The 57,671-nt window shown below is 49.3% G+C and carries 51 protein-coding genes, 2 tRNA genes and 2 riboswitches (1 of these 55 only partly in view); of the genes, 35 read left to right on the top strand and 18 right to left on the bottom strand.

Annotated elements, in window-relative coordinates; genetic code table 11:
• The 7 genes from recC to RBT11_04155 form a co-directional block, all read left to right on the top strand.
• On the top strand, window positions 1-1,699 hold the 3' portion of the coding sequence (recC, locus tag RBT11_04185) for an exodeoxyribonuclease V subunit gamma (GenBank protein ID MDX9785946.1). Its footprint begins 1,658 nt before the window's first position; only the last 1,699 of its 3,357 coding nucleotides appear in the window; the start codon falls outside the window, past its left edge; its stop codon occupies window positions 1,697-1,699.
• Window positions 1,696-5,331 carry an exodeoxyribonuclease V subunit beta gene (gene recB, locus RBT11_04180; GenBank protein MDX9785945.1) on the top strand — a complete coding sequence of 1,212 codons (3,636 nt, stop codon included), beginning with the start codon at window positions 1,696-1,698 and terminating at the stop codon, window positions 5,329-5,331. Before recC ends, recB begins: the two co-directional genes overlap by 4 nt.
• 4 nt (window positions 5,332-5,335) lie before the next feature.
• Window positions 5,336-7,267 carry an exodeoxyribonuclease V subunit alpha gene (gene recD / locus RBT11_04175; protein MDX9785944.1) on the top strand — a complete coding sequence of 644 codons (1,932 nt, stop codon included), beginning with the start codon at window positions 5,336-5,338 and terminating at the stop codon, window positions 7,265-7,267.
• A gap of 142 nt (window positions 7,268-7,409) precedes the next feature.
• A complete protein-coding gene (locus RBT11_04170) occupies window positions 7,410-8,276 on the top strand; it encodes a hypothetical protein (GenBank protein ID MDX9785943.1) in 867 nt (288 codons plus the stop codon).
• 37 nt (window positions 8,277-8,313) lie between these two features.
• Window positions 8,314-9,450 carry an HD-GYP domain-containing protein gene (locus RBT11_04165; protein ID MDX9785942.1) on the top strand — a complete coding sequence of 379 codons (1,137 nt, stop codon included), beginning with the start codon at window positions 8,314-8,316 and terminating at the stop codon, window positions 9,448-9,450.
• Window positions 9,380-9,907, top strand: coding sequence for a hypothetical protein (locus RBT11_04160; protein ID MDX9785941.1), 528 nt, complete (start codon window positions 9,380-9,382; stop codon window positions 9,905-9,907). Before RBT11_04165 ends, RBT11_04160 begins: the two co-directional genes overlap by 71 nt.
• A 349-nt stretch (window positions 9,908-10,256) precedes the next feature.
• Window positions 10,257-10,721, top strand: a complete 465-nt coding sequence (locus RBT11_04155) for a DMT family transporter (GenBank protein ID MDX9785940.1) — start codon at window positions 10,257-10,259, stop codon at window positions 10,719-10,721.
• 198 nt (window positions 10,722-10,919) lie between these two features.
• Here the strand turns inward: RBT11_04155 and RBT11_04150 are convergent, their stop codons facing one another.
• The 3 genes from RBT11_04150 to RBT11_04140 all read right to left on the bottom strand — a co-directional run bounded on the left by RBT11_04150 (window position 10,920) and on the right by RBT11_04140 (window position 12,739).
• Window positions 10,920-11,402, bottom strand: a complete 483-nt coding sequence (locus RBT11_04150; protein MDX9785939.1) for a pyridoxamine 5'-phosphate oxidase family protein — start codon at window positions 11,400-11,402, stop codon at window positions 10,920-10,922.
• 326 nt (window positions 11,403-11,728) lie between these two features.
• Entirely contained in the window at window positions 11,729-12,139 is a 411-nt protein-coding gene (locus tag RBT11_04145) for a DUF2784 domain-containing protein (protein MDX9785938.1), read from the bottom strand.
• A gap of 63 nt (window positions 12,140-12,202) precedes the next feature.
• Complete coding sequence (locus tag RBT11_04140) at window positions 12,203-12,739, bottom strand: hemerythrin domain-containing protein (GenBank protein MDX9785937.1); 537 nt, start codon at window positions 12,737-12,739, stop codon at window positions 12,203-12,205.
• Window positions 12,740-13,624: 885 nt separating this feature from the next.
• On the opposite strand from RBT11_04140, the gene RBT11_04135 reads away from it, so the two are divergent.
• Window positions 13,625-13,849, top strand: a complete 225-nt coding sequence (locus tag RBT11_04135) for a hypothetical protein (protein ID MDX9785936.1) — start codon at window positions 13,625-13,627, stop codon at window positions 13,847-13,849.
• 244 nt (window positions 13,850-14,093) lie between these two features.
• Here RBT11_04135 and RBT11_04130 read toward each other — a convergent pair.
• From RBT11_04130 to tadA, 3 genes are all read right to left on the bottom strand, one after another.
• Window positions 14,094-14,170, bottom strand: a tRNA-Pro gene (locus RBT11_04130).
• 111 nt (window positions 14,171-14,281) lie between these two features.
• On the bottom strand, window positions 14,282-15,571 hold the full coding sequence (locus tag RBT11_04125; GenBank protein ID MDX9785935.1) for an adenylosuccinate synthase: 1,290 nt from the start codon (window positions 15,569-15,571) through the stop codon (window positions 14,282-14,284).
• Between the two features lie 33 nt (window positions 15,572-15,604).
• Window positions 15,605-16,069 carry a tRNA adenosine(34) deaminase TadA gene (tadA, locus tag RBT11_04120; GenBank protein ID MDX9785934.1) on the bottom strand — a complete coding sequence of 155 codons (465 nt, stop codon included), beginning with the start codon at window positions 16,067-16,069 and terminating at the stop codon, window positions 15,605-15,607.
• Window positions 16,070-16,202: 133 nt separating this feature from the next.
• Between tadA and RBT11_04115 the strand changes: the two genes are divergently transcribed.
• Window positions 16,203-16,279: transfer RNA gene (locus RBT11_04115), tRNA-Arg, on the top strand.
• 176 nt (window positions 16,280-16,455) lie between these two features.
• Here the strand turns inward: RBT11_04115 and RBT11_04110 are convergent.
• On the bottom strand, window positions 16,456-16,971 hold the full coding sequence (locus RBT11_04110) for a cobalamin B12-binding domain-containing protein (GenBank protein ID MDX9785933.1): 516 nt from the start codon (window positions 16,969-16,971) through the stop codon (window positions 16,456-16,458).
• A 244-nt stretch (window positions 16,972-17,215) separates the two neighbouring features.
• On the opposite strand from RBT11_04110, the gene RBT11_04105 reads away from it, so the two are divergent.
• From RBT11_04105 to RBT11_04085, 5 genes are all read left to right on the top strand, one after another.
• Complete coding sequence (locus tag RBT11_04105) at window positions 17,216-17,791, top strand: flavodoxin family protein (protein ID MDX9785932.1); 576 nt, start codon at window positions 17,216-17,218, stop codon at window positions 17,789-17,791.
• A gap of 41 nt (window positions 17,792-17,832) precedes the next feature.
• Window positions 17,833-18,588 carry a sugar phosphate isomerase/epimerase family protein gene (locus tag RBT11_04100; protein MDX9785931.1) on the top strand — a complete coding sequence of 252 codons (756 nt, stop codon included), beginning with the start codon at window positions 17,833-17,835 and terminating at the stop codon, window positions 18,586-18,588.
• A gap of 290 nt (window positions 18,589-18,878) precedes the next feature.
• Entirely contained in the window at window positions 18,879-19,448 is a 570-nt protein-coding gene (locus RBT11_04095; GenBank protein MDX9785930.1) for a flavodoxin family protein, read from the top strand.
• A gap of 78 nt (window positions 19,449-19,526) precedes the next feature.
• A complete protein-coding gene (locus tag RBT11_04090) occupies window positions 19,527-20,171 on the top strand; it encodes a cyclase family protein (protein ID MDX9785929.1) in 645 nt (214 codons plus the stop codon).
• 62 nt (window positions 20,172-20,233) lie between these two features.
• A complete protein-coding gene (locus tag RBT11_04085) occupies window positions 20,234-20,629 on the top strand; it encodes a hypothetical protein (protein ID MDX9785928.1) in 396 nt (131 codons plus the stop codon).
• 102 nt (window positions 20,630-20,731) lie between these two features.
• On the opposite strand, the gene RBT11_04080 is transcribed toward RBT11_04085, so the two are convergent.
• From RBT11_04080 to RBT11_04070, 3 genes are all read right to left on the bottom strand, one after another.
• The gene (locus RBT11_04080) at window positions 20,732-22,051 is read right to left on the bottom strand and encodes a TRAP transporter large permease (GenBank protein ID MDX9785927.1); all 1,320 of its coding nucleotides are present in this window, start codon (window positions 22,049-22,051) and stop codon (window positions 20,732-20,734) included.
• On the bottom strand, window positions 22,048-22,536 hold the full coding sequence (locus RBT11_04075) for a TRAP transporter small permease (GenBank protein ID MDX9785926.1): 489 nt from the start codon (window positions 22,534-22,536) through the stop codon (window positions 22,048-22,050). The genes RBT11_04080 and RBT11_04075 overlap by 4 nt, the downstream gene beginning before the upstream one ends.
• 77 nt (window positions 22,537-22,613) lie before the next feature.
• Window positions 22,614-23,633, bottom strand: a complete 1,020-nt coding sequence (locus RBT11_04070; protein MDX9785925.1) for a TRAP transporter substrate-binding protein — start codon at window positions 23,631-23,633, stop codon at window positions 22,614-22,616.
• A 404-nt stretch (window positions 23,634-24,037) separates the two neighbouring features.
• Between RBT11_04070 and RBT11_04065 the strand changes: the two genes are divergently transcribed.
• Window positions 24,038-24,664 carry a DUF3786 domain-containing protein gene (locus RBT11_04065; protein MDX9785924.1) on the top strand — a complete coding sequence of 209 codons (627 nt, stop codon included), beginning with the start codon at window positions 24,038-24,040 and terminating at the stop codon, window positions 24,662-24,664.
• Between the two features lie 48 nt (window positions 24,665-24,712).
• On the opposite strand, the gene RBT11_04060 is transcribed toward RBT11_04065, so the two are convergent.
• A complete protein-coding gene (locus RBT11_04060) occupies window positions 24,713-26,029 on the bottom strand; it encodes an HD domain-containing protein (protein MDX9785923.1) in 1,317 nt (438 codons plus the stop codon).
• 236 nt (window positions 26,030-26,265) lie between these two features.
• Here RBT11_04060 and RBT11_04055 point away from each other — a divergent pair, with 236 nt between their 5' ends.
• Together RBT11_04055 and RBT11_04050 are read left to right on the top strand one after the other, a co-directional pair.
• Window positions 26,266-30,447: a PEP/pyruvate-binding domain-containing protein gene (locus RBT11_04055; protein ID MDX9785922.1), complete on the top strand. Its 4,182-nt coding sequence runs from the start codon at window positions 26,266-26,268 to the stop codon at window positions 30,445-30,447.
• A 93-nt stretch (window positions 30,448-30,540) separates the two neighbouring features.
• Complete coding sequence (locus RBT11_04050) at window positions 30,541-31,803, top strand: glyceraldehyde 3-phosphate dehydrogenase NAD-binding domain-containing protein (GenBank protein ID MDX9785921.1); 1,263 nt, start codon at window positions 30,541-30,543, stop codon at window positions 31,801-31,803.
• An 88-nt stretch (window positions 31,804-31,891) separates the two neighbouring features.
• Here RBT11_04050 and rsmA read toward each other — a convergent pair whose 3' ends face one another.
• Complete coding sequence (gene rsmA, locus RBT11_04045) at window positions 31,892-32,740, bottom strand: 16S rRNA (adenine(1518)-N(6)/adenine(1519)-N(6))-dimethyltransferase RsmA (protein MDX9785920.1); 849 nt, start codon at window positions 32,738-32,740, stop codon at window positions 31,892-31,894.
• Window positions 32,741-32,761: 21 nt separating this feature from the next.
• Between rsmA and RBT11_04040 the strand changes: the two genes are divergently transcribed.
• The 3 genes from RBT11_04040 (at window position 32,762) to RBT11_04030 (ending at window position 36,649) form a co-directional block, all read left to right on the top strand.
• Window positions 32,762-33,004, top strand: coding sequence for a hypothetical protein (locus RBT11_04040; protein MDX9785919.1), 243 nt, complete (start codon window positions 32,762-32,764; stop codon window positions 33,002-33,004).
• A gap of 111 nt (window positions 33,005-33,115) precedes the next feature.
• Window positions 33,116-33,487, top strand: coding sequence for a hypothetical protein (locus tag RBT11_04035; GenBank protein MDX9785918.1), 372 nt, complete (start codon window positions 33,116-33,118; stop codon window positions 33,485-33,487).
• 168 nt (window positions 33,488-33,655) lie between these two features.
• Window positions 33,656-36,649: an insulinase family protein gene (locus RBT11_04030; protein MDX9785917.1), complete on the top strand. Its 2,994-nt coding sequence runs from the start codon at window positions 33,656-33,658 to the stop codon at window positions 36,647-36,649.
• A 55-nt stretch (window positions 36,650-36,704) separates the two neighbouring features.
• Here RBT11_04030 and RBT11_04025 read toward each other — a convergent pair whose 3' ends face one another.
• A complete protein-coding gene (locus RBT11_04025) occupies window positions 36,705-37,577 on the bottom strand; it encodes a DUF2520 domain-containing protein (protein ID MDX9785916.1) in 873 nt (290 codons plus the stop codon).
• A gap of 54 nt (window positions 37,578-37,631) precedes the next feature.
• Window positions 37,632-38,420 (bottom strand): 3-methyl-2-oxobutanoate hydroxymethyltransferase, encoded by a 789-nt coding sequence (gene panB, locus RBT11_04020; protein MDX9785915.1) that lies wholly within the window; start codon window positions 38,418-38,420, stop codon window positions 37,632-37,634.
• A gap of 321 nt (window positions 38,421-38,741) precedes the next feature.
• Here panB and hisS point away from each other — a divergent pair, with 321 nt between their 5' ends.
• The 6 genes from hisS to RBT11_03990 all read left to right on the top strand — a co-directional run bounded on the left by hisS (window position 38,742) and on the right by RBT11_03990 (window position 44,737).
• Window positions 38,742-40,001 carry a histidine--tRNA ligase gene (gene hisS, locus RBT11_04015; GenBank protein MDX9785914.1) on the top strand — a complete coding sequence of 420 codons (1,260 nt, stop codon included), beginning with the start codon at window positions 38,742-38,744 and terminating at the stop codon, window positions 39,999-40,001.
• Window positions 40,002-40,022: 21 nt separating this feature from the next.
• Entirely contained in the window at window positions 40,023-41,813 is a 1,791-nt protein-coding gene (aspS, locus tag RBT11_04010) for an aspartate--tRNA ligase (protein MDX9785913.1), read from the top strand.
• A gap of 314 nt (window positions 41,814-42,127) precedes the next feature.
• A complete protein-coding gene (locus RBT11_04005; GenBank protein ID MDX9785912.1) occupies window positions 42,128-42,763 on the top strand; it encodes a DUF3786 domain-containing protein in 636 nt (211 codons plus the stop codon).
• Between the two features lie 30 nt (window positions 42,764-42,793).
• A complete protein-coding gene (locus RBT11_04000; GenBank protein ID MDX9785911.1) occupies window positions 42,794-43,714 on the top strand; it encodes an MBL fold metallo-hydrolase in 921 nt (306 codons plus the stop codon).
• A gap of 24 nt (window positions 43,715-43,738) precedes the next feature.
• Entirely contained in the window at window positions 43,739-44,068 is a 330-nt protein-coding gene (locus tag RBT11_03995; GenBank protein MDX9785910.1) for a cupin domain-containing protein, read from the top strand.
• 72 nt (window positions 44,069-44,140) lie between these two features.
• Window positions 44,141-44,737 carry a VOC family protein gene (locus tag RBT11_03990; GenBank protein ID MDX9785909.1) on the top strand — a complete coding sequence of 199 codons (597 nt, stop codon included), beginning with the start codon at window positions 44,141-44,143 and terminating at the stop codon, window positions 44,735-44,737.
• A gap of 16 nt (window positions 44,738-44,753) precedes the next feature.
• Here the strand turns inward: RBT11_03990 and RBT11_03985 are convergent, their stop codons facing one another.
• Entirely contained in the window at window positions 44,754-44,936 is a 183-nt protein-coding gene (locus tag RBT11_03985; GenBank protein ID MDX9785908.1) for a zinc ribbon domain-containing protein, read from the bottom strand.
• 405 nt (window positions 44,937-45,341) lie between these two features.
• Window positions 45,342-45,545: riboswitch (cobalamin riboswitch) on the top strand.
• A gap of 118 nt (window positions 45,546-45,663) precedes the next feature.
• Between RBT11_03985 and RBT11_03980 the strand changes: the two genes are divergently transcribed.
• The 6 genes from RBT11_03980 (at window position 45,664) to RBT11_03955 (ending at window position 50,880) form a co-directional block, all read left to right on the top strand.
• Complete coding sequence (locus RBT11_03980) at window positions 45,664-47,175, top strand: cobyric acid synthase (protein MDX9785907.1); 1,512 nt, start codon at window positions 45,664-45,666, stop codon at window positions 47,173-47,175.
• Between the two features lies 1 nt (window position 47,176).
• The gene (gene cobU, locus RBT11_03975) at window positions 47,177-47,710 is read left to right on the top strand and encodes a bifunctional adenosylcobinamide kinase/adenosylcobinamide-phosphate guanylyltransferase (protein ID MDX9785906.1); all 534 of its coding nucleotides are present in this window, start codon (window positions 47,177-47,179) and stop codon (window positions 47,708-47,710) included.
• Window positions 47,707-48,432 carry an adenosylcobinamide-GDP ribazoletransferase gene (gene cobS, locus RBT11_03970; protein MDX9785905.1) on the top strand — a complete coding sequence of 242 codons (726 nt, stop codon included), beginning with the start codon at window positions 47,707-47,709 and terminating at the stop codon, window positions 48,430-48,432. Before cobU ends, cobS begins: the two co-directional genes overlap by 4 nt.
• On the top strand, window positions 48,429-49,250 hold the full coding sequence (gene cbiR / locus RBT11_03965; GenBank protein MDX9785904.1) for a cobamide remodeling phosphodiesterase CbiR: 822 nt from the start codon (window positions 48,429-48,431) through the stop codon (window positions 49,248-49,250). Before cobS ends, cbiR begins: the two co-directional genes overlap by 4 nt.
• Before the next feature lie 463 nt (window positions 49,251-49,713).
• Window positions 49,714-50,118 carry a cell wall hydrolase gene (locus RBT11_03960; GenBank protein MDX9785903.1) on the top strand — a complete coding sequence of 135 codons (405 nt, stop codon included), beginning with the start codon at window positions 49,714-49,716 and terminating at the stop codon, window positions 50,116-50,118.
• 186 nt (window positions 50,119-50,304) lie between these two features.
• Complete coding sequence (locus tag RBT11_03955; GenBank protein MDX9785902.1) at window positions 50,305-50,880, top strand: lipid-binding SYLF domain-containing protein; 576 nt, start codon at window positions 50,305-50,307, stop codon at window positions 50,878-50,880.
• Between the two features lie 149 nt (window positions 50,881-51,029).
• Here RBT11_03955 and RBT11_03950 read toward each other — a convergent pair whose 3' ends face one another.
• Window positions 51,030-51,317: a hypothetical protein gene (locus RBT11_03950; protein ID MDX9785901.1), complete on the bottom strand. Its 288-nt coding sequence runs from the start codon at window positions 51,315-51,317 to the stop codon at window positions 51,030-51,032.
• A gap of 592 nt (window positions 51,318-51,909) precedes the next feature.
• Here RBT11_03950 and RBT11_03945 point away from each other — a divergent pair.
• Window positions 51,910-53,652 carry a glycosyltransferase gene (locus RBT11_03945; protein MDX9785900.1) on the top strand — a complete coding sequence of 581 codons (1,743 nt, stop codon included), beginning with the start codon at window positions 51,910-51,912 and terminating at the stop codon, window positions 53,650-53,652.
• 83 nt (window positions 53,653-53,735) lie between these two features.
• Window positions 53,736-53,897 (top strand): hypothetical protein, encoded by a 162-nt coding sequence (locus tag RBT11_03940; GenBank protein MDX9785899.1) that lies wholly within the window; start codon window positions 53,736-53,738, stop codon window positions 53,895-53,897.
• 374 nt (window positions 53,898-54,271) lie between these two features.
• Here RBT11_03940 and RBT11_03935 read toward each other — a convergent pair whose 3' ends face one another.
• Together RBT11_03935 and RBT11_03930 are read right to left on the bottom strand one after the other, a co-directional pair.
• Window positions 54,272-54,415 carry a hypothetical protein gene (locus RBT11_03935; GenBank protein ID MDX9785898.1) on the bottom strand — a complete coding sequence of 48 codons (144 nt, stop codon included), beginning with the start codon at window positions 54,413-54,415 and terminating at the stop codon, window positions 54,272-54,274.
• Between the two features lie 39 nt (window positions 54,416-54,454).
• Entirely contained in the window at window positions 54,455-54,856 is a 402-nt protein-coding gene (locus RBT11_03930) for a pyridoxamine 5'-phosphate oxidase family protein (GenBank protein MDX9785897.1), read from the bottom strand.
• Window positions 54,857-55,167: 311 nt separating this feature from the next.
• Window positions 55,168-55,374: riboswitch (cobalamin riboswitch) on the top strand.
• Between the two features lie 125 nt (window positions 55,375-55,499).
• On the opposite strand from RBT11_03930, the gene RBT11_03925 reads away from it, so the two are divergent.
• Window positions 55,500-57,485 (top strand): TonB-dependent receptor, encoded by a 1,986-nt coding sequence (locus tag RBT11_03925; GenBank protein MDX9785896.1) that lies wholly within the window; start codon window positions 55,500-55,502, stop codon window positions 57,483-57,485.
• The last annotated feature ends 186 nt before the right edge of the window (window positions 57,486-57,671 follow it).

Below are 57,671 nucleotides of genomic sequence, written 5' to 3'. Positions count from 1 at the left end.
AGGGCTTCTGGAGAATCGAACCGCTGCCGGCTGGCGTGAATTTCTTCTGGAAATGCTTTCCAGCATCGTGATGAACGATGATGAAACAGCCCGTGAGCATTTGATGATCAGGGAACTTTTGAGCACGCTGGCACAAACGGCTTTGACCGGTGGGTTTGAAGCGCCGTTTGGGTTGAATGTGATTCACCAAATGCTGGTGGAAGCCTTCAAACAGCGCCCGTCCGTTCATGGCTTTTTATCCGGCGGAGTGACCTTTTGCAACCTGCTGCCCATGAGAAGCATTCCGTTCAAGGTGGTCTGCCTTTTGGGAATGAATGACGGCGCTTATCCTCGAAACAGGCAGCCGGCCGGTTTTGACTTGACGGGCGTTACGCCGAGAAAAGGGGATCGGTCGGTACGGAACGATGACCGGTACCTGTTTTTAGAAGCGCTTCTCTCGGCCAGGAACCGCTTTCTTATCTTTTTCGTCGGGCAGGCCATTCGGGATAATACACCGATGCCGCCTTCGGTGGTGGTGGACGAGCTGTTGGATTGCATCGAAGAAGGGTTTTATCTTGAGCTGAGTGCAGCCGCCGAGATGAATAGAACCTTGCGGGATCACCTGGTGATTCGCCATCCGCTGCAGCCCTTTGACCCGGCGTATTTTCAAGCGGGCCAGACGGAACGATTCAGTTATTCCGAGGCACATCTTAAGGGCGCCATGGCCCTTGCAGGACCGAAACGAAATCTTTCACCGTTTTTTTGCGTGCCGCTTTCAGAACCGGACGCATTCTCCGATTCGGTTCATTTGATGGATCTGGAGCGGTTTTTCAAGCTGCCGGTCGCCTTTTTGCTTCAGGCCCGGCTCGGTATCGTTTTTCAGGGACCCCCCGAAGAAATTGACGACAGAGAACCGATGTCGCTAATGGGAGTTCGTCGCCATTTGATCGGGGAAGACCTTTTGGCCGGATGGGTTGCCGGTCGGGAGATGGCGGACATGCTGCCGGTCATTCACGGACAAGGCGTGCTTCCCCCGGGAACCCCTGGGGAATGTCTGCGGGATGATCTTCTCAGTCAGGTTCAACCCGTTGCGGCGGCGGTTCGGGAGGCGCTCACGGAGACACCACTGGCACCCCTCAGCGTTTCACTTTCAATCAACGGCGTCCAACTCGTCGGTGAGATGGAGAATCTTTATCCCTCTGCGCGGATTTGCTGCACCTTTGGCGCCGTGACGGAGCGGCGGAAAATGGCGCTCTGGATTTCCCATCTGATTCTCAATTGCACGACTCAAGCGGGAATTCCCAAAAAATCCATATTGATCGGCCGAAACAAACAGGGGGCAGAACGATACGAACTGGCGCCGATACCGGAAAAGGCCCCCTCTTTATTGCTGGACCTCCTTCGACTCTATCGGTTGGGGCATCGCGTGGCACTCCCGTTTTTCCCGGTTGTTGCTTATTGCTATGCATCGAGTTTCAAGCGCGCAGACCCGGCGAATGCGCCGAGTGCGGCCATGGCGGCTGCCCGGAAAAGGTGGCGGGGCGGAAGATTTTCGCCTGAGGCGGAAGGGGATTCTCCTGTGGTTCTTAAGGTATTCGGAGACGCAGATCCGCTCGGGTTCGACCCGAAGCAGCCGGAATGGTCCTTTCCGGAACTTGCGATGCGGGTGTGCGGCCCTCTTGTCGACGCTGAACTATCGCTGAACGGGGGCGATTCATGAAGCGATTGGATGCAGCGACCATTCCCCTGGGCGGCACGCAGCTTATTGAAGCCGCCGCGGGCACCGGAAAAACCCACACCATCGGCTCTCTCTTTTTGCGGCTGGTGCTAACGGGGTATCCGGTAAACGAAATCCTCGTGGTCACCTTTACGGAAGCTGCCACCGCGGAGCTTCGGGAACGGCTTCGCGATCGTCTGCGAAAGGCATTGTCGCTTCTACGGGAAGAATGTAAGGACCAGGCGCTGCTCACGCCCGTCGGCGGAGATAGGGACAAGGCCGTCCGTTTTCTGCAGGCGGCCCTTAGCGGGTTTGATGAGGCGTCCGTCATGACCATTCACGGGTTTTGCCGGCGAATGCTGACGGAAAACGCATTTGAAAGCGGTGTGCCGTTTGACATCGAACTTCAGACTGATTCCCTACCCCTTTATGAGGAGGTTGCGCAGGATTTTTGGGCGCTGGCGGTCTATGAAATGCCGGCAATGCTGGTTCGCTACCTGCAGGAAAAAAATATGTCGCCCGGCGTCCTGGCGGCGTTGCTTCGCCGAGTGGCCGGAAAACCGGATCGCGTCCTTTTGCCTGCAATTTCAGCGGAAGCAACGAATCCGGCCGCCTTGGACCGTTTGTATGGCGAGGCCAGGCGCCTTTGGCTAACATGTCAAGACGAGATCAAGTCGCTGTTGACAACGCACGCAGGCGTTAATCGCCAAAGTTACAACAAGGCGAACCTGAAGCGCTGGCTGGACAACGTGGCCGCCTATTTTTCAGGTGAGCGCGCATCAACACTGCCGGGTGAAATGGATCTTAAGAAGTTTACCCGCTCCATTCTGGCGGAAAAGGCGATAAAACTAAAAGGGACACCGGCACCGCTATCCCATCCCTTTTTTGACCACTGCGAGCGCTTATGCGCGGTGGCTGATCAGTGGCTGCCCGCGTTTCAGCAACGATTTATCGAGGAGGCGCTGCTTGCTCTTGAAAAGCGAAAAAAGGACACCTCCGTTCAGTTTTTCGATGATCTGGTTTTCGCTCTGGACCGGGCCCTTGCCGGTCCGGGTGGCGCGCTTTTATCTGAAAAAATTCAAAAGCGTTTTCGGGCCGCCCTGATTGATGAATTTCAGGATACCGATCAGGCGCAGTATCGAATCTTTCGGCGGGTGTACCAGGGCACAGGTGCTCCCTTTTTTCTGATCGGTGATCCCAAACAATCGATTTACGCTTTTCGAGGCGCGGATATTTTTGCCTATCTTCAGGCGGTGTCGGATGCCGAGGGCGCCATTTACAGCCTTGATACCAACTGGCGTTCGGACCCCTCGCTGGTTGCGGCTGTCAATGCCCTCTTTGACCCGGAACGGGTGCACCGGCCCTTTGGCCTGAAAGAAATTCAATTTGCGCCCGCCATACACAGGGACGGTGCGCAGGATGAATTGAGAATCGATGGAAACCCGGCTGCCGCCTTCGAGTTTCTTTTTATTGAACGGAATGAAAACACGAGCGACAAAAACGGGCTGATACCCAAAGAATGGATGGAAGCGCAATTGCCGGGACTGGTCGCGCGGGATATTTCCCGGCTAGTATCGGGAAACGCCCACCTGACCGGGCGGAAAACGCCACTTGGTCCGGGAGATGTTGCCGTTCTGGTGAGAACCAATCAGCAGGCCGGGCGCATTCAGGCCGCCATGCGGCGGGTCGGGCTTCCCTGCGTGATCACCAGCGGGGACAATGTGTTTGACACGAAAGAAGCGGTTGAAATGTGGCGGATTCTGAAGGCGGTGTTGAATCCGGCCGACGATGTGCTGATTTCAAATGTGCTTGCCACGGATTTATTCGGCCTGTGCGGCAACGACATCGCAGTCCTTCGCAGTGAAGACGCGCAGTGGGCATGGTGGGCGCTTTGCTTTCGGGATTGGCATCGCCTCTGGCATGAGTCCGGTTTTATTCGAATGATTCGCGCAGTGTTTTCTCTTGAGCCGCCGCATCGGTCCGTTCCGTTGCTGCAAGGCTTGCTCCAGCTTGTGGACGGGGACCGGCGGGTAACCAATTTTCAGCATCTTTCCGAATTGTTGCATGCCGCCAGCAGCCGGAATCGCTTGGGGCCGGCCGGGCTTTTGGGTTGGATCGAACGGCAGATTTTCGGGCGAAGGGAGGCTGCCGATGTGAACGAATTGCGGCTGGAAAGCGATGCCATGGCCGTGCAGGTTGTGACGATTCATAAAGCCAAGGGGCTTCAATACCCAGTCGTCTATGCGCCGTACCTGTGGGACAGCAGCCTGTATCATATGAGCCGCCCGCCCGTCGTCTGCCATGACCCGTTGAACACGACCCGAACGCTGTTTGATTTCGGCTCTGATCAGTTGAGTGACCATATTCAGTTGGCTCGATTCGAAGAAATGGCCGAAAATCTGCGGCTTCTTTATGTCGCCTTGACTCGTGCCCGGCATGCCTGCCGGGTGGTGTGGGGGGCGGCGAATTCTTTTCAACAGTCCGCCCTTGGATACTTGCTGCATTCGATTGAGGGCGATACCGGTTTGGATGCCATTGCCCGACATATGGCGGCGCTGAATGATTCTCAAATACTATCGGATCTGCAACGCCTCGCGATTCATGCCAAAGGCGCCATATCTTTTCGACCGCTGACGAGTGAGGCGGCTTGCCGCTACGAAAGAGCGCCGTATGAAGGGCAAAACCTGGTTGCCCGCAAAGCCCGACGCGTTTTTGTGAAGCACCGGCGTATTGAAAGCTATTCACGATTGGTTGCGGAAACAGCCCATGTGTCCTTCATGGAAGAAAAAACCGAGTTTGACCATGACCAGCGCATCGGCATTTCCCAGACTATGGGGATGGATGCGGCCGATCATGATACCGGCGAGCGCATATTGCTCGCGGATTTCAGCCGGGGCGCTGAGGCCGGAATCTTTTTTCATACGCTTTATGAGCACTTGGATTTCACGACGGCCGATAAGCATGCATTCACGTCACTCGTGTCGAATCAACTTTCCGCGTTCGGATTTCAGGCGCCGCAGTGGCTTGATACCGTCGTGCATGCCCTTACCAATACGCTTCATTGCCCGCTGGATGCGGATATAATGGGGCTCTCGCTCAGTCGAATATCCGGTGCGAATCGCTTGAATGAACTAGAATTTGTGTTTCCGGCGACAGGTTACCCCGAAAGGGAAGGGCGAATCACCGCCGCCGGATTAGCCGCTGTTTTCACGGCACATGCCGGACAATGCCTTCCTTCGGAATATATCACAAGGCTCTCCCGGTTGCAGTTCCCGGCCATCGATGGCTTTCTCAAAGGGTTTATGGATCTGGTGTTTTCATACCACGGCAAGTGGTATCTGGCGGATTATAAATCGAATTATCTGGGCGACACCGTCGGTCATTACGGTCGGGATGCGCTGTTGCGGGCCATGGCAGATCATCATTATTTTCTGCAATACCATCTCTACACGGTGGCCCTGCACCGGTATCTGGGCACGCGGGTGCCGGATTATGACTATGATACCCACTTCGGCGGCGTCTATTATTTATTCATCAGGGGCATGGCGCCGCAGACCGGGCCGAATATCGGCGTGTACAAGGACAGGCCGTCAAAGGCGTTTATCACCGCGCTTTCGAATTTGTTTTGGGGATAAAAAAATGGGTGTCATAAATAAGGGACAATCGCCGTCGCCGTTTCTGGAAAAATTATTTCGGTCTGGCTATTTTTCGGCCCTTGATTATTATTTTGCATGCACGGTGGGCCGCTTGGCCGAAGAAAGCGACCCCATGGTGCTGACGGCGGCCGCACTGGCAAGTAGGGATACGGCGCAGGGGCATATCTGCGTGAATGTGGCGCGACTGGCCGGTTGCCCGGTTTTCAGCGAAACCGGCGAGGCCATGCCGGGGATGCTGTGGCCGGAAAGATCGGCCTGGATCGTCGCCCTGGCCAAAAGCCCTTTAGTGGCTAGAAATGAGGCGACAGCCCCCCTTGTCATGGATTCGGCCGGCCGGCTTTATCTGGCCAGGTACTGGGATTATCAGCAACGGCTCATTCACCAATTGCGTCAACGGGCCGCTCACGGCGCGATCAACGTGAACGAAACGCTTTTGTCCGAAGGGCTTAACCGCTTTTTTTCAGAAAAATCAACGACTGAAGGAATGGACCGGCAGCGCATGGCGGTTGAAAAGAGTGTTCGAAATCGACTGACGATTGTATCCGGCGGGCCCGGCACTGGAAAAACAACGACGGTCATACGAATGCTGGCCCTGATTATCGATCAAGCCCTGAACCGGGACGGGACGTTGCCGAGAATACGGCTGGCCGCGCCCACCGGAAAAGCGGCCGCGAGGCTTTCCGAGACGATCGGCGCAGCCAAGACCAGGGATAACTATTTGCGGAACCATTATTCCCCCATTCTTGAATACATTACGGAAAAAGCCGAAACCATTCACCGGCTTCTTGGCGTCAGGGGAAAGGGGACCGGCCGGTTTCACCACACTGCGTCCAGACCCCTTCCCGCCGATGTGCTGGTTATCGACGAGTCCTCGATGGTCGATCTGCCCCTGATGACCCGGCTGATCGAGGCGGTGCCCGCGAAAGCGCGGCTTATTTTGCTTGGAGACAAGGATCAGTTGTCATCCGTGGAGGCTGGTGCGATTTTGGGGGATATCTGTCAGGGCGTTGATTTGGAATTACACCGGCCTGTCGCGCAAACAACGGCGAAGGCTTCCGATATGGGCAACGGGATCAGCCACTGCATCATTCAGTTGACGCACAGTTACCGCTTCGGATTTCATAGCGGTATCGGGCGGCTTTCACGGGCCATCAATCGAGGCGATGCGGAGGATGCGCTGGCATGTCTGAAGGATGATGCTTGTAGAGACGTGTCACTGATCGAGGCAGGCAGTCGGAATTTGTTGCGGCAGGTGTTGCCCGTCTTTATTGAGACGCACTTTATGCCGCTGATGAAGGAACAAGACCCACTTGCCCGCCTCCTTCAATTTCAAACTTTTCGGGTGTTATGCGCGCACCGGAAAGGGCCGGCAGGGGTCGAAGCCGTCAACGCCGCGGTCAGGGAAATTATCAGACGAAACCTCGGCGCCATTCGGCAGCCTGCTGCCAACGATGAGGGCCATCCCATTATGGTAACGCAGAACGATTATCAACTGGGGCTTTTTAATGGCGATATCGGTATCATAGGCGCGTCTCCGGCAGAAGAGAATCAATGGGGGGCTTTTTTTCAGGGCGCCGGTCAATCGCTGCGATATATTTCGCTTTCAAAGCTTCCGCAATATGAGAGCGTGTATGCCATGAGCGTTCATAAGAGTCAGGGGACCGAGTTTGACCATGTTTTGTTGATTCTGCCGCCGCGGCGCTCCCGAATCATCACCAGAGAATTACTTTACACCGCAATCACCCGTGCGCGTAAAAGCGTTGTCATTTTTGGTGAGGCCCCTCTGGTTCGGGAAGCGGTTCAAACGCCTGTTCAACGGGCTTCGGGAATAGGGGATCAACTCTCACAAAAAACGTTCGGCACCGGTTTGTCCGGAGATGAAGAAAAGGCAATGAAACTCCCCCCCGGGGGGTAACGCATTTTTTTTATTGATCCAATTCAGCTTGTGATATGTATGAATCAAGGAAGAGCGCCCTGATTCGCCACATAAATAGCGATTTGCAAGTTTTTCAACGACAAAGATATCCCGTTCTTGATAAAAAAGGAGGCGCTAAATCATGGGTGACATTGGCAAGGAATTTTTCCTCAGTCGCAGCTTCACGGGACCAGCCCCTTACATGGGTACGCATGGTATACCGGTTCCCAGTCGTCTTCATGTTCTTGAACATAAAACCTTCAGAAAGGGCCAGGGCCCCGAATTTCGTGATTTTTTGCTCGGAAAGATCAAAACCGGCGAACGAAAACCGAGAGCGTTGCCGAGGCAAGTGGCCAACAAGGTGGCTCGTTGGGTGAATACATACCGCAAAAGACAAGAGGGGCGCGGCACAGCCTATATTCTCCAAATCATGGGGCAGGGGGCCGGGACACTCCGATGGTCCCTTGAGCGCAGCGTATCTTTAAGAGAGGCCCGCTGGAACGCGGTAAAGAAAAATCCGCAAATCCGTGAACTGAGAGACGCTGGAAAACACGTTGCCCTCAAAAGCGAGATGGATAGTCTGCGAATCCGGCACTGGTATCGGAATCTGCATTATCGCATTTTCATCACGGCCTTTGACAGCGAAGAGGCGATGAATGATTGGAACCGATGTTATAGCGGACGCGACCTCTGGTTGCAGCAACAGGCCAGAAGATCGCTCCCACCGCATGAAAAAGAAAGCTTCTGGTTTGATGCCTTGGGCTGGCAGAAAATTCCGAATGAGTTTATTGCCAGATTAAAGGACGATGCAAAGGCGCTCGTATTTCCATCCGCCTTTAAACAGATGCGCCAGGCGATAGCCCGGGCACCTGGCGGTTGGCTTCTTCTGGTTCCTGCTGCGGGGTATGATTTGGCAGCGCAAGACGACAGGCATGGCCCGCAAAATCATGTGTGGACAAAATACCGTTCCTTTCTGCGAATCGAATTTTTCGAGGGATCAAAGGAATAGGAGAGCAATTAATCTGAATTGCCCAAATAGCCTAACAATGGAACCGTCTTTTCCTATAAAACAAAAAAAAGATATTTCGTCAGAGTGGTTGCACGCACTCGTGGAATCAGCGCTTGATGGCGTTATCACAATGGATGACAAAGGTAGAGTGATAGCCTTTAATCCTGCTGCGGAAAAAATTTTCGGTTATCATAGTGATCAAGTGGTGGGTCGCATGGTTTCCGATATCCTCATTCCAAAACCGCTGCGTAAGCGCCATGAAAAAGGCCTTGAGCGCTTTCTTTCCACGGGAGAAAAAAAAATTATCGGTCGTCGATTGAAAGTAACCGCCATGCGGGCCAATCAATCTCTTTTTCGCGCAGAGATGGAGGTGATTTCGGTAAATCCCGAAACGACACCGGTGTTCATCGCTTACCTCCGCGATATCTCTGAGCAAGAACGGGTTGAAAAGGCTCATCGGCAATACACGATGAATATCAAAAAAACGCTCTTGCAGACCATTCTTGCCATATCGCGCACCGTTGAAATTCGAGACCCATATACCGCTGGTCACCAGCGCCGGGTAGCCCATTTGGCAGCAAGCATGGCCCAGGCACTGAAACTACCTGAAGCGCGTGTCGAAGGAATTTTTCTCGGATCACTCCTTCACGATATCGGCAAAATCGCAGTGCCATCTGAAATTCTGTCACGCCCGGGGAAACTCATGGATGAGGATATCAATTATCTTAAGATCCATTGCCGCAAGGGCTATGAGATACTAAAACCTGTCGACTTTCCGTGGCCGGTGGCTGAAATTGCCCTTCAACATCACGAGCACCTGGACGGATCAGGGTATCCTCAAGGATTAAAAGATGGAGAAATCTTACTTGAGTCACGGATCATTTGTATTGCTGATGTCGTGGAATCTTTAACTGCCCATCGTCCTTATCGTCCAGCCCGCTCTATTGCCGATGCGCTGGCATTGATAAGTAACCGGGCCGGCCAATGGTATGAATATCGAATGGTTGCTGCTTGCAGAGGGCTTTTTGAAAGCGGTTATCGTATCGATTCAATTGATATAGATGAGTTGACATGGCTATCATCGTTGGGTGGTGGGAGCGCTATTGAAAAAGGAGGAGATAGGTATGAAACTTTTTCAGGGACTTTTGATATTTGCCACTTTCGCAATCGTTAACCTCGTGTGTTCAGCCATGGCGCAGCAACCACAGAAGCAAAGCGACAATTGGCTTCTGGAGGCAAAAGATGACACCGAGCGGTTTAAGCGTGTCCAACAAATGTTTGGCGGATTTTCGGCATCGATGCAAGTCGTTGGTGAACGGTACGAAAAAACTTACGACGCCGTCGCTGAAGGCAATTTCGATTTAGCGAACTACCATTGGAAAAAAATCAAGGAAGCAATCGAACTCGGTTATTTCAGGAGACCTGCGCGGGAGGCTAATTCCGTTGCCCTGTTCCTTAAAGGCCCCTGGCCATCTACCGCTGAAGCAATCACCTCAAAAGACAAGGAAAAGGCGCAAAATGCTTTTCTCTCTGCACATTCGGCCTGCATGGCATGTCATATGGCGGAAAATGTGCCGTTCATGAACAAACAACCGCTATTTCGGAAAACCAATTCTTTTTCAAAGCAGTAATTGAAATAATCGGATGAAGCGCTTAGTGCTATGCCCATAATGACTGGCCATAGATCTTTAACGACAACAGTAACCTGACCTCCGCTATCCTGGACAGGCTGTTTCAGCGCGCTTAACCCATGCTTGTGGAAGGTAAAAGTTATCGTATGAAAGATAAAATTGAAAGCGGTTTTTAATATGGCGCCGGAATCTGGAAAACCGGTTCCGGCTGCTATATTCCACATCAAATTGTGCTGGCATTTTCAACCCACCATTAAACTGAATTCTGGCTCCTGAATTCTGTATTCCTGAGTAGTTACTGATAAATTTCATTATATCATAGGATCATTTTTCTTTTTCGGACTCAACATTGCTACAATTTTTAACAGGGGGGGAAATGGCCAATCTGAATTTACTGGCAATCATGTTCTGCGCGGGCGTAACAATCGCCTTGCAACCGTCGATAAATGCGAGGTTAGCGCAAAAGGTGGGGGTGCTGGAAAGCGCATGTATCTCTTTTGCAGTCGGAACACTCGCCCTTCTATTGATTGTATTGCTGACCGGCAGGGGGACCGTCAGAGGGCTTGGAAATGCCGCATGGTGGGAATGGACCGGCGGGATACTCGGAGCGATTTTCGTGTCGACCACTATCTTTGTAGTGCCGCGCATCGGCACTACTGCGGCCATGGCCGCCACCATCGCGGCGCAGCTGATCACCGGCTTAATTCTCGACCATTACGGTGCGTTTGGGTTAAGGGAAATCCACTTCGACCTGAAACGGGCACTGGGTTGCGCACTCCTTGCCTACGGAGTGATCCTGATTGGGAAACGCTGAGTCTAGCCCGGCATAGCCGGAAGCTGGGCGGCTGGGATGCTTGGCAGCTAACAACCTTCTCCAGTGATACACGCTTTTTCCTGCATGTTTCTGATAAAGGGCCTAAAACCGGCAGCGCCTTCGCCGTTGCGAAAACCACGGAAGATTACGAGGCCCTGTTTCCCTGGAATCTGGATACAGAAACTATCGTCGCTATGTTTAGTCCGTCAACCACAGCCCATTGGTCATTTGTCTGAAATCGACAGGCGCAAATCCATCAAAGTACAATTCTCTGGCATAGGAAAATTTCGCCCACAGTATTTTATATCCTTTGGACCAACGAAAAAATTTGACCTGTCGGTGCCATCTCGCTATCTCCTGTTCTGTGACTGGCCGCCTCTTGCCCGCTCGACCGTAAAGCCTCACCGCAGGAGGCTTGGAAAATCGACCAAATGCAAGAGCCTTGAGCCAGTTCAAATTATATTTCACCGCATATACGCAAATTCTATTATCATTATCAAGATTTATGGGAAGCTGAACCGGAAATTTTTCTAAATAATATCCGGTGCAATCTTTTCGAAGGTAGATTGAGCCAATCGGTGAAATATGCGGGCTGCCGTCTTCATTGATTGAAGCGATGACCAAATTTATATTGCCCCGGAATATCTCCTGAATAAGGGGCCAGTTTTTCTGGATGTCCATTTTATGTCTCCTTTTGCCTTGTCCCCTGGCACAGTTTCTGAAGCTCGGTTTCATCCTGCCAAAGGCTGGATTCCTATGTTTTTTGCACTGCCGAAACGAATCAATTTCATGAATTTTATATGCGTCACTTGGGTATGCTTAAGCCCCAGGGCAAAAGTCAAAAGACCATTAGAGGTTGTTGGCTTCAACTGAATCAGGATTCAAACCCTCCCCCATTCAAAAAAAGATATCTGCCTAAACAAAAACACCGCTCAAATTCCGGCGGACTCGTCTATCCCCAGGATAAGGTCGTGGATCGCTTCGCTCTCACGATCTATCCTTATTTGTTAGGCATCGCTGTTCTTGCCATTGCCCACCCGAGGCGGGAAGCGCCACCATGCCCAGACGACAAGCAGCCCAAAGCCTGTGTAGGCCAGAACAAAGATCCACATGGGCGCCTCGTAGTACAGGACGCGTTGTACCCAGTGCTCGACGAAACTGCGTTCGTACCCGACTTGCCCTGCTTGCTCCCGCAGGGCGGATTCAAGCTCCGTGAGCGCGCAGTGTTGACCCAGCCAAGCCTGCAGGACCACTACACCGATGGCCGCAAGGTGAGCCAATCGCCACCAGAGGCTGTTTACCCAGGACCAGCCGAACTTGTTGCCAACAAGAATGACCGGAGGCCCCACAACGACGAACAAGACAACTCCGAAGTGGAGCAGCAAGACCGTGTCCGCAAGGGCTTGATAAGGCAACATCGGTTCCTCCCGCGACGCCTAATGATGGGCATCACCTGGGGCAGCGTGGATGTTCGGGATTTATTACCGATCTTCAAATCCTTCAACCAATGATTTGTATTTTTCGTGAATCATGTTCCGATCAAACTCCCAAAACTCTGCCAGCAAGGCCTGATCCTCTTCATCAGTAAAGTAAGTTCTGGATAAGGGGAAAAAAATCTTATCTTCCTTCTCGATATGTCTGGGGTAAAACTCGGTAAGGGTTTTAAAGTTGGCGGCAATGTCGGCCAAGGCAGTCTCATCCCCCTTCCGGTAGAGGTTGTTGGCTTCAACAAGCGCTTTGGTTGTCTGGCGCCCAAACAAATGCTCCTCGATCAGTTCTTTCATGATTTGACTGTCTTCTGCTTTCAACGCTTTTTTATTCAGTTCTCGAAAAAGAATATCCTCCTCCTTTCCGTGATGCGTCCGATCGGCGTAGACCCGGATGAAATCAACCGCAATATCCACGAACACAGGATCTACCGCGTGTTTCGATTCGATTTTGGCCAAGACGCCTTTAATAACCGAAAGCATTCGTTCAATCAGACGATGTTCTATCATGAGTGGGCCTCGAGCTTGCATATTAGTACCTCCTTTTTGTATTCCCGAACGCTATATTGTGCAGCGCTGCTTTTTGGGTCCGCAACAGTGAAATGATAATTGTTATGGCCGTGGACGAAAGCGAAACCGTCATTGCCAGATTCCCGCCCTGATATTTTTCCGTTCTCCGACGAGTATTGTAAGCTCGCACAATAAAGAGAATCAAAAAGGGAGGCCTTTATTAGAATAAATGAACAAACAGAGAAATATTGTTGAATTAAACGAGACGCTTTTCAGCGGCTTTTTTAATTTTGAAACGGGCGGCGGGCATGCCGCCCGTTTCATTTTCCGGGATTCAGTAATTGATCCCTTACACGAATGCGAAAATGTTACTCTTTTTCTCTGTAATTCTCAAGGAGCTTTCTGACGAGCTTTATGAGAAGGGACGCGACTATCCATGGCCCAGGCCCCAAAAATGTCCGAGGTGCGGCACCCATGTGATTTGGGGGCATGGTTTTGTCAGCGCCATTTTTGATGACTTTAAAACCAGCCTCTTTTCCTTAAGCGGTTCCGTTGTCCGATTAAGACCTTCCGGGTATTTTTCTCGTTTTCAATCCACCTTCGGCATCGTACGAGAAAGTATCGCACCGAGGATAAAGGCGTCTGGCTCAAGGAGCTTCCCAGGAGCCGTCAAGCCCATTGGTGGCGGGCCTTGAAACGCCGCATCGCGGCCTTTTTCGGCAATGCCTTTCAGGGGGACGATGCCGGAAGGCTTTGACCGGCTTTACACCCCTGGGCGGTCGCCGGTTTGCCGGGCCATTTAATCCAAAAACAGTTCCGGAAACGTTGCAACCTAACGAACAGTGCCATTTTAATGCCCCGCCATCCGTCGTACTCAAGGGCAAAACAATAGACGGAGGGCTTTTTATGACTGAAGAAGAAAAAATGCAGGTTGCGTTAATGGATCGCGCTACCGACCGGGTGGGATATCTCATCCGGGATCTCCTTTACATGGGCCTTCCAAAGCTCGCCACCGAAATAGAACTCTTTCGGGATTGGCTGAAGGTCCGCCTGGAGTTCCACAGGGACGTTCCTACAAGAAAACCCGAACGCCACGAAGATATTCCGTTTTACGTTTTTGAGAGAGGATAGGGCAACGCCGGGAAGCGACCCGAGTGCCCGCGAAAGACCGGGGGAGAGATGGGGGCCTAAAAACCTCAAGTTGTTTCAAAATAAATAGAAAATCATGCATCAAATAATCTGGAAATAAACAAGGGGTTGGTGTCGGATATTTTTGTCCGGGCAGCTTGTTCTTGTTGATCAGCCTGATCAACAAGTGGTCAACACGTTAAAGCGGATAAAAAAAAATTAATATTTTGTTTTATTTCGGGAAAATTGGTCGGGACGGCAGGATTTGAACCTGCGACCCCAGCGTCCCGAACGCTGTGCTCTACCAGACTGAGCCACGTCCCGACGTGGTGGCACTTTTATGCCACGAGCTTTTTTTTGTCAATAGGTTTTGATGAAAACATTCATATTTTATATCTCTTTAGAGCGCGGAGCAGGGTGATCGCATGTCCAGTTTTAGTCAAACGGGTTGTTTAGCACGATGGTCTGCTCCCGATCCGGTCCCACGGAAATAATATCAATGGGGGTCTCCCCTAATTCCTCAACCCGTTTCAGATAGTTTTTGGCGGCTTCCGGCAGCGCGTCATAACTGCGAATAATTGATATATCCTCGGACCAGCCGGGCAACGTTTCGTAAACCGGTTTGCAATTGGCCAACACGTTAAGACTCGTGGGAAAATGCGTCAACAGACTGCCGTTATATTCATATCCGGTGCAAATGTTTAAAACATTCAGGCCGGTTAATACGTCCAGCTTGGTAATCGCCAAGCCCGTCAACCCGTTCAACCTGGCCGCGTTTTCAATCAACACCATGTCCAGCCACCCGCAACGCCGCCGCCTTCCCGTGGTAGCGCCGAATTCCGCCCCTTTTTTCTGAATGTAGTCCCCGATTTCATCCTCCAGCTCCGTAGGAAAGGGTCCTGCCCCCACGCGTGTTGTATAGGCTTTGACGATTCCGACCACATGGCTGATGGCCCCAGGGCCGATACCGGCACCGCAGCAGGCATTGCCGGAAACCGTTGCGGAAGAGGTTACAAAGGGGTAGGTTCCATGATCGATATCCAGATGCGTTCCCTGCGCCCCCTCAAACATGACCTGTTTGCCGGATTTCACCGCATCGCTCAACACAACGGAAACATTGGTGATATAGGGTTCCATCCGATCGGCAAATTTTAAAAACTGCTCGATAATCGGTTCCTCCGGCAACGGGTCGGCACCGCAGAATGTTTCCAGAAAGAAATTCTTTTCTTTCAGAATACTGATAATTTTATCCTTCAAAAGATCTTTTTCCAGCAAGTCCGCACAGCGAATGCCGACCCGGGAGGCCTTGTCCTCATAAGCCGGCCCGATGCCACGACCGGTAGTGCCGATTTTATCTTTGCCCTTTATGGCTTCCCTGGCGATATCAAGGGCTTTATGGTAGGGCATGATCAAATGCGCCCGGTCACTGATCAGCAGCTTTTTCGGGCTGGCATCGATTCCTTTTCCGGTTAGATAATCAATCTCTTCCAGAAGAACCTCGGGGTCCACTACCAGACCGTTTCCGATCAGGCAGAGCTTTCCCTGAATGATGCCCGAAGGAACCAGATGGCTGATAATTTGCTCGCCTTTGACCACCATGGTATGGCCGGCATTATTGCCGCCCTGAAAGCGGGCGACGACATCGGCTTGCGCTGACAGAAGATCAACAATCTTACCTTTGCCTTCATCGCCCCACTGGGTTCCCACAATTATGATATTTGCCACGAGATGCTCCTTTACCTCATGCGTCCTTACAGTTTATGTTTTTAATCGCTTGGTTCGAAAAAAAGCCTGCATCATTCGGCGGCACTCGGCCTCGCGCACGCCGCTGATTATCTCCGGATGATGGTTCAAGCGCAAATCTTGCGCAAAGTGATACAGGGAGCCGGCCGCCCCCCATTTCGGGTCCATTGCGCCAAACACCACCCGCGCCACCCGGGCATGCACGATAGCTCCCATGCACATGATGCAAGGCTCAACCGTTACATACAAGGTTGTGTTCAACAGTCTATAATTATTTTCAATCTCAGCGGCTTTTCGCAACGATAGTATCTCGGCGTGCGCCGTCGGATCTCGAAGCGTGATGATCATATTATGCGCACTGGCTATAATATCGCCCGTTGCGCCGACCAGCACAGCACCTACCGGAACTTCATCCTTTTGTCCAGCCTTTTGTGCTTCCTCAATGGCGCGCGCCATCATCTGTTCATGAAGAATGTTCATATTTTATTTTGCCAACTTATCGTCGTTTGATTATCCTTGACCCGCAAGTCGTTACTGCCAACTGTCAAAAAGCGTTGACAACCGCATCCGTATAGCTTATGAACGGTCCGAAATTCAAATGTTAATTTGTTCTGCGCCCGTAGCTCAGCTGGATAGAGTACCGGACTACGAATCCGTAGGTCGCAAGTTCGAATCTTGCCGGGCGCGCCAGAAATTAAGGGGCTACGACTAGTTGAGTCGTAGCCCCTTTTTGTGTCGCAGCTATATATCGACTTTTTGTCGCTGGGGTCACAAGCTTTTTCAGGAATCAGGCCGACTTGTGAGCTGATGAATTGCGTCACCTAATCTTAGAAAAATTTTGCAGATAATCTCAGCAAAATGGTTGTTCACAGCACGGTGTTTAATAATAAGCGTATAAACCCAGATACATTCCGGGCCACAAAATCGATCCCCACTCGTTCCTGAAACTCCGGATCAATTTGAAACACCGGGCCGCCGGCGATGATTTGAATGCGTTTAGGCAAACATTTCCGAAGCGCAGTCAACTCATCCTCCGTGTCGAACTGCAATACGGTGAGTCCAAGATAATTCGGGTGAAATGCCTTGCAGGCCGCAAGAATTTGTTTCTGGCTTTGAAGCAGTCCGGAAAAACGGGTTTCGACTCCCAACACTTCGGCATATTTGAGAATGAGCTGAATGCCGTGGCCCCACCCATCATCCATGGTGGCACCCAGCATGCGCGGCGCGTTGTCCCAAAGGCCGGAAATGCGCTGTTCCTTCCGCCATGTTAACAGCGCATCAGCGGTTTCATGAAGGGTTGTGCGCGCTGGTACACCGGTTTGTTGCCATGAGGATAGCAACAAGTTGATTTTACTCAGAAGTTTCCCAGAAGTGTCTTTCATTGATAGTTTCTGTAATCCTCACAAGCAGTTGACATTGAAATCGGCGTCATTTTTACGGAAAGACGATTTGTTTTGTCGGGTACAAGGGTGAAAAAATAACAGGTGAACTTCCTTTTAAGCAAGCAGGTTTTGCCCTTTTTGGCCAACTTTTTATTATTGGTTGACGGTTTAGAAATCGGGTGTGTATAGTTTTTAACAGAACAATTTTTCAGAAAAGGCCTATCACCAGCGGGAGGTAACGGCAATGAAGGTGGTTGCATTTAACGGGAGCGCCCGAAAGGATGGGAACACTTCCATTCTCATCCATTATGTGCTGGCGGAGCTTCAGAAAGAGAGAATTGAAACGGAAGTGTTCAACTTGAGCGGCCGGAAAATTCACGGCTGTATTGCTTGCCAAAAATGCTTTAGCAATAAAGATCGGCGCTGTGCCGTAACGGATGACATTCTCAACGAATGTATTGAAAAAATGCTCTCGGCTGACGGTATTATTTTAGGTTCTCCCACCTATTTCGCCGATGTCAGCACCGAGATGAAAGCCTTGATCGACCGTGCCGGATACGTGGCCAAATCCAACGGCGATATGTTTCGGCGCAAATTGGGCGCTGCCGTTGTGGCGGTGCGCAGGGCCGGTAGTGTTCATGCATTCGGCACCATGAACAATTTTTTCCTTATCAGCCAAATGATCATCCCCGGCGCAAATTATTGGAACATGGGTATCGGCCGTGATAAGGGCGATGTGGAAAAAGACGCGGAGGGCATTGCTACCATGAAACTGCTGGGTGAAAACATGGCTTGGTTGATGAAAAAGTTGAATAGCTGAACAAACGGAATACCAAGAGGTCACTTGTGATGAAAATCGGTATGATGAATGACCCAGCCCGGTCGGTTTATGATGAGGTCGTTTTATTTGGAGAGGCGCAATTTGATTTCGTGGATCTGACCATCGAGGGCCCTTGCGCTTGCCATGTAGATACGGTCAAACTGCTTGCGATTCTTGAACGGTATGGCCTGGGCGTTACCGGACATACGGACCCTTGTTTACCGTATGCTTACCCGATTCAGGGCGTCCGGGCGGCCTGTCTGAAAGAGCTGGAACGTTGTGCTGTCCTTTTTAAGAAACTGGGCGCCCCAGTCATGAATATTCATCCCTGCTATTTTTCACCGCCGGCCATGAAGGGAAGACTGGTCGAAATGAACATCGAGGCTCTGAAACCCATCGTTGACATGGCCGCTTCGCATGCGCTGACAGTGGTGCTGGAAAACTTTAAAGCCCCTTTTGACCGAGTTTCCACGTATGAACGGATTCTTTCCGAAGTGCCCGGCCTGAAAGTGCATCTTGATTTCGGCCATGCCAACTTGGGCAAGGATAATCATGAGGTCTTCTGCGACCGGCTCGGCACGTACATTCGGCACGTTCACTTTTCGGATAACCGCTCATGGGCCGATGACCACATGCCCTTGGGCGTCGGCAATATCGATTGGAAAAATGCGGTGAAGCATTTAAAGGCCTCGGGTTATGATGAAACGATCACCCTGGAAGTTTTTTGTAAAGATCCGAATATGAGATTCCAATATTTAAATATCTGCCGCCAGATGGTTTTGAATTTCTGGAATTAACGGGGAGTGGGGGGGAATGGAAGAAAGGCTGAATATCGATCAAGTCATTGCAAATATTCAAGGTGAGACCTGATTCAACAACCGGATTCGATTGATTTGACCAAAGAGGATTTAAACAAATCCATGCTCCAGATTGATCGCACGAAGCCACTGGTAACACCTAAAAAAGCCTATGATTGCATGCCTCCTTATTTAAAGGCGCTCGCTTTTTCGACCGCATCCGCTAATCTGCGCAATTAGTCGGAATGTTGTTTTTGCGACACTTCTTGTTTGACGGAAACGGAGGAACCATGAAAAAAGTACTCACCTTACTCGGAAGCCCTCAGAAATCGGGGAATACAGCCAAAGTTCTTTCCTTGTTTGAGGCGCGAATAAAGAGTGACCTGGACGTGGAACGGATCAACATTTGCGAATTGACGATTCACGGCTGCCTTGGGTGCTATGCCTGCCAGCGAGAGTCGAATATCCCCGGGTGTGTTCAAAAAGATGACGCGGAAACCGTATTTGGAAAATTTATGGCCGCCGATGCGGTGATATACGCCTCCCCGCTCTATTGCTGGGGGTTTACCGCACAGCTCAAGGCTTTTATCGACCGCCATTATTGTTTTGGTAAAGGGTATGGCAGTGACACATTCAAGTCCCTGATTGCCGGCAAACCCACGGCGCTGTTGGTGACCTGCGCCGGGGCGATCGAGGGGAACGCCGATTTGATTCAGGTGGCGTTTGAGCGCTTAAATGAATTCTATTCTACGCGAATAATCGGGAAATATCTTCTCCCTTACTGTAAATCGCCGGAAGAAATCGGCGAAAACGGCATTCGAATCGCTGAAAAAATGGCCAATGATTTTCGATACATATAAAAAAGGCTTGTTATTATAAAAAAAAGTAGGGCAGATGATTGCTCCGGCCCGATGGCCGGCCGGGATTGGCTATTTTATATGAAGATAATGGATCTAACGCACACCATTTCTCCGGGAATGCCCGTCTATCCGGGAACCGCACCGCCGGTTTTCGCCGTCAGCAGTGCGCTTGAAGATGCCGGATTTTTGGAGCGGAAAATCACCCTGTGTTCTCATACCGGAACGCATGTGGATGCTCCCGCCCACCTGCTCGGTGAGGGGATAACACTCGATCGGCTGCCGGCGGACCATTTTTTCGGCAAAGCCGTATCTTTGGATTTAACGCATCTGCCTAGCGGATTTATCGATAAAAATGAATTGAAGCCCCATGCCGAAGTCATCGGTTCGGTCGAGTTCGTGTTGCTCTGCACGGGGTGGAGCCGGTATTGGGGCAATACAACCTATTTTTCGAATTATCCCGTGCTGAAACCGCAGGCGGCACGCTGGTTGAGTGAATTTAATCTCAAGGGCATCGGAGTGGACGCCATTTCCGCGGATTCAGCCGATTCGGTCGATTTTCCAATCCATAAGATCTTGTTACGCCGTCATATCATCATCATAGAAAATTTGACGGCATTGGACCAATTGGGCGGTGATCCGTTCTTTTTTTCATGTTTTCCCATGAAATTCGAGGCCGCAGACGGATCCCCTGTTAGGGCGGTTGCAATGCAGCCATTGGTATAACATTTAAGGTTGCGAAGAAGAAGGAACGCTCGCGCCAGGTGGGAGCGGTGAGGGAGGAGAAAATGAAACTGCCGAAGACCGGAGACATGATCACGACTGAAAAAGCCCTTGAGATCTGTAAATTTTACGGCATGGAAAACCTGGTGCAACGGATAACCCTTCATTTCGATGCTTATAAGCCCTGGGTATTCGACGGTTGCTCCATGCTGCCGGACAAAATGGTGGCCGCCATGACCGGCATTAGCACCCTGACCGAAATTTGTCTTCGCCATGATCTGCGGTATGCCTATGGCGAACCCGGAAACCGCGAAGAGCGCTTGCGGGCCGACTATATGTTGGGTCTTGACTTGCTGGACGGGGGCGCGAATGCCATCGTCTCCAAGGCTTTTTTTGATGGGGTTCGTCTTGGCGGGGGTGAGTCGGGGTATTCCTTTTCATGGGCGTTTGCAAGAAAATAGGAGGGATTCCATCCCCGGCATTTATGAAATTTTGTAACTACTCAGGAATACAGAATTCTGGATTCTGTCTCCTGGCTACTGAGGAGTTACAAAATTTTTTCCTCAGTACATCAGTTCGGGCAACCAGGTAATGATTTTCGGGAAAATAACCATCAAGAGCGTGCCGACAAGCACAGCAAGAAGGAAGGGAAAGATTCCCTTGAAAATTGTTTCCAACGCGATACCACCGGGGATAACGGTTTTTGACACACCGTAAACCACGTATACATTGATACCGACCGGTGGGGTAATAACCCCCATCTCCGTCACCATCACAATGATGATTCCAAACCATATCGCATTATAACCCAGCTGTTCAACGACCACCGGAAAAAAAATCGGAATGGTGAGCATGACCAGTGCCAGGGAGTCCATTATACAACCGCCGAGAAAATAAATTAAAATAATGACACCCAGAATTAACACTGCCGGCAAGTCAAGTCCACCTACCCATTGCGCCAGATCAAAAGGGATTCGTGTCACGGCAAGGAATTTGCCGAAAACGGTGGCTCCAGCGATCAGAAACATGACCATGCAGGATGTGCGAAGCGTTTCGTAGAGCGCTTTGACGAAAGCGGCACCTGAAAGTCTACGGCGAACCACGGATATGGCTAACACCCCGAAGGCACCCACCGCCGCAGCTTCGGTAGGGGTAAAAAGCCCGGCAAAAAGACCGCCGATAACCAGAATGAACACAAGCGCCGTATCCCCTAATCCGGCAAGGGCTTTAAGTTTTTCAGCGATAGAATATGATTTTCCCTTTGGCCCGAGTTCGGGTTTCAGGCGGCATTGAATATAAACGGTTAAAATAAACAAGGCGGTGATGAGCAGGGCTGGAAGAATACCGGCCACGAAGAGTGCGCCGATGGACTCCCCCGTCAAAATACCGTAGACAATCAATACCACGCTGGGCGGCATGATCATTCCTAACCCGCCGCCCGACGCAACCGTTCCGGCCCCCAATTCATCCGCATAGTTGTATCGCCGCATTTCAGGCAGACCAACGGTGGCCATGGTGGCGGCTGTGGCAGGGCTCGATCCGCAGACAGCGCCAAATGCCGTGCAGGCCGTGACGGTCGCGATGGCTAACCCTCCCCGGGTGCTGCCGAAAAATTTATTGGCGGTATCATACAGCCGACTGCCGATGCCACTGTTAAATGCGAATTGCCCCATGAGAATAAATAGGGGAATCGTGGTCAATCCGTATGAGGAAAAAGTTTCATAAATACTTCTAGATAAGAGAGTTAACCCGCCTTTCGTGGAAATCATCAAGCTGAATCCACCCCACCCCACCAACGTCATCACATATGCCACGGGCATACGCGTCATAATGAGCACCAGCATGATGAAAACACCAAGAATACCCGCCAGGGTGGGATTCATTTGTTGCCAACCCTTCTTGTTATGGTGGTAGCGATTTCTTCAATCATGGTCAATACGAGCACAAAGAAACAAAACGAGGCGATATACATGATGATGTGCTCCGGGAACTCAAGATTCATGGACACTTCCCCGGATTCTCCGATAATTTGCGCATATATATACATTTGCCAGGTGATGACGCTGCAAAGAACAATGCCGATGATATTCGTCGCTATTTCAATTAAATCTTGTGTCATTTTCGAAAAACGCCGAATAAAAAGTTCAACACCGATATGCCCGTTCATCTGGTGTGTATATGCCAGGGATAAAATGACGGTCAGAGATGCTAAAAATCCCGTTATTTCCACAGACCCGAAAATTGGATGTTTGAGGTATCTACCCACAACATCAACACAGGTGATTGCCATCATCCCGGTGAGCGCCGTGGCGCCCAAGACTTTCAAAAGCGACCTTATTCCGATCAACACCTTTAATATGGTATGCATATCAATGCGCCGTGTATTTATGGCTCTTAGCTGAAAGAGGCCGAGAAAAAGAATCCCGACCTCCTTTATCTGCAAGGCTATTTTGCAGTAACTTGCTGTGCAATAAAATCTACGATTTCATGAGCGTTTTCAATACCTTTTGCTTTAGCGTCCTTTACATAATCGGAAAGGATCGGTTCAACGGCCTTTTTACAGGCGGCTTGCTCATTCGCCTTAAGCCCGACGATCTGACCACCCTGGTCAAGGAAATATTTAATTCCCTCCATATCACTGGTATCCCAGGCTTCTGCGTGTTTAAGCGCCCATTCGGCATTGATCTGCTCGATGATGGCTTGAACGTTTCCAGGTAATGACGCCCATTTGTCTTTATTCATTACCACAAAAAAAGTCGTGGTATAGGCGGTACTAAATGAGCCGGTGGCATAATCAAGCACCTCGCCCAGCCGCCATCCTTTGTTCGATTCAAAGGGGTGCATGGAGCCATCGACCACGCCTTTTTGAAGCATCTCATAGTTTTCGGGCATCGGCTTGGGAACCGGCATGCCCCCCAAGGCGCTGACAACCAACGCGCTGGTTCCGGTGGCTCTGAATTTTAGGCCTTTCATATCCGCCATCGCATGAACCGGCTTTCCTCTGGTATGCACCAGTCCGGGGCCATGGGCATGAAGGTACATGACGTTGACGTCATGGAACTCCTTGGGGTTGAATTTTTTAAGGACATCATTGGCGACATTCGTTGCCATGAGCCCGCTGGTATATCCCATGGGCAGATCGACGGCCGCCATCACCGGGAAACGTCCTCGAGTGTACGACAAGCAAGATAACCCGATATCGGAGAGTCCTTCAACCACGCCGTCATAGCACTGTTGCGCTTTGGTAAGCGTTTGACCCGGATAATACTCAACCTTCACCTGACCATCGGTTCTTTTTCCCACTTCCTTAGCCCATTCTTCAGCGAGCTTGCTCTGAATATGCGTCGGCGGGAAAAAACAACTGTAGGTTAGTTTGGTTTCCGCTCGGACCGCAGGAACATTGACGGAAAAAATTGCCAGCCCGAAAAAAACAACCATGGTAATCAGCGCTGCCTTTTTGTTCATTATTTCTCCCTATGTGTTGTGGTTAACGATAGCGTTCCCGGTCTCATCAAAAATCCTCCCGGGGCTTGAAGCAAGCGCATAAAGCGCCTTTTTAGCTTTCCTTATCCGGTTTCGGCACAATGCGCAAGTGACGCATGCCTATATTTTAAAACAAGTGGTTGGATACCGTCCATTACGCCAGCATAGTTGCTTGCATTGGCCCAATTTCTCCAATACAGCCCTTGATCAAATTCGAAAAGCGCTTTATAAAGGCAATCAGACTGCGTATTTTGTATCCTATTAATATTTTTATCTAATTGCATATTGTCAGGGCCGCGGCATGTGATGATGACGGCGGTTCATCGGGTTACCCGCCCTTAGTCCGGTCAGACGGGTAACGGCATAAAATCAGGAGGAAAGTTATCATGGCGCGCGTGGATGATTATATCAATGCGAAGAAATTGGCAGTGTCTCAGCTGGCAACCTTGAACTATCAAGAGATTGCCGATCGCACGGGTTTTTTTAGGGATACTGATGATAGCTATCGTATTCAGTTTTTAAATCGGACCTATCGGGTGACACTGCCTGAATTTGACTTCAGCGACACACAAGCCCTTGACGGTTCCGGGCCGATTGAAATTCCATTGCAGGAGCAGGTGCTGATTCTTCACTATATGATGGCGCAAGCGCCTGTCACACCTTGGGGAAAATGGGTGGCATATCGTGAAATACCTGGGGCTTCTTTTTATTTCGAACCCTTTACCAAACGGGCTGTCGTTCCGCTGAAAAATATTTTCGGTAATAATTTGGTCGGATTTAAAACTGCTGCCGAAAAATTATGTGGAAAACCCATTTCGGAAGGCGATGCCGGTTTTGAATTCTTGGTTTTTCCCAAAATTCCGATCCGTCTGATCCTCTGGGAAGGAGATGAGGAGTTTGCGGCCGAAGGCACTATCCTCTTCGATGAATCAATCGGGCAACTGTTGTCTGCCGAAGACGTCGCATGGCTTGCCGGCATGCTCGTGTATCGGCTCGCTGCGTTAAGCAAGTAGGCATCGCCTCGCCCCTGACTCAACCGAAACGGTTTGAAAATCGGCTCGTTAATTTAAAACCATCTGTTTCATATGCTCCGGCAATAAGGCATATGCCTCGATAGGCGAAAGGAGTGGCGTGTCCATATCGATGCTCAGGCCAACATCTTTGAGTTTTTCATTTTCCATATCAACGGGTGCCGGGACTCCTGTCAGCGGCACCTTGTTGACGCCCGTAAAGGGGATCACCAGCGGCCCTTCACTGTCAAGGACATACGCCAACTGATGGTTTGTCAGCCGAACGACACTGCCGGCCGGATAGATACCGATCGCTTTCACAAAGGAATGTAAAATATATCTTAGTGTTTGGTCCTTTGTGGCATATTTTCTGACAATATTGGTTACCACGCTGACCGGGTTATAGGCTTCCTTATAACAGCGTTTGGACGTCATGGCATCGTACATATCAGCGAGCTTGCATATCTTTACATATGCCGGTAATTTTTCGGGGAAATCCATATCGGGATAGCAATTTAGCTCGCCTTTTTGTATGGCGCTGTGATGATATTTGACGATGGCCTGTATTTCAGGCGCCTTGATGCCATTTAGCTCTAATAAAAACTGCCCTTTTTCATAGGAGTGGGTTTTTATCACAGCAAATTCTTCGGGCGTCAGTTGGCGGGTTTTATTCAGCACATGATCCGGAATGAGCACCTTGCCCACATCATGAAGAAAATATCCGATGGAGATCTGAAACATTTTATTGCGGGCTATCGTCGTGATATCCGTTTCAAATTGGGCCGTGAATTTTTTTAAAATGGCGGTACCGATGGTACAGACATTGATGGCGTGATGATAGAGATAATCGTCATATGAAAAGATATCTTTGGTTAAATAGAAAAAGGCATTATTATTATCCGAAATGAAATCAACGAGGTCGGTAACGGTATGCTCTACGGTTTCATAATCGAATTTACCGCCGGTTCTGCGAATATCGGAAATAACCTTTTTGATGTTTTCTTTTGCTTTTAAATATCTTCGGGACGCCTCATTTTTCAACTCGGTGATATTTTTAACCCGCTTTTCCACTTCCCCGGAATTTGAGAGCTCCGCAAATTGCGCGGTCGGCTTAATCGCGGGCTTGATTTCTATCGGATTGCCGTTTTGGTCCCACAACCCGCCCATTTCGCGAGGATCGAAAAGCAGGTCGGTAATTCCGCTCCTCTTTATCAATAGCAGCGGTTTTGGGGTATTCACCAGAGCGTCCTTATCGAGAAGCAGCACACCGGATTTTGAATAAATGTCAATTCCCGTTTTGACCCGGCCGCCTTTTTCCACGATTTGGATCAAAGCGTCGATCGTTAATTTAATTTTCTCATTCGCCATGAATCGCAGCCATATTAAAGTGTTATTGGGCAATCACGTAAAAGCGAAATTTAACATACTTGGCGCTATATTGCTACTCCAAAAGCGCTTCCATCTGACGGCTATTTCCTTGAAAATAGTGATAGTTTCTGATAATTATTCAAAATAATCCGTTCAAACAGAATCGAATGACCACCTTCATTCGTCAATCGGTTTGACCAGCAAACGAGCATTAACCGGGGAAAAGGAGACAGCAGTTGCAGATTCAATCCAAAGCGCTTGAGGTAAACATTGCCGATTATCACATCGATGTCGATATCGACCCGAAATATGAAGTGATGCAACTGGTTATGTCGCGCTATTACGGTCTGATGGAAGGCCTCAACACCTTTTTAAAAGAACTTTCACACCCGTATAAAAACTGGCAATTCATTGTGAAAGAGTCCAGAGGATATGCGCTCGATTATTTTCATCTGCTCACCGCTCACCCCCGCGGACCGGAAGTTGCTGAATTATTTTTTGAAATCTTTCTTGCCGCCATCAAGTCCGGCAATAACGCCAAAGTGCAAACGGACGCAGTGGATAATCTACTGCTGTACGTGCAAAAAATAATTAAAGATGCGAAGGGAGATATCGGGCGGTTTCTCCCCGCGCTGAACACCTGTTTCAGGAAAATCGCCGCGCTGAATGTTCCTTTATTCAACCTGTTCATCAAAAGTTATTACCAAATTAAACGTCTGGCAGCGTTGTATCGGCAAAAAGCCGCCGATTCCAAGGTGGAATTCGATGCCATCGGCCTATTGTTGGCCAAATACTATAAAAACACCTACGCCTACTGGTTGAGTGAGGTCGATCCGCACGGCTGGTTTATCAAAGCGATCGGGAAAAACGAGTCCGCGGTTCATTTGTCGGAACTTTTCAAGGAAATTTCGCATCGGAGAATCGAAGCGGCGCGCGATGATCTTGAGAATTATATTCAATCGGCGAGGAGAAAAGACGGAACGCTTATCGATCAACTGATCACGCTTCCCGGATTTCAGGAAATCGTTGAGGTGTATCGGGAAGTCCCGCAAAAATTGCTCGAGCTGGGAAGGGATGAGCGGACGGGATATCGCTGGAAAATCATTTTTCTCTTCCACATGATGTCCATATCCGGCTTGTCCTTGGTGCATGAAGAGGCTCTCAGGGAAATAAACCGCACGCTAAGCTGGCTGATCGGACACGAATCCCACCGGCAAATCAAACGATTAATTGATAAGACGTTTGCCATTCTGAAAACAGGCACTCAAGAATTTCCTGCTACCGTTCTGAACTGTGCGTTGACCATGGGCAAGGGGGTCTACCAAACCGATGAAAGCGATCTGATCAACCTTTACATCGACTCCATGATTGATCTGGGGTTTCAGGCGCCGAAGATTCGCGGTGTTGGAAATGACTGGCAGATCAAAGCGAATATCGCTCATATTTTAAATATCAGAACCTGGCTAGAGTTAATACAGCTGAACCCCAAATGGTCGCCGAAGCTATTGTCCTATCTGACGATTCACTTATCCGTGTGCGGTGTTTTTATCAAGGACACGGATCTGTTCCCCCGAGACATCACCCGGTTGTTAAATAGCCCTATCGAACCTGTTTACAATTTGGTGAAACAATTGGCCCGTTTGTTTCCCGTGTTTTTCAACGATATCGGCGCGGAAGGAAAGCTTCGGGATATTTCGACCGAAATTGATGAAATCACCCGCCGCAAGGATGTACTGGTCCATTTTCTGCGAAAACAGAGCCATGTCGAGAGCAGCAATCAGATACTGGATTTCATGCGTGCAACGCTTGTTTTTTGGACAACGTGCGACAAGTCGATCCTGAAACCCTTCTTGCCGCCTTATATCTATGCGCAAGTTGCCGCCGACGGTGAATTTGTAGACGGAATTCACAACACCATGTCGTTACTATTAAAGCAAGGGCTTCAGTTGCCGGATGCGCTTCTGGAATTGTCCGACGAGCGGTTGAATCAGTTGCTTGCGGATGTTCGGGACGTATCGAATATTGATATTCGACGCGTTCAGTTGGCGGCAAAGCTCTATAAGCTGCTTTACCAAAAATATCGGCTCGACTTTACGGAAATGGATCACTACCTTTCCCAGCTTAGACCCGGCGCGTTTCCGAATCTGGACGCCCTTGAAACGGCATTGGCGGAAACAGACTCCAAGCGAAAGCTTTCGGGGCTGATCTCTTTTCTCGAGGAGATTAAAACGCTCATTTTAAGCAGCAACCGATATGAGGCACGGGAAAATATTTATAAAAAAAGGCATTTCACCGTCGATATTCCCTCCATGTACGGTTCCTACAACGAACTGAAGTTTGATGGGTTGGGGCTGACGTTTCGGCTTGAGTCGCTGGTCAATGCGTTGTTCGATATCTGCATTTCCAAAATCGATCTGACCCTGATCACCAAGGCGACTTTTTTCCAGATATATGATCTGTTAATATTATTCGGCCGTGCGCTAAAACTCGATGGCATTTCATCAGTTGAATTTGAACGCCAGCTCGATTTTCTCTCCTTGTCTTTGGAAATGCGGGGGTTCACGTTCACGCAATATCTCGATATTATCAAAGGGTTTGCTCAGGCGGTTAAAAACATCATCAACGACTGTTTTAATAATATTCATGAGGAGAATCTGAATCGAATTTTTACCCGAATTGAAAAGGATCAGATTTTACCGAAGTATCTTCCACGGGATGAAATGGGGGAAGATGAGAAACTGGTCCATCGCATCTCGGAAATTTTTCTTCGGGATCAGATTGCACTCTCGTTGGGCCTTCAACAGCTGGACTATTTTTTAAACCGGATTTTGCACACCCTTTTCCATCAGGCCGATAAATTGCACAAAGCCAAACTGCAGCAATTGCTCAATTACGACCCCAAGCGTGCCATAACGACCATCTATGATACCAATAAGCGGCTTTTTCGTGTAATTTATCTGGGTGCTAAGGGGTATCATCTGGCCCAGCTAACGCAATTCGGGTTACCGGTTCCCCCCGGTTTTATTATTACAACCGAGGTGTTTCGCTCCCGGGAAATTATTGAAACCTATCCGCCGGCCCAACAGAACTTTCGCGATCAGTTGGCAGACCACATGAAATTGCTGGAAAAAACTGCCGTGAAAGTTTTTGGTGATCCGAAAAACCCGTTGCTTGTGTCGGTACGAAGCGGCTCTCCGATTTCTCAACCGGGTATGATGGATACCTTTCTGGATGTGGGGTTAAATGAGGAAATTGCTCATGGCATCGCAACATATACGGGAAATACCTGGTTCGCCTGGGATAATTATCGCCGGTTTGTGCAGTGTTACGGCATGTCGTTCGGTTTATCACGGAATCATTTCGATGCGATTATGGCCGATTTCAAGAAACGCATCGGCGTGGCGTATAAGCGGGGTCTTCCGGGCGATCAGATGAAAAACATGGCGCTTACCTATAAGCAGCTTGTTCAGGATCATGGGATCGCGATTCAGGAAAATCCGTTTGAGCAATTGATGGTGATCATCAAAAAGGTGCTGGATTCCTGGGAGTCGCCCAAGGCGAAAACCTATCGTCAAATTATTGAGATATCGGATGATTGGGGAACTACCGTATCGGTTCAGGCCATGGTTTTCGGTAATCGGTCCCAAACATCCGGCACCGGTGTTTTTTTTACGCACAATCCTCGCTGGTCCGGCGACACACTGAAATTGTGGGGCGATTTTACGCTGGGAAATCAGGGGGAGGATGTGGTTTCCGGGCTGGTTAAGACGCTGCCGATATCGGAGATGCAACAGGAAATTGAAAAAAGAGAAACGGACATCACGCTGGAAACCCATTATCCCGCCATTTATAACACCCTGCTCAGATGGGCCAATGAGCTGATTTACCGGCGCGGGTGGAGCCCGCAGGAAATCGAGTTCACCTTTGAAAGCAGCGACCCGAAGGATTTATACCTTCTTCAGACCCGCGATATGGCCATGCGGGAAAGAAAAAAAGTTCTGACCTTTGATTTGGCGGAATGCGGCAACGACAAGCTTCTCGGGCACGGCATTGGTGTCAGCGGGGGCGCGATGAGCGGCCGGGCCGTGTTCAGTCTGGAGGAAATCGATCATTGGCGGAATTTGGAGCCTAACACCCCGCTTGTGTTAATACGAGGGGATACGGTACCCGATGACATTCGGGAAATATTCGCTGCGGACGGGCTGTTGACGGCAAGGGGCGGATTGACCTCACACGCCGCCGTGGTGGCCCATCGAATGGGAAAAACTTGTGTCGTAGGGTGCGAGGATCTGATATGTGATGAAAATGAACGGTATTTTATTTTCCGTCAGGCAAAAGTGAACTCCGGCGATCATATTAGTATTGACGGCCGAGGTGGCTCGGTCTACCTTGGAAAAATCAAGGTAAATGAGGCATAGCGGGGGAGCGCTTATTGCCTTTATGATGTGGCGTTTTAGAGGAAAAGAATACTGGTGACGCATACTGTTGCGAGAACACCATTGGGAGGCACTATGGTACAGGTTAGTGAAAATGACAAGGTATATAAACTCGGTATCAACGGATTGGGGCGCATCGGCAAACTGACCTTATGGCACCATGTGGGACGCAAATATTTTAAGGAACTGGTCGTTAATCTCGGGCGGGAGGTTGGCGCCGGCCTAACCGATATTGCTCACTATATTGAAAGGGATTCCAGTTATGGCTCCCTCAGTGGCTATTTATATGGGTTTAAGAGCAGGCCGGTTATCTCGGAATTAAATGAAGAAAACGGGTGCATGCGCGTTGACGGCATGCCCGTGACGTTTTTAAGGCAGCATCGCAATCCGGCTGATGTTCAGTGGCGGGATAATAACGTCCGGTTAGTGGTGGACACCACAGGTCAATTTCTAGATCCCTCCCTTTCCGCGGATCATCCCAAAGGCGCTATCCGAGGTCACCTGGATTCAGGTGCCGAAAAAGTCATCGTTTCGGCTCCTTTTAAGATAGCAGACCAACGTGCGCTGATTCCCGATGATGCCGTCACCACAGTGATGGGCATCAACCACAACGATTACGACCCGAGACACCATCGCATTCTTTCCAATGCTTCCTGTACAACCACCTGCTTGGCGCATATGATCAAACCGCTGATCAACCACTTCGGCGCCAAGCGAATCTTGTCGGCTTCCATGGCCACCATTCATGCCGCCACCGGAAGTCAGGAAGTGCTGGACCGGCTGCCTAAAGCCGGCGGAATTGATCTGCGAAAAAACAGAAGTATCATGAACAATATTATTCTCACCACAACAGGGGCGGCCAAGGCATTGCGCCTGGTCATTCCGGAAATGAATGAAATCGGTTTTATCGCGGAATCGGTGCGAATTCCCACCGGAACGGGTTCTTTGATTATTCTGGTGGTCAATTTTCAGGAGGAAATGAACGGGGAATCGATTCGCAGGGAGGTCATCAATAACGTGTACCGCCGAGCCCAGGCCGATGACCCGAACAAATATCTGCATTACTCGGATCAACAGAATGTTTCCTGCGATATTATCGGTCTTCCCAAAGCCGCCGCCATTATCGAGGGACATGAGACCCATACCCGAACAGCGGAATTAACATTGGATTTAACGAAGGTGCCCGGACTTGATGAAAAAATATTGAGCACCCTGAAGGACGCGGGCGTTCACGTTCCCATGACGCAGGCCGTTATTTACGGCTGGTATGACAACGAAATGGGCAGTTATGTGAACATGCTGGGAGATCGTACGGTCACCGTCGCAGAGCATATGTGAAGTTGATTAAATCAGCGGGTTGAGCGGTTAGAAACGTAATCGGGGGAGCAAGAAGAGCGGTCATCCCGAAGGCCGATAGCCCATTGCCTCAAAACTTCAGTTTATACAGACAATCCGCCAGACGAACGAATTCCTCGACAGAGAGGGTTTCAGCCCGGCGGACCGGGTCTATGGCCGCGGTTTCCAATCCTTGAATCAGCAGGTTGGTATCCATTTTAAGGACGCTTTTTGACATTGAATTTTTTAATGTTTTGCGTCGTTTTGAAAAAGCGGCCTTGATAACGAGAAATAAAAATGCTTCATCCTGAACCGAAAAACCGGGGGCTCGCGTAAAATCGATTTCAATGATCTCTGAGTCGATTTTCGGTTTTGGATAGAAGAGGTTCGCATTGATCGTTGCCAGCGGCCTGATAGCTGCACAATACTGAAGCATAACGGATAAGCGTCCGTAATCCCGGTTTCCAGGTAAGGCAACCAACCGCTGCGCCAATTCCTTTTGAAACATCAGAAAACAGCGCGTCAGATGTTTTCTTGCCGTTATCAGCTGCACGAGCACCTGGGAGGAAATATTATAGGGAAGATTACCGAATACTACCAAAGGCCGTCCGGTGCTTAGAGCGATAGCGGGAATATCGACCTTCAGAATATCCCGGTTCAGCAATTCGACGTGATCGATTCGATTCAAGGCCAGTTCGGATTTTAATATTTCCAGCAGCTGCGTATCTTTTTCTATCGCATAAACACGACTTGAAATTTTTCCCAAAGGGATGGTGAGCGCTCCTAATCCCGCGCCGATCTCAAGAATCACAGCTTCAGGCGTTATGCCGGAACGGGCAATGATCATCTTTGCAGTGGACGGATCCGATAAAAAATTCTGACCCATTTGCTTTTTGGGGTGAAGGCCCTGAGCCTTCAAGAGGGTTCCGGGAGAGCTCATAGCGGGCCGCTGAGTAATGATATGGCAGCGCAAGTAGCAAGCCGCCGCTGTGATTCAACGCAGATTGCGATTCGAAGGGTGTTTGCATTCAAACAAATTATCGGAAATGACGGTCGAATGTTAAGATCTCCCCTTTCTGGCACTTTATTTGCGCATCTTTTTAAACAGCTTGCCCTTGCCTATCACGGAATGCTCATGATATCAATAACAGATCCAGGCATGTATGTCGACATTATGTATTTGTATAAAAATATAGAGGGTTAGTTATGACTGCTTGACATTTCTAATTTGATAACGTAATTTTTCCTAAGTAGTCATTGAGCCGTAGTGCTTTTCGGCACCGGTCTTTACCCATGCAACCCCAAGGAGGTCAGTATGCCGAAGAAAAAAGGCAAAGCGGTCAGCTTTGATGCGATGGTGAAGTTCTTCATGCAGCAGTACAATGTACCCACCAAGAAGGATTTCGAGAAGCTGATCGAACGGATGGACCGGATCGAAAAGCTAGTGAGATCCGGAATAAGCGCGCCTCGTGGACGGCGGGCAGCGAGCCCATCCGGCAGCAGAAGCGGCTCGACGGCCTCTGATCAGGTTTTGGATATCATTCGGCTGGCGAAGCAGGGCGCCGGTTTTGCGGAAATTAAAGACAATACGGGATTTGGCGATAAAAAGTTGAGAAATATTATTTTCCGGCTTAGCAAAACCGGCCGAATTCAGCGCAAAAACAGAGGCCTTTACACAGCCAACTGATCTTTTTTTTCTTCCCTTGCCCCCATCAGGGTGACAGTGCGTGTCAGTCAGGCCAATGGTGCGGTCCGCCCGGGTATCATTTTATACGGGCGGACTCTTGTTTTCAGTGATCATAAACCACATCTCCTTTTAGGGGGCGTGGCTTCTTTTTGTTTAAAGGACGGTTTCATGAATCAAATGATGGATAAAAACAACCCCGGAATAACCATCGGCGACGAAATTTCGGGCTGTGTCGTGGAGAATATCGCCGACCTGAAAGAAATCCGATCGGTGTTCTATTCGCTTCGGCATCAGGGCACCGGTGCCAAATATGTCCATATCAGCAATGATGATGAGGAAAACACGTTCAGCGTTGCATTCAAGACAGTGCCTACCGATTCGACCGGCGTTGCACATATTTTGGAGCATACGGTGCTGTGCGGATCACGTCGATTTGCCGTACGCGATCCATTTTTTTCCATGTTGAAAAGAAGTCTCAATACGTTCATGAATGCCTTTACCGCTTCAGACTGGACCATGTATCCGTTTTCCACACAAAATCGAAAAGACTTTTTCAATCTGATGGATGTTTATCTGGATGCCGCGTTTTTCCCGAATATTGATGCGTTAAGCTTCAAACAGGAGGGGCATCGGCTGGAAATCGAAACTTCCAACGGCAACGCGGAACGACTCGTGTATAAGGGCGTTGTGTATAATGAAATGAAGGGGGCCATGTCTTCTCCAGATCAGGTTTGCCAACGATCCCTTTTAAACGCACTTTATCCGGATACGACCTATCGGTTTAACTCGGGCGGTGATCCGGTGGAGATTCCCGGATTGACTCATGAACAGCTCGTAGCCTTTCATCGCCGGCATTATCATCCTTCCAATGCGTTTTTTTATACTTACGGCAATTTGCCGCTAAAGGAGAACCTTGCCTTTATCGCTGAAAAAATCCTTGATCAATTCGATCAGATTGATCCGGGGACCGAAGTGCCTTCTCAGCCCAGATGGGCGAAGGCGGGTGAGGCAACCTACTTTTACCCTTTGGGACCTCAGGAAGATCCGGTAAAAAAGCACCAGGCATGCTTGGCATGGTTGACCGCTGATATCAAGGACTCATTTGAAGTGTTGGTCTTGACTTTGCTTGAAGAAATTCTATTGGGCAACTCCGCCTCTCCGCTTCGAAAGGCACTGATAGATTCAGGGCTGGGCTCGGCGCTAAGCGATGCCACCGGATTTGATGCGGATAACCGGGACACGTTGTTTGCCTGCGGATTGAAAGACGTGGCGGCAAACGCCGACCCGGCTGTGGAAACAGTGATTCTGAATACGTTGCGGAATCTGGCGGCCAACGGCATTGATTCGGCGCTGATCGAGGGGGCCATTCATCAAATCGAATTTCGCCAAAAGGAGATCACCAATACGCCCTATCCTTTCGGTTTAAAATTGCTGATGCGGTTTTGCGGTGGATGGTTTCACGGAGGAGATCCGGTACGCCATCTTCGCCTGGATGAAGATTTTAGCAGGCTTCGGGCCGAGATGGCCTCGGGCTGCTTTTTTGAGGAGCGAATCAAGCAATATTTTCTCAACAATACCCACCGTATCCGTTTTATGCTTTCGCCGGACCAGACCATGGCCGAAAAAGAAGACCGTCGCGTTCAAGAAGAGCTGAAGCGGATTCAGGCCGGTCTGACCCCCGAGGATCTCGACCGAATAAAACGCGATGCCCTTGCGCTCGAAAAGCTTCAGGAGGCCCAGGAAGATATCTCTTGCCTGCCGACGCTCGAACGGGAGGACATTCCGGCATCCGTCAAAAGTGTTGAGGAAAGTTCGCCTTGCCAACTCATTCCCGGCAGATGCTACAAGCAGCCAACCGGCGGCATTTTTTATTTTTCCGCATTGGCAGGGGTTTCGAAGATCAACCGGGCGCTTATGCCCTGGATTCCTTTTTTTTGCTACGCTGTGACAAAGGTGGGGACAACCCAGCATGACTATATGGAAATGGCCCGAAGAATGGATTTATACACCGGCGGCATCAGTTTGGGGGTCAGTGCCAGAACGCGCTATGACGCCAGCGGAACATGCTTGCCGTTTATGTCTTTGGATGGAAAATGCCTTGAACGAAATATCGGTAAGATGACGGATATTCTGACGGAATACATCGGAGAGGTCGATTTTTCAAACACGGAAAGACTAAAGCAGTTGCTGCTGGAATACAGGGCCGCCCTGGAAACCATGGTCATTCACAACGGCCACAGACTGGCCATGTCCTTGGCAGCCAGGCGCTATTCGAGCCAAAGTGCCTTAAGCGAAATGTGGAGCGGAATCGAGCAGCTTAAATTCATCAAGATGTTTACGGACACCCTTTCGCAGGATAGCCTTATCGGCCTTACCGAAATACTCATGCAAATTGCGAAACGTCTGTTTATCGGGGAAAATGTGACCACGGTTTGGATCGGGGAAGATAAGGCATTGGTTAACGCCGGCCCTGCGGGTGAGGCCATTCGATCCTGTCTTGGCGGCGTTATCGAATTGGAAAAAGCAACGGACTCTTTTTTCGTGCCTGAGATGGATTTAGGCAAAGGCCTGCCAAAGGAAGGCTGGTACACAACATCCGCCGTGTCCTTTGTCGCCCGCATGGTTGAAACCGTTCGGCTGGGGCATCCGGATGCACCGGCGTTGTCCATTATTGCAAAGCTGATGCGCTCTTTATATCTGCACCGTGAAATTCGCGAAAAAGGTGGTGCCTATGGTGGATTTGCTCTTTATTCGCCCGAAAACGGGCTGTTCGGTTTTGCCTCCTACAGAGATCCTCACATCGTCGCTACCCTGAAGGCCTTCAGCGGGGCGTGTGAGTTTATCCGTTCCGGTAATTTTTCGGATGAAGATGTCAAAGAAGCGCTTTTACAAGTTTGCTCGGAACTCGACAGGCCCGATCCGCCCGGCCCTTCTGCCAAAAAGGCGTATATGCGCAAATTTGTACTGCTCAAGGATGAAACCCGAACCCGATATAAATCGGATCTGCTGGCACTGACACGGGAGACGGTCGTGGAAGTCGGGTGGAAGTATTTTAGGGCGGACGATGAAAATGATGCGGTGGTGGTAATTTCAGACGAAGAAAAACTCAACGCTGCAAATGAAAAACTGGGAGTGCGTTCATTGGTGCTCAACAAAATTTGAACATCCGTTTCATCGGTTTGAGTCCGCTGAAACCGATCAGACGAAATCAATGAACTCAAGGGATAAGAATTTTTGTGAGCGCTGCAGCGGGCGCATCTTTCAGGGTGCCTTTGGCCAGTGCCACCTGAATGGTATGCAGTCCCAGGGCGTTATACAGCGGAACCAGTTCCGGCACCTTTTCTTTCATATGGTGAAGATGCCGGGCAACCGTTTCCACATCCCCGCGAGCGATAGGACCGGTCAGCGCCTCGGGAATGCCTACGGAGCCGACATTATTCAGTGTGCCGTTAACTAGTGGTTGCAGTACTTTCCATGCTTCTTTTTGCGACACCCCCGCTTCACCGATAAGCCTGAACGCCAAATCAAGCACGGATACCAGATAATTGGAAGCCACGACGGCTGAGGCATGAAACAGCGTTTTGGCTTCCGTTTTGATCGGCAGGCTGCTGGCGCCCAAATCCGTCGCGATTTGAATGGCCATATTCACCGCGGGGCCATCGCCTTCAATATCGGTAATAATGCCGGAAAACGGGCTTTTATCAAACGATTTGGATGCAAAACTCTGCAACGGATGGAGAGAGCCGATATAAGCGCCGCAACGCCTGGCGGAAGAAAGAATTGTGGAGGGCAGGGCACCGCTGCTGTGCAGCACCACCGCTTTTTCCTTGAAACCGTTTTTTTCTGAAATGGTTTCGCAAACCCCCTCAATAACCCCGTCCGGAGTCGTTATGAAAACAACATCGGCCTGTCCGGTAATTTCCAGGGGAGAGTCACTGAAATGTAAGCTGTTAACCAAAGTTGCCAGGGTTTTGGCAGAGTCTATCGTCCGGCAGGCAACACCGGCCAGAGGATATCCCAACTTACATAAATATAACGCAAATGCGGTTCCGACCCTGCCGCAACCGACAATGGCAAAGGATGGTTTCATGAATTGCCCTCTTGGGTTCCCTGGTTCTTTTTTGTAGATGTTACGCTCGAAACTTCAATAGCAATGTGCTTTGCTTGGAAAAGTGCCCGCCTTAACCTCCTCGGCATAGGCCGTGACAGCTTTTTTGGCTGCCTGCCCCAGTTGGGCGTATTGTTTAACGAATTTAGGGGTGTGCCTGTCAAAGAGCCCCAAAAGATCATGAATTACCAGGACCTGGCCGTCGCAATCCGGGCCGGCGCCGATGCCGATAGTGGGAATTTTCAATGTGTTGGTTATCTTCTTGGCGATATCGGCTGGAATACCTTCCAGAACAACGGAAAAGGCGCCGGCAGCCTCCACATCCCGGGCATCCGATAAAAGCCGGTCTTCATCCCGCTGAACCTTAAAGCCGCCCATCTGGTGAACGGATTGCGGCGTCAAGCCAATATGCGCCTGCACCGGAATTCCGGCTGCTGAAATGGATTGGATCACGTCGGCCACTGCCGCACCCCCTTCCAGTTTGACGGCGGTGGCGCCGGCTTCCTTAAGAAACCGCCCGGCATTGAGAATGGCATCCCGGGTACTGGACTGATAGGACATAAACGGCATATCGCCGATCACCATGGCGCGTTGGGTGCCCCTTGAGACCATGCGCGTGTGGTAAATGACCTCATCCATCGTGACGGGCAGGGTGCTGGAATTTCCCTGTACCACCATTCCCAGTGAATCGCCTACGAGAATCATGTCCACTCCGCATTCGTCCACGATCTTTGCAAACGGGTAGTCATATGCGGTCAGCATGGTGCTTTTTTCGCCCTTTTCTTTCATTTTTAAGAGGGTTGTTACGGTAACTGAAGAAGCCATGACATTTCCTTCCTGTTGCTGAAATACTTCGGTTGGGGGTCTGAAAGAATAGCCCTGTTTTATTTCGATTATTACTTAAAGATAACGAAAGTCAAGGTTTTAAACGGCTTTCAAACAGTGACGCGGCCTACATTCCATCCTCCTTCCACGGCATCACTAATGCCGCTGCATTCACAAAGATATGGATTGCCGCGGGTTCATTATTGACTATAATAGCCCCATAAGATAGACAGAATGATTTATGTTGGTATGGTTAAAATCCGTTCGGTTGGAGGGTTTTAACGAACTGTCAGACCGACGGACGAATCGGAAAAAGAGAGCATGATACAATTAATTCGAGGATTTAAAGATGTTTTGCCCGGAGAGGTGGAACTGTGGCAGATGGTTGAAAAAACAGCCGCCGGGCTGTTTGATGGTTTTGGGTTCAAGGAGATTCGGGTTCCCCTGATGGAGCGGACCGAGCTGTTCGCCAGAAGCATCGGCGAAGGCACGGATATTGTGGAAAAGGAAATGTATACCTTTGCGGATCGAAAAGGGGAAATGATCACGCTTCGGCCCGAGGCAACCGCCTCCGTGGTTCGCGCCTACATTCAGCATAAACTGTATGCTGCGGAGCCGGTCCGGAAATTTTATACCATCGGTCCCATGTTTCGAAGGGAACGGCCGCAAAAAGGACGTTACCGGCAATTTTATCAAATCAATGCCGAGGTGTTCGGTGTGGCCGCGCCGGCCATGGACGCTCAACTTATCTATATGCTCGTCACGCTGTTAAAGGCGCTATCGGTTCCGGATATTCATGTGCATCTGAACTCGCTGGGATGCCCGGATTGCCGGCCCGGCTACAAGGCCGCGCTTGAAGCCTATGCGGAAAAGGCGATGGCAGCGCTTTGCGAAGACTGCCGCCGCAGAAAGTCGCAAAATGCATTGCGCCTTTTGGACTGCAAGGTGCCCGGGTGTCGGGACGCCATGGCGGATGCCCCGTCATTGCAGGATTATTTATGTAACGAGTGCAAATTGCATTTTTCAGAAGTAAAGGCCCATTTGCAGCAGGTGGGTATTTCCTATCTGATCGATAAACGGCTGGTGAGAGGTCTTGACTATTATACGCGTACCACATTTGAAATTCAGACCGGCGCGCTGGGCGCCCAAAACGCGGTTGCCGGCGGCGGACGATATGATGGCCTGGTGGCGGCACTCGGCGGACCGGATACCCCTGCCATTGGATTTGCCATCGGGTTTGATCGCTTAACAGAAACTACAGCGCTTCGCAACCAGGCGCTTGAGACACCGCCGGATGTGTTTATTGTCGCTTTGGGGGATGAATGCCGGCAACGGGCATTTTTGTGGTCTTGTGAGCTGAGCCGGTCCGGTATTCGAACGGAAATGGATTTTTCGGGGCGCAGCCTAAAGGCCTTGATGAAACGGGCCAATCGCCTTCAATCAAGATATGTCCTTATTTTCGGTGAATCCGAGCTTGAAAACAAAATGGTCCTATTGAGGGATATGTCGAATTCAGAACAATTTGAAATCCGGATGGATGGGATTGTAGCGGAAGTTTCGAGAAAATTACAACGCGATTAAATGATAAAAGGAGTAATTCAATTGGCAGATCTGCTGGGAGAAATGAGGCGGACACATCATTGTTGTGAGTTAAGTGCACGGCACGTTGGGCAGGAAGTCGTCCTGATGGGCTGGGTGCAGCGCCGTCGCGATCACGGCGGCGTGATTTTTGTTGATTTGCGCGATAAGGAGGGCATCACGCAGGTGGTGTTTAACCCCGAGCGGAATACAGCGGTTCACGAAAAGGCGCATGTGATTCGCAGTGAGTTTGTTTTGGCGGTTCGGGGAATCGTTTATGCCCGGCTTGACGGGATGAATAATCCCAACCTGAAGACCGGTGACATCGAAATCATGGCCGATGAGCTGTTGGTTCTGAACACTGCGCAAACCCCGCCGTTTCCCGTTGAGGAAAAAGTGGAGGTATCGGAGAGCATTCGGCTTAAATATCGTCATATTGATTTGCGCCGGCCGCAGTTTCAAAAAAACATCGTCCTTCGTCACAAGGCAGGGGCGGTTGTTCGGCAATATTTGAACAGCAATGGATTTTTAGATATTGAAACACCGGTGCTCACCAAAAGCACGCCCGAGGGCGCGCGGGATTATCTGGTGCCAAGCCGGGTCAATCCCGGTCAGTTTTATGCACTGCCCCAGTCTCCACAGCTCTTTAAACAACTTTTGATGATATCCGGCTTTGAGCGCTATTACCAGATCGTTCGCTGCTTTCGGGATGAAGACCTTCGGGCCGACAGGCAGCCCGAGTTCACTCAAATCGATATCGAGATGTCCTTTGTGGGCGAAGAAGACGTAATGCGGATCGCTGAAGGGCTGATGAGCGCCGTATTCAGGGAAGTTCGCGGACTTGAGCTGAAAACCCCGTTTCCGCGGCTGCCTTACGATGAGGCCATGGCCCGCTTCGGCCTGGATAAACCGGATCTGCGCTTCGAACTTGAGCTAAAAGAAGTTTCCGATATTGTAGCGACATCGGGTTTTAAAGTGTTTGCTTCGGCCGTTGAGAAAGGCGGCATGGTAAAAGCGCTTAATGCCAAGGGATGTATTCATCTGTCGCGAAAGGAAATTGATGATCTGACGGATTTTGTGGCGGTTTACCGTGCCAAGGGCTTGGCGTGGATAAAAGTAAAGGAAGATGAATGGCAGAGTCCCATTGCCAAGTTCTTTTCGGATTCGGAAAAGGCCGCTCTTGCGGAGCGACTTGATATGAAACCGGGCGATCTGGTGTTTTTTGTGGCGGATCAGCCAAAAGTGACCAATGAAGCGCTGGGACATCTGAGAAATCATCTGGCTCGAAAACTGGGCCTCATTGATGATAATGAGTTTAATTTTCTATGGGTCACGCGGTTTCCCATGATGGAGTATGACGAGGAGGCCAAACGCTATCAGGCACTTCACCATCCGTTTACGTCTCCCTTGGAAGAGGATTTCGATTTGCTTGAAACTGATCCGCTGGCCGCCAAATCCCGAGCTTACGATTTGGTCCTCAACGGCTCTGAGGTGGGTGGCGGCAGTATCCGTATTCACCAACTGGATTTTCAGAAAAAGGTGTTTAAGGCCCTTGGTATGGAACCTGCAGAATATGAGGAAAAATTCGGATTTCTGCTTAACGCGCTTGATTCCGGGGCCCCGCCTCATGGCGGCATCGCCTTTGGGTTTGATCGGCTGGTCATGATTCTATGCGGACAGCCGTCCATTCGAGACGTGATTGCTTTCCCGAAAACTCAGAAGGCGGCTTGCCTTCTCACTCAGGCGCCTTCCGAAGCCACGCCAGCGCAATTAGACGAGTTGAACCTGCGAATCAGAAAGTTAGCTTCGCTGTAACCAACGGGTATGAAAACCATTGGCCGGAAAGCGGAAGATGCCTTTATCGAACGCATCGTTCTTTCCGGCTTTCTTATGGGCGCGCCTCGCTGAAGATCTTCCTGTTTTTTTGGTGGTGGCGCAATCTACGAATTAATAGGTAATAACCTCCGGGGTACAAGTTTTTCTTGCATGGGCATCAATGCCGTGGGTATAGCTTTTGGACAAAGGGCGTTCCATTCAAGCGCTTTGCGGAACGGATTCTTCTTAATTATGCACACACCGTTCATGGCTAAACCGACTGTAACAGGGGTAATAGACACGGGTATTCAGAAATGACTTATTTAGTTGATTCGATACTTTTTCAAGATTTGGCCGCACTGAATTCTGAAACAGTTTGCAGAAACGCCCTGTGTGAATATGATCATGAGCACCGATGTTTTTATCTATCGGTATGGGGGGATCGATATGCCATTTATCCTTATGAAAAAAGAATTGACCGCTTAGGCGCTCACGACAAAGACGCCCATGAATACATAAATGTTTTTCTGCTTCATTACCTGCTGCAAGCCAAACAAATCGAAGCGACAAACGATTGGATTTCCGAAAAAGATATCCCGGGCGGCGCTACTTTTTTCCGCGGGCCCCATAAGATTCCGACGCATCTGATTTCACAGCAATACGGCAATAATTTGAAAGCATTTGGGGAAAGGTGCCAATCTTTGCAGGGTGTTCCTTTAGAACTGGCGGACATGGCCTATCGTTTTCAAATCACACCTCGTATTCGCATTGCGGTTTTATATTGGGAAGGGGATGAAACCTTTTTGCCCGAAGCAAAATTGCTGTATGATCGCTCCATTTCCAAGCAGTTTGCCCCGGATGTTATTTTTGCTTTGGCATGCGAAATCTGTCACAAAATTGGAAGAATGCCATCAACACCCCTTTCATCGGAAAATGGGTTGATAAGTTAAACGATAATATTCAGGAAGGTACGGGGGAAGATGCAGTCAAGGCCCAAAGGGGATTGCCCACCGGTAAAATTGGCCGAGAATTTCTGGTTGCTCGGCAACTATTATTTAAGTCTTTATCTGGTTCAGGGAAGTCATTCCTCCGCATTAATTGAAATGGGGGTTTCCGCAGTAACGGACACCGTGATTAACCAATTGTCATCATTGAATATATCACCAACTTATCTGATCGTAACCCATCCCCACAGTGACCACCTGACCGGGCTGGTCGGGCTCAGCAAAAGATTCCCATCCGCTACGCCGGTGTTTGGCCATGGCGCAAAAGATTTTCTGGCGCATCCCAAATCCCTTGAAATCATGGTACGAGAAGATCGATTTATCTCCAGGATGCTGGCGGTCAGGGGAGAGAGGGTCGATCGCCCGCCCATTAATCGTTTTCAATTTCCGAATCAGAGCCTGACTGTTGATGAATTCATGCAGATTGATCTGGGGGGTGTTGCTTTGCAATGTCGCTTGCTTCCGGGTCACTCACCAGGCAATATTCTCATCCATATACCCGAAAAAAATGCATTAATCGCATCCGATTCTCTCGGGTTTCGTATGCCGGGTCGCTTTTTCGTCCCGTGTTTTTTTACCGGTTTTGCGGATTATATGAACACATTGAATGCGTTGGCGGTGTTAAAGCCGGCGATTTTGGGCTTGGGTCATCAAGGACCCTTGTTCGGCGAAGCGGTGGATCACGCTTTTTCAAGTGCGCGCCAGGCAGCCTTGGATTTATATACTCAAATCACGGAAAACCGGGAAGATAGGCAGGCGATGGCCGATGAGATATTCCGCAAATTCTACATTGATGAATTTACCCTATACAGCGAAGAGAACATTCGAAGCTGCTGCCAACTTCTGGTTCGCAGGGCATTGGAGTATATGGCAGTCGGCGGCCAGGCGATATCGTAAAAAAAGAAAGGAAATGGTGACGTCATGTTTTACAAAAAAAGTAACGATCACTACATAACAGCGGTTTCCGGTGTCGACCGGAAAACGATCGTTTATGGTCAAAATACCTTGATGAGCGAGTTTAAGTTAAAGAAAAATAGTATATTGCCAATGCATGCACACCCGCAAGAACAAACGGGATATCTGGTTGCCGGCCGCATACGGCTCATCCTGGATACGCAGGTCCATGACTGCGAACCCGGCGATAGTTGGTGCATTCCTGGCGATATGGTGCATGGCGCGGAAATATTGGAGGATTCCATTGCGATTGAGGTGTTTTCACCGGCGAGAAAGGACTATCTTCCCGAAACCTAAAGTGAATGCCGGCTTCATCCGGTTTTTTTTCAGCGGAGACATCACGGATTAACCTAATGGGAGTTACATTTTATGGCCCGTTATAATGGAATCAATCATTTGGCGATGGTAACCAGCGATATGGACATGACCATTCGCTTCTGGCGCGATCTGCTGGGAATGCGGCTTGTCGCAGGACTTGGAAAAGAAGGATACCGTCACTATTTTTTTGAAATATCCGGGACGGATATGATCGCCTTTTTTGAGTGGCCGGGGGTGAAAAAAATTCCGGAAAGAGATCATGGTGTACCGGTTAAGGGCGCCATCGCATTCGACCATGTCTCCATCGGCGTTGAATCGGTTGAGGACCTCATTGAAATCAAACAGAAGCTGGCCGCGTCCGAGTTTTGGGTGTCCGAGATTATCGATCATGGATTTATCTATTCTATCTACGCGTTTGATCCGAACAATATCCCTATCGAGTTCAGCTATAATGTCCAGGCGGTTGATATTCGACGCAATCCTAAAATGAAAGACAAGCACCCCTGCAAAACGGCAATGGAAGGACCGGACCCGCAATCCGGTATCTGGCCGTTGCCGACCGTCAATACGGAAGCTGAAGAAAGACAAGTTTATCCCGGAGAGGGTAGAATTTTCGTAAGCGTCGACAATCTCAATATCAAAATTTGAATAACGGGTAGGTTATCTATTTCTTGGCGGCATAGCCATCCGCATACCATCCCCCGCCTTTGAGGGAAAAAGTGCATGTGGAAATGATTCTTTGGGCTTTTCCTTGGCATTTCGGGCAGTCAATGTGTTCCGTCCCCATTTTCACAAATTCTTCTATAATGGTGCCGTCTTTCGGGCATTGAAATTCATAAACCGGCATAATGAATTGTTCCTTTGAATGATAAAAAATTTAAACGTGCCACGACGTTGGCCTATTATCCATCGCAGTCCTGTTAGGTTAACACATAGCAATATCGAGAATTAGATTTTTTCATACACAGGTTCAGCCTGAATTGTCAAGACGGCTTTTTTTGAAATAGGCGTCCAAAACAGTTATACGAACGAACGACAACGGACAGGGCAATCGCATGTAGAAATGAACAGCCGGGAGCAAAAGCCTTGAGGGGGATCGGATGGAAGCTGCGGCACTGTTTGAACGCGTTCCGCGTGAGTTTGCCGCAGCTGGAATCCGATTTTTCTCAAGGCTGAAGCGGGCTATGGGTTACATGCGATTGCCCGACTGCGACAACGGATTATGCGCCTTGACAAGGTATGGCTACACAATGTATGTGAATCGACAAAAGGCGTTCGAGCTTAATAGGGAATTCCGTGCAAATCGGAAGCGGACCCGCCGCTGTAACCTCTAATTTCTTTAATAAAAATAGAAACCTGCCGGTAATGAGAAGCCACTGCCGCAACCAATTGTGAGTGGGAAGGCCGCCGGGCAGGGGAGGGAGCCAGAAGACCTGCCTTTTAATCAATCCGGCATTCCGCGGTGTATCGGAATCGGCGGTAAACTATATGCAAGGCCAAGGAAACAGGGTGCAGCCTTTCAGGATAAACTATCTTGAAAGGCTTTTTTATTGCAAAAATTTTGAAGGGTATTCATGTCATTAGAATGCGGGGACCAAAAAAAAGCCGCTTGCCTGGCGGTATTGGGGACGGGCTCGGATGTGGGCAAGAGCGTTATTTGCGCTGCGTTGTGCCGAATATTCGCCCAAAAAGGTGTTCGCGTGGCGCCATTTAAAGCGCAGAATATGTCGAACAATTCGGGCGTTACCCCTGATGGCCTGGAAATGGGGCGAGCGCAAATCGTTCAGGCCGAAGCAGCGGGAATGGCACCCCATGTGGACATGAATCCGATTTTACTAAAACCCACCAGTGATAGGCGCTCTCAGCTGGTATTGATGGGAAAGGTGGTGGACACCCATTCAGCCGCCGAATATTATCACCACAAGGAAACGCTTTTCCACACGGCCTGCGAGGCACTTGATCGACTGCGGAATCAATATGATCTAGTGGTCATGGAAGGGGCAGGCTCCTGCGCTGAAGTCAACCTGATGGATAGGGATATCGTTAATTTAAAAATGGCCACCTACGCCGATGCGCCGGTGATTTTGGCGGCTGATATTCACCGGGGCGGTGTGTTTGCTCAGATTATCGGCACGCTTGCCTGCCTTTCCGACCATCAACGGCATAGGATCGCAGGTTTTATCATCAACCGGTTTCGAGGGGATTCGTCTTTATTTTCCGATGGGGTGTCGTGGATTGAAGAAAAAACCGGCAAGCCGGTTTTCGGTGTATTGCCCTGGTTTCACCATTTCCGAATTGAAAATGAGGATTCAGTGGCCATTGAAGCACCGCCGGCCCTGAGACCGGAAAGAATCAACCCGCCGGCCGTGGCGGTGATACGCATTCCCCATATTTCCAATTTTACGGACTTTGATCCGCTGACCGCTGTAGACGGATTGCATGTATATTACCTGGAGAGGCCACAGGATCTCAATGCGTTTTCCGGGGTAATTCTGCCGGGCTCAAAAAGCACCTGTCATGACCTGAAGTGGCTCCATCGCACCGGCTGGCAGGATTTGATCACAACGTATGCCTCCCGTGGCGGGCATGTTCTGGGAGTCTGCGGCGGGTATCAAATGCTCGGGGAAATTGTTCATGATCCCGATGGGATTGAAGGAAAGCCCGGTAGCACGACCGGGCTATGTCTTTTGCCGATAGAAACCGTTTTGTCGGAACCCAAAACTACATCCAGAACGCGGTTTTCATGGAACGGTATTGAAGGGCTCGGATATGAAATCCATATGGGGAAAACCGATGTCAACGGCGGTACCGCGCTGTTTCTTATCACCGAAAAAAACGGCCTCGAAACCCATGAAACGGATGGCTGTGTCGCTGCAACCGGAAACATCATGGGAACCTATATTCATGGGTTATTCGATTCGCCGGGGATTATCCGCGCATGGTTGCAGGAAATCGGGGTAAACGGCTTAACGCCGCCTCCAATTCAAGGCGCCTGCGTCAGAGAAGAAAACTATGAGAAACTGGCCACACATTTTAAAACGCATGTGGATATGGACCGTATTATGCAGATGCTTCCGGAGGGATAACTTGAGAGAACTCATTTTGGTGACCGGCGGGTGCAAAAGCGGAAAGAGCCGCCATGCGCTCAACCTGGCAGAGCGGTTTGCTTTGCGGAAAATATTTATCGCCACCTGCAATCCGTTTGATGAGGAGATGAAACAGCGTGTGGCGCGGCACAAGCAAGAGAGAAACGATTCTTGGCAGACCCTTGATGTACCGGTACGGCTGCCTGAAGCCATATCCGATTATGCTAAAAAGGACACGGTTCTTCTGATCGACTGCCTGACCCTATGGATAAATAACCTGCTGTTGATTGCGGAAGATCCCGATGGTATTCACTCAGCGGTTGAAAGACTGATTCAGGCTGCAAATATAGCGCCTTGCCCGGTGATCATCGTCTCCAATGAGGTGGGTGCCGGGATCGTACCGGAAAACCGTTTGGCCCGTCTGTTCCGGGATATAGCCGGTATTTCCAATCAACAAATAGCCGCCGCGGCGGACCGGGTGATTTGCATGATGGCAGGGCTTCCCCTGACACTTAAAGAAACGAGATGCGGATGAACGGACTCATTGCCGCCATACAGTTTTTAACCGTCTTTCGTCTCTCGAAGCAAGCTGCTTTCGAACCCGAGAAAATGCTCCCCTTTTTCCCGGTGGTCGGTATTCTCATCGGTGTTTTTCTAGGCTGCTTTGATAGAACGATCGCGCTGGTTTGGGAAAATCATATTGTTTCTTTGCTGGATGTTCTGTTTTTGGCCTGGATAACCGGCGGGCTGCATATAGATGGCCTGGGCGATACGGCGGACGGACTTTATGGAAACCGGCCCAAAGAAAAAGCGCTGGCCATTATGAAAGACAGCCGCATCGGCGCCATGGGCATGATCGCCATCTTTTTCGGGTTAACGGTAAAATGGGCTGCGATCGACGGGATGGAATCAGGGCGGTTTATCGCCCTCTTGGTTGTGCCTGCCTTTGCGCGTTCAAGTATTTTGTTTGGCACACGGTTTTTGGCTTACGGCCGAACCGAGGGCCTTGGAAAGGATTTTTTTTCTTCAGCAATCCAATGGCGCTCATTTCTGTGGGTGCTTTTGCCAATAGGCTTATCCCTGTTCCTGGGCGGCAAAGCGCTGTTGGTAATCTGTGGCTTTTTTTTCCTGACCGGCGCCATGGTGCTGTTTTACAAAAAACGCATCAACTGCATTACCGGCGATATGCTCGGGGCGATGAATGAAATTTGCGAAGCCGGGCTTTTCCTGGTGGTTGCGATGGGATGTGCCCCGTGACGTCATTCCAACCGCTTGATCGGCCCTTTAAGGGTGTGTATCCATTTCGGCTCGCCACCACGTCCTTCATTTATTCCGCGGATTGGTGCACCAATGTTCGGTTATTGGGACCTTTTGTGGATGAGGTGGAGTTATTATTTCTGGAAAGCCGGTATGACGGTTGCTTTCCTTCCACGCGGGAGATTCACTGGCTTTCATCGCTGGCTGAACAATATACATTGACTTATAATGTGCACCTGCCCACGGACATTTCTTTGTGTCATACCTCGCCGTCGGAACGAAAAAAGGCGATTGAGATCTTGTACCACGTGATTGATTTTTCCGCCGCGCTAACCCCCTCCACCTGGACGCTCCATCTTCCGTTTGAACCCGATTCCGTCTCCATCGACAGCATTCAGGATTGGCGTGCCTGTTGCCGGGACGGCCTGGAAAGACTGATAAATCGCAGCGGGGTTTCTCCCAAAAAGCTTTCCATTGAAACGCTTTTTTATCCGTTTGAATGGATAGGCGATATTGTCAAGGACTTTCATTTGGGCGTGTGTATCGATACCGGCCACCTGATGCTGAAAAACGCAGATCCGCTGGCCGTGTATGCAGCATATGACGATATAGTTTCCATTCTTCATTTACACGGCGTGCATGAACAAAAAGATCATGTGTCTCTTGATAAACTTTCAACCAAGCGAAGCGAAAAGATTCTTTCTCTTTTGAAGCGTTACACGGGGACCGTCTCCATTGAGGTGTTTTCGTTTAATGATTTAAGAACCTCCCTATCATGGTTATCCCATCATTGGCAACAAAACCCTTTCCAAAGATAACTGATAGCAGAGCCTTGGGGATTAGGCCCTTTCGGACCTTTATCAGAAACAGACACGAAAAAGCGTGCATAACTGAAGAAGGTCGCTGGTAGCCTATCAGCCCAGCCGCTCAGCTTCCGGCTTTGCCGGTTTAAGGAGAAAAGATGCTTTTTCAGCGATTGTTCCGGATGAAAATCCTTACATACCTCATGCCTTTTCTACTTATTTTCTTTCTGCTCGGATGCGGGGGTGGGGGCTCTGGGGGCAGTAGTACAGATGGTGGATCTGAAAAACATCGAGAAGCGGTGGTTGCCGACAAGTCGACCGCGTCTGATCCGGCACCGAAGGCGAAAGTCGCCGAGAGCAAGGCGGGGGGGTACTGGAGCAGAACGCAGCGGCTGATGGTAGTAAGGCACGCCCTTCTCCATCCGAGATTATTACGAAAACTGAAGCGCAGGCAGTCGATCCGATCGGCGAAGAACCCTTGAACGATGCGATCACCTGTCTTTCACGCACCATCTACTGGGAGGCCAAGGGCGAGGGGATTGCCGGCATGGAAGCAATCGCCAATGTGGTTATGAACCGGCTAGGGCATGAAGGCTTTTCAAACACAATTTGTGAAGTTGTCATGCAAGGCCGCGAGCAGGGTGCCTGCCAGTTCTCGTGGTGGTGCGATGGCCGTTCGGATGACGTAAAAGAAGTTAAATCTTACGCAATCGCCAAGGAAATAGCTCGAAAAGCGCTCAATCGACAACTAATCGACCGCACCGGTGGCGCATTGTATTTTCACCATCGGAAAGTAACTCCTAGCTGGTCCTCGGAATACATCAAGACGGTCGATGTCGGAAAGCATGTCTTCTACAAACCTCATGGCGACGCGGCAAAATAGGGCACCATGCATTCGCCTTCTCGGCAGCATGATTACCACTCAGAGAACGATTCTCTCGATTTTTCAGTGAACATCATATGCCTTGCATCAGCGCCCTTGAGTGCATAATATGAACTGTATAAAGCCGTGTTTTTAGTACGGCGTTTTGCATCCGGCTATAACCTTAACCTTGAAAGGAGACCGGAAATGAATAAAATACCGTTTTTATTAATTGTCGTTTTTATCTTTGGCATATCAACCGTCGCCGTCCCCGCTGAAGTGGAGGACTATTCGAGCACTATCAAGGTATTTCGAGATTCGCCCGCCGTGGAAAAATTTTTCAAAAATTCATATGGCTACGCAGTCTTTCCCACTATTGGAAAGGCCGGATATGTAATCGGAGGGTCCTACGGCAAGGGACAGGTCTACCGTAGTGGAAAAGTAACGGGGAAATCAACTGTGGTTGAGGGATCGATCGGATTCCAGGCCGGCGGCAAAGTTTTCAGTGAAATCATCTTCTTCCAGGACAAGCGGGCCTATGATGAATTCAAGTCCGGAAATTTCGAATTCGACGCCACTGTTCAGGCGGTGGCCATAACGGCGGGAGCCGAGGCGCAGGTTGGAACCAAAGGTACCAGTATCGGCGCCAGTGCAGGTCCCAAGACCGGAGTTCAGGCGGAGATTGACTATTATAAAGGCATGGCCACCTTCGTGCACGCTCAGGGCGGTCTCATGTTCGAGTTTTCTATCGGCGGCCAGAAGTTCACCTTTGAGCCTCTATAATGTCTGGAAAAGTTAAGATTATTATGATTGTCAGTATCCATGCGCTTTTGGGGTCATCATATAGCCTTAAATTATCGTAAGCCAATGCTGAAACAAAGATAGACTCGCCTTGAATCTCATCGGTTTCAAGGCGATGCCTGTCCAGCCGCCTATTTAAATTTGCTTCGAGCCGATTTTACTGCCTCCTCCATTACCTCCCAGGCGCTTTGGACCCCTGATTTCAGATCTTCCCACGCGCTACCACCGGCTTCGCGCACCTCTTTCACCTTTTTCTCAACCTTTTTGTGTTTTTCCTGCATATTTTCGATTTGTTTTTGATATTCAATGCGTGAATCCGCTGCTGCCTTCTCGGCCTTTGCTTTCAGTTTATCGATTTCAGCATTCCATTCATCCAACTTTGCGTGTAATTTTTGTAAATAAACGTCTTTATTCGTCATGACCTTCTCCTCCTTTCGAATAGGTTGAGCCTGAATCGGTAAGCGATTACCTAAAATTATATTTAATATACCACCCTGTCGATTTTTTTACCATGGGGTCTATTTGGTATTTGATTCGCCTGGACCTTGTACGAAAGGTGCGCCTTCGGCGCTTGGAACCTGCCGTGAAATTGATCACCAACGCCTTTTAACAGGCCGGAACGAGGACGAAACCCGTGATGACGACGGGGTCGCAGCGGCCTGTTCCCGCGGCTTCTGTCAAAATCCGTTAATCTGACCCATGGTGTATGGATATCCATGCATCATAATGTTTTAAAAAAACAGGGGATTGAAAAATATACTCGGGATGTTGATGCCTTCATGTAGGGTTTATCCGCCACAAATTATTTTTCATCCGAATCGTTCATAAGATAAATTAAATGTTATTAAAGGTAGTTAGCCTGGACGATGCTGCCGATGGCACAACTGTTGCTCATTTATATTTTCAAAAAAACATAAGCATACATAAAGCTGTAATTGTCACTCAATATATTAATAAGATAGCGAAAAAATTATTAACCCATAAAAGAGGCAACTATTAATGAATTACTCTATGAGCACAGTATCGGCATTTATCAAAACAAAAAAATATATCAGCTCTGTTTTTCGTCTGTTGATTGTTCGATTTACCGAGAGGAAAGAGAAAAGTGGAATCGGGAGCGTGGATCGGGAATTATTGATTCCCTTGCTGGGGATACTGGCAATTGCGGGTTTGGCGGTATGGCTTACCAGTGCCAATTGGGAAAAAGTGGCGTTGATTCGGACCGCCATTCAGCAGCATTTCTGGGGAAACCTGATTCTGTGGTCAGCCGTGGTATTTATGCTGGTCAATGCCCTGGTGCTGATCTGGCGGATCGTGTTATTTAAGATGTATCGATCGAATCCCCCTTATAAAAACGCTGAATTGCCAAGGTGCACTGTGGTTGTGCCGGCTTACAATGAAGGCGCGCTGGTTTTAAAAACACTGGAAAGTCTCGCCAACAGCGATTATCCACCTGAAAAACTGGAAATTATAGCAGTGGACGACGGCAGCGCGGATGACACTTGGCAGTGGATTAAGACCGCCAAAAAAACACTTGGCGATCGGATCATGACGATCAAATTGCCGAGTAACAAGGGGAAGCGCCATGCACTTCATGTCGGGTTTTTAAACGCTATGGGCGATGTGTTCGTAACGGTGGACAGTGATTCCATTGTCGAACCAGAAACGCTTCGGTGCCTTGTCAGTCCATTTGCCGTATCCTCGCGAGTCGGTGCTGTCGCCGGCTGTGTTCGGGTCCTCAATCGACGTCAGGGGGTTATTCCGAGAATGCTGGATGTTGTTTTTACTTTCAGTTTTGACTTTATTCGTGCCTCTCAGAGCATGGTTAACACCGTTATGTGCACGCCAGGCGCCCTCTCCGCTTATCGCCGGGATATCGTCATGCGGGTTCTGCCGGAATGGCGGAATCAAACCTTCTGCGGCCGACCGGCAAATATCGGAGAAGACCGCGCCATGACCAATTTGATCCTGCGGGAAGGTTTTCATGTGCTGTATCAGGATAATGCCCGGGTTTTTACAAATGTGCCTACCGACTATGGCACCTTATGCAAAATGTTACTGCGGTGGGCGCGCAGCAACGTTCGGGAAACCATCGCCATGAGCCGGTTTGCGTTTCGACCTTTTCGTGAAGGGTCGATGCTCGGTGCGCGAATCAATCTGCTGTTGAGTTGGCTGAACTTGACGAAAGCACAGCTTTTGCTCTTGGCAACATGGGTTCTGATCTTTCAGTACCCCGGTGTCATTAGTTTAAATGTTATAACCGGGATCGTGTTTTCCGCCAGCCTCAGCGCAGGGCTGTATGCATGGCGTTACCGCAATTTCGATTGTCTCTGGGCGTATGCGTACGGCTTTTTCTGTTTTGCAGGCCTTTTCTGGATCACCCCCTATTCGCTGTTTACACCGCATCAGTCCGGATGGCTAACCCGTCAGGTGCCTCCCAGTCCGGCACATCAGGGGGGATATCAGGTCAAGTTGGTGCAAATGGGTTCACACGAGGTTGTCAGCCTGATATTGCACCAGCTGCACTCGAAGCAAACGCCTTATACGCGCCTGTCGCTTTCGTATCGTACCATCCGGAAAGGGCTATTTTTCAAACGGGTCAGGCATGCGCTGTTAATGAACCATTGCCGGCCGCAAATTTATGATTATTTTTTGCCTAATCCGGCAAAGCCGGATGCTGGGATGCTGGGATGCATAAAAGCCATCCTTCACCTTCGGCGAATATACACGCAAAAGCGTGCATGTTTCTGGTAAAGGGCCTGAACCTCCAAATATGGGGGGATCAAATCACTAAGAATTCCAAAATAGTTGTGACTCCTTAAAAGGAGGTGATCTTAATGGATTCAGATGAAAATATTAAAAAATATGATAAAAAAGAAGAGGATGTCGATAAAAAAGAGAAGAAATCGGAATCTGAAAACCGCTGTTGTTATGTAGTTGATGCTTGTGGGTGCGCTGTTGATCCTTGCGGGTGTTATGTCAGTTCCTGTTGTTGTTGATCCTTTTCTGTTCATACTTTATGCACTCTCTTCATTGAGTAATTACAACACCGCAGTGAAAAACAAAGCCCGGCGATTCATTCCGGGCTTTGTTATATAGCTTTGCGCTACGGTAATCATTTATTAAAATTTGAAAAACAGCCAATAACGGTACTCCGGCGCTACAAGATCATGCAACTATGTGAGCGCTGCCCGCTTTCCTTTGCAGCACGACGATAGCATGCCAAGTGCCGCTTAAAACTCGTTGAACAATAGTCGCACGCTCTGATTGCTTCCACCAGTCGCTGGTTTTCTAAAGTGCAACAATTTCGAGCTGATGTGGGTACTTGATTTTTCATTGTTAGCCCTCCTGTGTTTAGTTGAATTCACCACCATCACGCGCACTCACCGAAGCAATTGCGCTCCCGGGTCTTGCAAATGGCGGCTCCTTGCAACTCTTCCACGCAATCGACCCATTCATAGACGCAGTGTTCCTCGCACCGAAGTTCATTCGAATCTGAAAATTCCATATTATCCATATCCACCCCCTTTGACAGAACTGGGAATCGATTCTGTCGTTATTCAAAATCGTTGTGCGGCGCATGGGTAAAGGAGAAGGTTTTTTCAACGTGTACGATCAGTTTTCTTTCCACCTGCGGAATAGGGTGCATTGATTCAATTCCATGAGAAAACCCGTTTAAAATCGCCAACTCCTCGACTTTTTCCACCTTGCCTGTCAACTGATATCCTTGATCCGGATCAGGTTCCCAGACGACAATGGAAATTCGATTATTCTGATTTAAATTTTCGACGGTACCCGGGCAAAACCAGGCCTCTATAGAAATTCGATCATCGGAAATGCGCTTGATTTTGCCTGCCGCTGCCATATGAGGCAGTCCGGTGCCATCCGCTGTTGCGATAAAAACATGCCTCAGCTTTTCACTCAATGTTAAAGCCTTCACGATCAGGTTCGATTTCATAGGCATCCATCCTTAGAAAATTCTTCTCGCTTAAACCCCGATGGTTTTTAACCGATATGCGGTACGCCGTCTTTACTTAAAACAATAACCATTAAACCTAATTTTTAAAGCCGTTAATCCCTAAACAAAGGAGGCTTTTGATGACCGCGCGATTCTGGCTGTTGTTTGCACCTATCCCCAGGTGGCCTGGTGCGGACGGAGACCGAGGCGAAAGCGGCCGAGCGTTTCATCGATCACGCAGCTTATTTTGCTGATCTGGCAACAGGCCGAAATAGATTTGAATTTTCCTTGACATATGAGCCCCGATTATTTAAATCCCTGAATGTTCGGGTACAGTAAGTTTAAAAGGGAATCCCGTGAAAATCGGGAACGGACCCGCCGCTGTAACCCCGCCCATGAGAATTACCCTCCTGGGAACCTTTTTAGCGGATAATATGCCACTGCTCGATAACAGCGGGTGGGAAGGCGGCTGAAAAGGCGGGGAAGTCAGAAGACCTGCCCGATGTAGCACACGGATATCGTCCTCGGGTGTTGGTGGCGATCATTCTATAATTGCGGATGAAAAACGGCATCCCCAAATCCGATAAAATCGGGTTTGGGGATTTTTTTTGAATGATGTGTTGCTTAAAAAAGGAGATAATGGATGAATAAAAAAGTAGTATACGGATTTGTCTTTGTATTGGCAATGATGGGCACCCAAGGCCCCTTATTTGCCTCTGACACAGCCTATGAAATGGAAAGGGTCGTTGTAACAGCGACACGCGGTGAAACGAATGTCGATAAGATTGGTGGCAGTAGTGTTACGGCCATCACGGAAAAGGATATCGAAGCCAAGAAGGCTGAATCGGTAGAGGAAATCCTTAAGGGGGTTCCCGGGCTTGATGTGGCTTCTAACGGTGGCCCCGGAACCAAGACATACGTGTTCTTAAGGGGAGCGGAGGCAAAAAATACCCTTATTTTAATCGATGGTGTTATGGTAAATGACGCTTCATCACCCAATCGAAGTGCCGATATCGCCAATTTAACCACAGATAATATTGAGCGAATCGAAATTGTTCGAGGCCCTTTGAGTGCTCTTTATGGGACCAATGCAACGGCAGGGGTCGTTAATATAATAACCAAAAAAGGCCATGGGAAACCGTCGGTTTATGCAGGGTTTGAGGCCGGATCGTATAATACATGGAAGGCATACGGCGGAACTTCAGGAGAAATCGACAAGTTCAACTTTTCCATGAATGGCGCGCGAATAGAAACAGACGGTTTTTCAATCGCAAATGATGATAATGACGGCATTCCACACGCAGGAAACACAGCAGAAGATGATGGGTGGGACAACACAACACTTTCCGGTAAATTCGGCTATGAATTTAATTCAACCTTCAATATTACAGCGGTGTTGCGATATGGTGAATCTCAGGCGGATAATGATGATTATGATGGACTGGGAGGATATACCGGAGATCGATTCATTTTTCCCGTAAATTGGTGGGAGCCCGTGTTGCCAGATCCTAACGGCGCTAAAATTGCCAGACAGGACACAGATGAATATTCGGGAAGGATAGAAATAAATAACCATTTTTTTGATCGGTTTGTTAGCTCTTCGTTCTATTATCAAACAGCTAAAAACGAAAAAAATATATATGACAATGAAAATAACCTGACCGTTTCAGACGGTCGGTCCAATGAAATTGGATGGCAGGGCGGGTTGAGTTTTGATACCCATCTTCTCAGTTTTGGCGGTGCTTATTTCCAGGAATACTATGACACGGCAGAAATAGATGAAAAAGATGCGATTACAAAATCTTATTGGGCTCAAGATCAACTGTTGCTTATGGACGGTCTTGATATTGTTGCCGGTGTCAGGGTCGATGATCATGATCAGTTTGGCTCTGAAATGACCTATCGAATGGCGCCTGCTTATACCATTCAAAAAACAGAGACAACGATCAAAGCCAGCTATGGCACCGGATTTCGTGCACCTTCCCTTTTCGAACTCTTTGCCGACCCAATTCCAGCTTATTCATTTGCAGGAGGTAATGAAAATTTAGACCCGGAAGAGAGTGACGGTTGGGACGTTGGTTTTGAGCAGCAATTGATGGATGATAAGCTCAAATTCGGAGTCTCGTATTTTAATATGGTTTTTGAAGATCGAATTGAATATTATTTTGATTCGGTTACCTATCAATCAACCTATATAAACCTCAAAGGAAAAACCAAAACAAAAGGCATTGAATCTTTCATTCAATGGGCGCCGATGTCGACGTTTAGTATCTTGTTGAATTATACTTATACGGATACGGAAGATCCGGACGGGGCAAGACGCCCTTATCGGCCGTTAAATAAAATTTCCCTTAATTTGGGATACAGTTTTATGGAAAAAGTTAAAACGAATCTAGATATTCATTGGGTGGATGATCGAGATGAAATTTTCGGAAACGATATCACCGGCAGCCCTGTCACTCAACTGGATTCCTACTCGCTGGTCAATCTTTCAGCGCAATATGATATTAATAAGCATGTTAAAGTATATGGTCGTGTTGACAATCTGTTTGACGAGTTTTATGAGGAAGTCTGGAGCTATGCTACTCCGGGCCGTTCTGCCTATGTTGGTATGAAATTAGGTTACTAGACAAAAGTTCAAATCAAAGTGGCGCCTATTCTGACTCAACCTGGTACGGAGAGAATTGCGTGCCGCATGGACAGCGATGCTTTCCTCTCAGTATTGTGCCCTTCGTGATCTTTGTGGTTAAGCTTATTCGCTTTTTTTCCACAGGGACACGAAGAGCGCGAAACGGATGCAGTTTTTGTTACCAAA

This window comes from Desulfobacterales bacterium (genome assembly GCA_034003325.1).
Lineage (GTDB): Bacteria > Desulfobacterota > Desulfobacteria > Desulfobacterales > JAFDDL01 > JAVEYW01.
This window is presented reverse-complemented; position numbering and strand designations above follow the sequence as displayed.

What these genes read in the sequence shown, in the direction of transcription:
- RBT11_04100 (MDX9785931.1), top strand. Translation starts at nt 17,833, where the DNA reads ATGATGAATGACCCAGCCCGGTCGGTTTATGATGAGGTCGTTTTATTT.
- RBT11_04070 (MDX9785925.1), bottom strand. Translation starts at nt 23,633, where the DNA reads ATGAACAAAAAGGCAGCGCTGATTACCATGGTTGTTTTTTTCGGGCTG.
- RBT11_04150 (MDX9785939.1), bottom strand. Translation starts at nt 11,402, where the DNA reads ATGGACATCCAGAAAAACTGGCCCCTTATTCAGGAGATATTCCGGGGC.
- RBT11_04065 (MDX9785924.1), top strand. Translation starts at nt 24,038, where the DNA reads ATGGCGCGCGTGGATGATTATATCAATGCGAAGAAATTGGCAGTGTCT.
- RBT11_03940 (MDX9785899.1), top strand. Translation starts at nt 53,736, where the DNA reads ATGGATTCAGATGAAAATATTAAAAAATATGATAAAAAAGAAGAGGAT.
- RBT11_04050 (MDX9785921.1), top strand. Translation starts at nt 30,541, where the DNA reads ATGGTACAGGTTAGTGAAAATGACAAGGTATATAAACTCGGTATCAAC.
- RBT11_04090 (MDX9785929.1), top strand. Translation starts at nt 19,527, where the DNA reads ATGAAGATAATGGATCTAACGCACACCATTTCTCCGGGAATGCCCGTC.
- RBT11_04005 (MDX9785912.1), top strand. Translation starts at nt 42,128, where the DNA reads ATGACTTATTTAGTTGATTCGATACTTTTTCAAGATTTGGCCGCACTG.
- RBT11_03930 (MDX9785897.1), bottom strand. Translation starts at nt 54,856, where the DNA reads ATGAAATCGAACCTGATCGTGAAGGCTTTAACATTGAGTGAAAAGCTG.
- recB (MDX9785945.1), top strand. Translation starts at nt 1,696, where the DNA reads ATGAAGCGATTGGATGCAGCGACCATTCCCCTGGGCGGCACGCAGCTT.
- RBT11_03945 (MDX9785900.1), top strand. Translation starts at nt 51,910, where the DNA reads ATGAGCACAGTATCGGCATTTATCAAAACAAAAAAATATATCAGCTCT.
- RBT11_04140 (MDX9785937.1), bottom strand. Translation starts at nt 12,739, where the DNA reads ATGCAAGCTCGAGGCCCACTCATGATAGAACATCGTCTGATTGAACGA.
- RBT11_03935 (MDX9785898.1), bottom strand. Translation starts at nt 54,415, where the DNA reads ATGGATAATATGGAATTTTCAGATTCGAATGAACTTCGGTGCGAGGAA.
- RBT11_04170 (MDX9785943.1), top strand. Translation starts at nt 7,410, where the DNA reads ATGGGTGACATTGGCAAGGAATTTTTCCTCAGTCGCAGCTTCACGGGA.
- RBT11_04085 (MDX9785928.1), top strand. Translation starts at nt 20,234, where the DNA reads ATGAAACTGCCGAAGACCGGAGACATGATCACGACTGAAAAAGCCCTT.
- panB (MDX9785915.1), bottom strand. Translation starts at nt 38,420, where the DNA reads ATGGCTTCTTCAGTTACCGTAACAACCCTCTTAAAAATGAAAGAAAAG.
- RBT11_04095 (MDX9785930.1), top strand. Translation starts at nt 18,879, where the DNA reads ATGAAAAAAGTACTCACCTTACTCGGAAGCCCTCAGAAATCGGGGAAT.
- rsmA (MDX9785920.1), bottom strand. Translation starts at nt 32,740, where the DNA reads ATGAGCTCTCCCGGAACCCTCTTGAAGGCTCAGGGCCTTCACCCCAAA.
- RBT11_04080 (MDX9785927.1), bottom strand. Translation starts at nt 22,051, where the DNA reads ATGAATCCCACCCTGGCGGGTATTCTTGGTGTTTTCATCATGCTGGTG.
- tadA (MDX9785934.1), bottom strand. Translation starts at nt 16,069, where the DNA reads ATGAACATTCTTCATGAACAGATGATGGCGCGCGCCATTGAGGAAGCA.
- RBT11_04075 (MDX9785926.1), bottom strand. Translation starts at nt 22,536, where the DNA reads ATGCATACCATATTAAAGGTGTTGATCGGAATAAGGTCGCTTTTGAAA.
- RBT11_04145 (MDX9785938.1), bottom strand. Translation starts at nt 12,139, where the DNA reads ATGTTGCCTTATCAAGCCCTTGCGGACACGGTCTTGCTGCTCCACTTC.
- RBT11_03990 (MDX9785909.1), top strand. Translation starts at nt 44,141, where the DNA reads ATGGCCCGTTATAATGGAATCAATCATTTGGCGATGGTAACCAGCGAT.
- RBT11_03950 (MDX9785901.1), bottom strand. Translation starts at nt 51,317, where the DNA reads ATGACGAATAAAGACGTTTATTTACAAAAATTACACGCAAAGTTGGAT.
- RBT11_04000 (MDX9785911.1), top strand. Translation starts at nt 42,794, where the DNA reads ATGCAGTCAAGGCCCAAAGGGGATTGCCCACCGGTAAAATTGGCCGAG.
- recD (MDX9785944.1), top strand. Translation starts at nt 5,336, where the DNA reads ATGGGTGTCATAAATAAGGGACAATCGCCGTCGCCGTTTCTGGAAAAA.
- RBT11_03980 (MDX9785907.1), top strand. Translation starts at nt 45,664, where the DNA reads ATGTCATTAGAATGCGGGGACCAAAAAAAAGCCGCTTGCCTGGCGGTA.
- RBT11_04035 (MDX9785918.1), top strand. Translation starts at nt 33,116, where the DNA reads ATGCCGAAGAAAAAAGGCAAAGCGGTCAGCTTTGATGCGATGGTGAAG.
- RBT11_03985 (MDX9785908.1), bottom strand. Translation starts at nt 44,936, where the DNA reads ATGCCGGTTTATGAATTTCAATGCCCGAAAGACGGCACCATTATAGAA.
- RBT11_04110 (MDX9785933.1), bottom strand. Translation starts at nt 16,971, where the DNA reads ATGAAAGACACTTCTGGGAAACTTCTGAGTAAAATCAACTTGTTGCTA.
- RBT11_03995 (MDX9785910.1), top strand. Translation starts at nt 43,739, where the DNA reads ATGTTTTACAAAAAAAGTAACGATCACTACATAACAGCGGTTTCCGGT.
- RBT11_04025 (MDX9785916.1), bottom strand. Translation starts at nt 37,577, where the DNA reads ATGAAACCATCCTTTGCCATTGTCGGTTGCGGCAGGGTCGGAACCGCA.
- RBT11_04105 (MDX9785932.1), top strand. Translation starts at nt 17,216, where the DNA reads ATGAAGGTGGTTGCATTTAACGGGAGCGCCCGAAAGGATGGGAACACT.
- RBT11_04165 (MDX9785942.1), top strand. Translation starts at nt 8,314, where the DNA reads ATGGAACCGTCTTTTCCTATAAAACAAAAAAAAGATATTTCGTCAGAG.
- cobS (MDX9785905.1), top strand. Translation starts at nt 47,707, where the DNA reads ATGAACGGACTCATTGCCGCCATACAGTTTTTAACCGTCTTTCGTCTC.
- hisS (MDX9785914.1), top strand. Translation starts at nt 38,742, where the DNA reads ATGATACAATTAATTCGAGGATTTAAAGATGTTTTGCCCGGAGAGGTG.
- RBT11_04030 (MDX9785917.1), top strand. Translation starts at nt 33,656, where the DNA reads ATGAATCAAATGATGGATAAAAACAACCCCGGAATAACCATCGGCGAC.
- RBT11_03925 (MDX9785896.1), top strand. Translation starts at nt 55,500, where the DNA reads ATGAATAAAAAAGTAGTATACGGATTTGTCTTTGTATTGGCAATGATG.
- RBT11_04135 (MDX9785936.1), top strand. Translation starts at nt 13,625, where the DNA reads ATGACTGAAGAAGAAAAAATGCAGGTTGCGTTAATGGATCGCGCTACC.
- RBT11_04060 (MDX9785923.1), bottom strand. Translation starts at nt 26,029, where the DNA reads ATGGCGAATGAGAAAATTAAATTAACGATCGACGCTTTGATCCAAATC.
- RBT11_04040 (MDX9785919.1), top strand. Translation starts at nt 32,762, where the DNA reads ATGGCAGCGCAAGTAGCAAGCCGCCGCTGTGATTCAACGCAGATTGCG.
- RBT11_03955 (MDX9785902.1), top strand. Translation starts at nt 50,305, where the DNA reads ATGAATAAAATACCGTTTTTATTAATTGTCGTTTTTATCTTTGGCATA.